The sequence below is a fragment of the Pectobacterium zantedeschiae genome (assembly GCF_004137795.1).
Lineage (GTDB): Bacteria > Pseudomonadota > Gammaproteobacteria > Enterobacterales > Enterobacteriaceae > Pectobacterium > Pectobacterium zantedeschiae.
In genome coordinates this window covers 3001378-3059048 of record NZ_NWTM01000001.1, presented here as the reverse complement: position 1 = coordinate 3059048, position 57671 = coordinate 3001378, and the positions used below count along the sequence as shown (strand labels likewise).

General features: G+C 50.8%; 44 protein-coding genes and 1 pseudogene (2 of these 45 only partly in view). 18 read left to right on the top strand and 27 right to left on the bottom strand.

The features are described 5' to 3' along the window. The 3 genes in view from CLR69_RS13710 to CLR69_RS13700 are tightly spaced (each overlapping or abutting the next) and all read right to left on the bottom strand, a layout consistent with a single transcriptional unit that may run on beyond the window. A protein-coding gene (locus CLR69_RS13710) for an ABC transporter permease (RefSeq protein ID WP_129713461.1) crosses the window boundary here: on the bottom strand, positions 1-483 show its 5' end (the start). The gene continues 636 nt to the left of window position 1, outside the view; 483 of the gene's 1119 nt are visible here — the first part of the coding sequence; its start codon is at positions 481-483; its stop codon lies beyond the left edge, outside the window. Next, on the bottom strand, positions 483-1481 hold the full coding sequence (locus tag CLR69_RS13705) for an HlyD family secretion protein (protein ID WP_129713460.1): 999 nt from the start codon (positions 1479-1481) through the stop codon (positions 483-485). The genes CLR69_RS13710 and CLR69_RS13705 overlap by 1 nt, the downstream gene beginning before the upstream one ends. Then, the gene (locus tag CLR69_RS13700) at positions 1478-2899 is read right to left on the bottom strand and encodes a TolC family protein (protein ID WP_129713459.1); all 1422 of its coding nucleotides are present in this window, start codon (positions 2897-2899) and stop codon (positions 1478-1480) included. Before CLR69_RS13700 ends, CLR69_RS13705 begins: the two co-directional genes overlap by 4 nt. Positions 2900-3357: 458 nt before the next feature. Between CLR69_RS13700 and CLR69_RS13695 the strand changes: the two genes are divergently transcribed. The 4 genes from CLR69_RS13695 to CLR69_RS13680 all read left to right on the top strand — a co-directional run bounded on the left by CLR69_RS13695 (position 3358) and on the right by CLR69_RS13680 (position 6242). Beyond that, positions 3358-3537, top strand: coding sequence for a hypothetical protein (locus CLR69_RS13695; protein WP_129702638.1), 180 nt, complete (start codon positions 3358-3360; stop codon positions 3535-3537). Positions 3538-3631: 94 nt separating this feature from the next. Continuing rightward, on the top strand, positions 3632-4594 hold the full coding sequence (locus CLR69_RS13690) for a DUF6895 family protein (protein WP_129713458.1): 963 nt from the start codon (positions 3632-3634) through the stop codon (positions 4592-4594). A gap of 10 nt (positions 4595-4604) precedes the next feature. Next, positions 4605-5507, top strand: coding sequence for a hypothetical protein (locus tag CLR69_RS13685; RefSeq protein WP_129713457.1), 903 nt, complete (start codon positions 4605-4607; stop codon positions 5505-5507). A 3-nt stretch (positions 5508-5510) separates the two neighbouring features. After that, positions 5511-6242 carry a phytanoyl-CoA dioxygenase family protein gene (locus CLR69_RS13680; RefSeq protein WP_129713456.1) on the top strand — a complete coding sequence of 244 codons (732 nt, stop codon included), beginning with the start codon at positions 5511-5513 and terminating at the stop codon, positions 6240-6242. A 161-nt stretch (positions 6243-6403) separates the two neighbouring features. Here CLR69_RS13680 and aspA read toward each other — a convergent pair whose 3' ends face one another. The 6 genes from aspA to hsdR all read right to left on the bottom strand — a co-directional run bounded on the left by aspA (position 6404) and on the right by hsdR (position 17092). Further along, the gene (gene aspA / locus CLR69_RS13675; RefSeq protein ID WP_129702642.1) at positions 6404-7843 is read right to left on the bottom strand and encodes an aspartate ammonia-lyase; all 1440 of its coding nucleotides are present in this window, start codon (positions 7841-7843) and stop codon (positions 6404-6406) included. A gap of 252 nt (positions 7844-8095) precedes the next feature. Then, complete coding sequence (locus tag CLR69_RS13670) at positions 8096-9091, bottom strand: LysR family transcriptional regulator (protein ID WP_014913980.1); 996 nt, start codon at positions 9089-9091, stop codon at positions 8096-8098. A gap of 595 nt (positions 9092-9686) precedes the next feature. Next, positions 9687-10022, bottom strand: a complete 336-nt coding sequence (locus CLR69_RS13665) for a hypothetical protein (RefSeq protein WP_129713455.1) — start codon at positions 10020-10022, stop codon at positions 9687-9689. 447 nt (positions 10023-10469) lie between these two features. Next, positions 10470-11873, bottom strand: coding sequence for a restriction endonuclease subunit S (locus CLR69_RS13660; RefSeq protein WP_129713454.1), 1404 nt, complete (start codon positions 11871-11873; stop codon positions 10470-10472). Then, positions 11873-13489, bottom strand: coding sequence for a class I SAM-dependent DNA methyltransferase (locus CLR69_RS13655; RefSeq protein ID WP_129713453.1), 1617 nt, complete (start codon positions 13487-13489; stop codon positions 11873-11875). The genes CLR69_RS13660 and CLR69_RS13655 overlap by 1 nt, the downstream gene beginning before the upstream one ends. A gap of 78 nt (positions 13490-13567) precedes the next feature. Further along, positions 13568-17092 carry a type I restriction-modification system endonuclease gene (gene hsdR / locus CLR69_RS13650; RefSeq protein WP_129713452.1) on the bottom strand — a complete coding sequence of 1175 codons (3525 nt, stop codon included), beginning with the start codon at positions 17090-17092 and terminating at the stop codon, positions 13568-13570. Between the two features lie 305 nt (positions 17093-17397). Between hsdR and CLR69_RS13645 the strand changes: the two genes are divergently transcribed. Together CLR69_RS13645 and CLR69_RS13640 are read left to right on the top strand one after the other, a co-directional pair. After that, on the top strand, positions 17398-19494 hold the full coding sequence (locus tag CLR69_RS13645; protein WP_129713451.1) for an McrB family protein: 2097 nt from the start codon (positions 17398-17400) through the stop codon (positions 19492-19494). Then, on the top strand, positions 19487-20800 hold the full coding sequence (locus CLR69_RS13640) for an McrC family protein (RefSeq protein WP_129713565.1): 1314 nt from the start codon (positions 19487-19489) through the stop codon (positions 20798-20800). Before CLR69_RS13645 ends, CLR69_RS13640 begins: the two co-directional genes overlap by 8 nt. 110 nt (positions 20801-20910) lie before the next feature. On the opposite strand, the gene rtcR is transcribed toward CLR69_RS13640, so the two are convergent. Further along, the gene (gene rtcR / locus CLR69_RS13635) at positions 20911-22503 is read right to left on the bottom strand and encodes an RNA repair transcriptional activator RtcR (protein WP_129713450.1); all 1593 of its coding nucleotides are present in this window, start codon (positions 22501-22503) and stop codon (positions 20911-20913) included. A gap of 191 nt (positions 22504-22694) precedes the next feature. Here rtcR and CLR69_RS13630 point away from each other — a divergent pair, with 191 nt between their 5' ends. Then, complete coding sequence (locus tag CLR69_RS13630; RefSeq protein WP_165346018.1) at positions 22695-23930, top strand: RtcB family protein; 1236 nt, start codon at positions 22695-22697, stop codon at positions 23928-23930. 16 nt (positions 23931-23946) lie between these two features. Further along, positions 23947-25293, top strand: coding sequence for a HEAT repeat domain-containing protein (locus CLR69_RS13625; RefSeq protein WP_129713449.1), 1347 nt, complete (start codon positions 23947-23949; stop codon positions 25291-25293). A 12-nt stretch (positions 25294-25305) separates the two neighbouring features. On the opposite strand, the gene CLR69_RS13620 is transcribed toward CLR69_RS13625, so the two are convergent. Continuing rightward, the gene (locus tag CLR69_RS13620; protein ID WP_129713448.1) at positions 25306-26097 is read right to left on the bottom strand and encodes an HNH endonuclease; all 792 of its coding nucleotides are present in this window, start codon (positions 26095-26097) and stop codon (positions 25306-25308) included. Positions 26098-26250: 153 nt separating this feature from the next. Here CLR69_RS13620 and CLR69_RS13615 point away from each other — a divergent pair, with 153 nt between their 5' ends. Continuing rightward, entirely contained in the window at positions 26251-27348 is a 1098-nt protein-coding gene (locus CLR69_RS13615; RefSeq protein WP_129702645.1) for a DUF1615 domain-containing protein, read from the top strand. Positions 27349-27446: 98 nt separating this feature from the next. On the opposite strand, the gene CLR69_RS13610 is transcribed toward CLR69_RS13615, so the two are convergent. The 8 genes from CLR69_RS13610 to rhaB form a co-directional block, all read right to left on the bottom strand. After that, a complete protein-coding gene (locus CLR69_RS13610; protein WP_129713447.1) occupies positions 27447-29396 on the bottom strand; it encodes a methyl-accepting chemotaxis protein in 1950 nt (649 codons plus the stop codon). A gap of 360 nt (positions 29397-29756) precedes the next feature. Further along, positions 29757-32411: a fibronectin type III domain-containing protein gene (locus CLR69_RS13605; protein ID WP_129713446.1), complete on the bottom strand. Its 2655-nt coding sequence runs from the start codon at positions 32409-32411 to the stop codon at positions 29757-29759. A 204-nt stretch (positions 32412-32615) separates the two neighbouring features. Next, positions 32616-35327: a magnesium-translocating P-type ATPase gene (gene mgtA, locus CLR69_RS13600; RefSeq protein ID WP_129713445.1), complete on the bottom strand. Its 2712-nt coding sequence runs from the start codon at positions 35325-35327 to the stop codon at positions 32616-32618. Between the two features lie 488 nt (positions 35328-35815). Continuing rightward, on the bottom strand, positions 35816-37393 hold the full coding sequence (locus tag CLR69_RS13595) for a methyl-accepting chemotaxis protein (RefSeq protein WP_129702649.1): 1578 nt from the start codon (positions 37391-37393) through the stop codon (positions 35816-35818). A 435-nt stretch (positions 37394-37828) separates the two neighbouring features. Next, positions 37829-38143: an L-rhamnose mutarotase gene (rhaM, locus tag CLR69_RS13590; protein WP_129713444.1), complete on the bottom strand. Its 315-nt coding sequence runs from the start codon at positions 38141-38143 to the stop codon at positions 37829-37831. Between the two features lie 124 nt (positions 38144-38267). After that, positions 38268-39092, bottom strand: a complete 825-nt coding sequence (gene rhaD, locus CLR69_RS13585; protein WP_129704794.1) for a rhamnulose-1-phosphate aldolase — start codon at positions 39090-39092, stop codon at positions 38268-38270. Between the two features lie 4 nt (positions 39093-39096). Beyond that, positions 39097-40359, bottom strand: coding sequence for an L-rhamnose isomerase (locus tag CLR69_RS13580; protein WP_129713443.1), 1263 nt, complete (start codon positions 40357-40359; stop codon positions 39097-39099). Continuing rightward, a complete protein-coding gene (rhaB, locus tag CLR69_RS13575; RefSeq protein ID WP_129713442.1) occupies positions 40356-41846 on the bottom strand; it encodes a rhamnulokinase in 1491 nt (496 codons plus the stop codon). Before rhaB ends, CLR69_RS13580 begins: the two co-directional genes overlap by 4 nt. Before the next feature lie 474 nt (positions 41847-42320). On the opposite strand from rhaB, the gene rhaS reads away from it, so the two are divergent. The 4 genes and pseudogenes from rhaS to CLR69_RS23430 form a co-directional block, all read left to right on the top strand. Then, positions 42321-43160 carry an HTH-type transcriptional activator RhaS gene (gene rhaS, locus CLR69_RS13570; protein ID WP_129702653.1) on the top strand — a complete coding sequence of 280 codons (840 nt, stop codon included), beginning with the start codon at positions 42321-42323 and terminating at the stop codon, positions 43158-43160. A gap of 24 nt (positions 43161-43184) precedes the next feature. After that, positions 43185-44039, top strand: a complete 855-nt coding sequence (locus tag CLR69_RS13565) for a helix-turn-helix domain-containing protein (RefSeq protein WP_129713441.1) — start codon at positions 43185-43187, stop codon at positions 44037-44039. Positions 44040-44087: 48 nt separating this feature from the next. Next, the gene (locus CLR69_RS13560; RefSeq protein ID WP_197730557.1) at positions 44088-44246 is read left to right on the top strand and encodes a hypothetical protein; all 159 of its coding nucleotides are present in this window, start codon (positions 44088-44090) and stop codon (positions 44244-44246) included. Continuing rightward, positions 44233-44313, top strand: a pseudogene (locus tag CLR69_RS23430) (type II toxin-antitoxin system RelE/ParE family toxin); the annotation flags it as partial. The gene CLR69_RS13560 and the pseudogene CLR69_RS23430, both read left to right, overlap by 14 nt. An 81-nt stretch (positions 44314-44394) precedes the next feature. Here CLR69_RS23430 and CLR69_RS13555 read toward each other — a convergent pair. The 4 genes from CLR69_RS13555 to CLR69_RS13540 are packed head-to-tail and all read right to left on the bottom strand — an operon-like array spanning position 44395 to position 49498. Then, positions 44395-46092, bottom strand: a complete 1698-nt coding sequence (locus tag CLR69_RS13555) for a dipeptide ABC transporter ATP-binding protein (RefSeq protein WP_129713440.1) — start codon at positions 46090-46092, stop codon at positions 44395-44397. Next, positions 46089-46955 carry an ABC transporter permease gene (locus CLR69_RS13550; RefSeq protein WP_129702656.1) on the bottom strand — a complete coding sequence of 289 codons (867 nt, stop codon included), beginning with the start codon at positions 46953-46955 and terminating at the stop codon, positions 46089-46091. Before CLR69_RS13550 ends, CLR69_RS13555 begins: the two co-directional genes overlap by 4 nt. After that, positions 46948-47907: an ABC transporter permease gene (locus tag CLR69_RS13545; protein WP_129702657.1), complete on the bottom strand. Its 960-nt coding sequence runs from the start codon at positions 47905-47907 to the stop codon at positions 46948-46950. The genes CLR69_RS13550 and CLR69_RS13545 overlap by 8 nt, the downstream gene beginning before the upstream one ends. After that, positions 47885-49498: an ABC transporter substrate-binding protein gene (locus CLR69_RS13540; RefSeq protein ID WP_129713439.1), complete on the bottom strand. Its 1614-nt coding sequence runs from the start codon at positions 49496-49498 to the stop codon at positions 47885-47887. The genes CLR69_RS13545 and CLR69_RS13540 overlap by 23 nt, the downstream gene beginning before the upstream one ends. Before the next feature lie 544 nt (positions 49499-50042). Here CLR69_RS13540 and CLR69_RS13535 point away from each other — a divergent pair. Beyond that, positions 50043-50657, top strand: a complete 615-nt coding sequence (locus CLR69_RS13535; protein ID WP_107170810.1) for a YagU family protein — start codon at positions 50043-50045, stop codon at positions 50655-50657. Between the two features lie 237 nt (positions 50658-50894). On the opposite strand, the gene CLR69_RS13530 is transcribed toward CLR69_RS13535, so the two are convergent. From CLR69_RS13530 to rhaT, 3 genes are all read right to left on the bottom strand, one after another. Beyond that, entirely contained in the window at positions 50895-51242 is a 348-nt protein-coding gene (locus CLR69_RS13530) for an immunity protein Imm33 domain-containing protein (protein ID WP_129713438.1), read from the bottom strand. A gap of 81 nt (positions 51243-51323) precedes the next feature. Next, positions 51324-51788 (bottom strand): DUF4265 domain-containing protein, encoded by a 465-nt coding sequence (locus CLR69_RS13525; protein WP_129713437.1) that lies wholly within the window; start codon positions 51786-51788, stop codon positions 51324-51326. A 316-nt stretch (positions 51789-52104) separates the two neighbouring features. Then, a complete protein-coding gene (gene rhaT / locus CLR69_RS13520; RefSeq protein WP_129713436.1) occupies positions 52105-53139 on the bottom strand; it encodes an L-rhamnose/proton symporter RhaT in 1035 nt (344 codons plus the stop codon). Between the two features lie 326 nt (positions 53140-53465). Between rhaT and CLR69_RS13515 the strand changes: the two genes are divergently transcribed. Beyond that, positions 53466-53972 (top strand): TIGR00645 family protein, encoded by a 507-nt coding sequence (locus CLR69_RS13515; protein WP_129713435.1) that lies wholly within the window; start codon positions 53466-53468, stop codon positions 53970-53972. Positions 53973-54038: 66 nt separating this feature from the next. Here the strand turns inward: CLR69_RS13515 and CLR69_RS13510 are convergent, their stop codons facing one another. Next, entirely contained in the window at positions 54039-54944 is a 906-nt protein-coding gene (locus CLR69_RS13510; RefSeq protein ID WP_129702674.1) for a LysR family transcriptional regulator, read from the bottom strand. A 264-nt stretch (positions 54945-55208) separates the two neighbouring features. On the opposite strand from CLR69_RS13510, the gene CLR69_RS13505 reads away from it, so the two are divergent. The 3 genes from CLR69_RS13505 to CLR69_RS13495 all read left to right on the top strand — a co-directional run. Beyond that, positions 55209-55715, top strand: a complete 507-nt coding sequence (locus CLR69_RS13505) for a nuclear transport factor 2 family protein (RefSeq protein ID WP_129713434.1) — start codon at positions 55209-55211, stop codon at positions 55713-55715. A gap of 56 nt (positions 55716-55771) precedes the next feature. Continuing rightward, positions 55772-56956: an aldo/keto reductase gene (locus tag CLR69_RS13500; RefSeq protein WP_129713433.1), complete on the top strand. Its 1185-nt coding sequence runs from the start codon at positions 55772-55774 to the stop codon at positions 56954-56956. A 199-nt stretch (positions 56957-57155) separates the two neighbouring features. Then, positions 57156-57671, top strand: partial view of an NADP-dependent oxidoreductase gene (locus CLR69_RS13495; RefSeq protein ID WP_129702677.1) — the 5' portion only. It continues 522 nt past the right edge of the window; only the first 516 of its 1038 coding nucleotides appear in the window; it begins with the start codon at positions 57156-57158; its stop codon lies beyond the right edge, outside the window.

Here is a 57671-nt window from a genome sequence, read left to right as displayed (position 1 = left end):
TGGCACCGCCCGCCCTTTAGCTTCGGGAACGACGGCTCCCTGAGATAACGCCTGCACGACGGCAATTTGTCCGTTAAAGGTACCTGCCACCAGTGATAACGCGCTGTTGATGACTTTGGCAATCAGTACAAACTGCCCGTTATTCCAGGCGGTAATGGTGGGTAATGTTCCCAGGCGGATATCGCGCTCAAAATGGCGTGGAATCACTACCAGCGCGTAGATCTCGCCGCCGCGTAATGACGTTGCACCTTCTGCCACCGTTGAGAACTGATGGTTCAGGTCGAAAGAGGATGAGGCATCCAATTCTCGCGCGAGCTGGCGCGACATCGTGCTGTTGTCCAAATCGATCACGCCAATGGGGAGTTCGCGGACAATGGCGCCAGATAGTGTCCACACGCTAATCAACATGGCGAAAAGGGGAAGCCAGAGCGCTAATGCCATCCCCCAGCGGTCGTGCCGCAGCGCCTTCCATTCGCGCATCATCACATCTCTACCAGTGCGCTCATGCCAACGCGCAGTCCGCTAATCGGTTGCACTGGGCGTGCTTCCACTTCGAACGTACGCATATCAAACCCTTGTCGGGTATCCGTTGCACGCCATGTCGCAAAATCTCCCATGACGGAAACGTAAGACACCTTAAACCGGAATGTCTGGTTGTTCAGCGCCGGAATGCGCGCCTCAAACTCGGTACCCATCGCAAAGCGCTCAAGGAGATCTTCTCGCACCGCCAGTTGGATCCAAATGTCGCTCATGTCCAGTAGTGTGACCACGGGAAAACCCTGTGGCGCAATTTCGCCGTTGCGTAGCAGCACATTGCTGACCTCACCCGTATGTGGGCTGACGACGCGCGCTTCTGCCAGATAAGCCTCAACTTCGGCTACGGAACCGGCGGCCATACGGGCTTTTTCCTCTGCGGCAATTTGTGTTTCTTTACGGGTGCCTTCCAGCGCCATTTGATATTCCTGCCACGCCATCCCTTCGGTGTAGCGTGCGGCATCCCATGAAGCTTTAGCCTCATCCCGTTTTTGCAGCGGCAGTACGCCTTCCTGATAGAGATTTTGCACGCGCAGATAGGTCTTATTGCTTAGCTCGGAACCGGCTTTGGCCTTTTGCCACTGATCTTTTGCCGCGGCGATCTGCTGTTCACGTGCGCCTGTTCTAGCCTCCAACGCAACCGCGCCTGCTGCGGCTTCGCCCGCTTTCGCCTGCTCCAGCTTGGCATCCAGTTCGGGTGTCAGAAGCGTGAATACGAGATCGCCAACCTCAAGCTGCTGGCCTTTTTCTACTCTCACATCAGCAATACGCCCCGGCACTTTTGAAGACACTGAATACTGCTGTGCTTCGATTTGTCCCTGTAGCCGTATAGGCTCGGGCTGGTAGGCAAGCCAAAAGCGATAGGCTATCCAGACCATCACTATTACCAGGATGGCCTGAAGGATCCATTGGCGTTTCGAACGCGAGGACGAAGGGGATTGTGTCATGGCGTCACCTGTATAGCGTACTGAGTCTGGTAGTCAGAAAAGCGGTTCAACTGGCTGGAAATGGCCATCAATCTGGCGATGGAAACTACGTAACGATAGGCTGCGGAGGCACGCTGTGTCTTGGCTCCGGCTAACTGATTCAACGCATCGACCACGTCCAGCGAGGTAGACATTCCCTGCATAAAGGCCTTGTTACGTAATTGGACGTTCTCTTCCGCTAGTTTTTGCGTGGAGGACAGCGAGTTGAATTCCTCTAGCGCCTGTCTGGCCTCTCTCCATGTGGTTTCGACCAAGACCTCGAGGTTATGCCGCATATCGGCTTCCAGATAGTTAACCTGCATTTCCGCACTTTTTGCTGCGGCAATATTGTCTGAACGGCCTTCACGGCTGATGAGCGGGACGGAAACGCCGACGCCGACCATCCAGTCTGGCGTCGTTCTGGCTGCCAGCGTGTCCTGCTCGTAAAGCTGATAGTTGCCGAACAGAAATACGTCGGGGGCATATTTGGCGCGTTCAATACGGATAAGATCTTTGGCCTGATCGCGCTTGGCGGAGAGCACCTTTAAACCGGGGTGTGTATTGAGCGTTTGTTTCACCAACGCTGGCAGTTCAGGAAGCGCTTTGTTAACGAATAGCGAAGAAGAGGGCGTTGCGCCTTCCGCCTTGATTAGCTTCGCGAAGACAATCTCGGTAGTCTCCATATTGCGACGTGCCTTTTGTGTTTCGATTCGCGCCATGTCATAAGCGGACTGTGCGGACAGTACTTCGACTCTGGCGATTTGTCCCTGAGCCTCCAGCTTGCGGGCATGGTCATAATGCTGCTCCATACCTTTTTCAATATCCTGACGTGTCTTTATCACCTGATGTGCCATCACCACGCCGTAATAAGCCTGCGCGAGCGCCTCAAACTGTGCCAGTGTGCGGATGATCAGCATTTGTTCTGCTTCATTCACCTGGGCTGCCCGAATTGACTGAGCAGCATCAATTCGACCTCCGGTGAATAGCGGCCAGACGACCTGAACGGAACTGGTTACCACGTTTTGTTCTGTAAAGCGGGTAACGAAGGGGTTGCCGCTGATGTTAACAAGCTGGTTCAGGGCGGCGAAAATGTCCCGATGATTCGCTAGCGGGTTGAGGTCACGGGCATCAAGTTCGACAGGTTTGTCGAGGCGTGTATAGCTTGCACCCACGTTGACCTGTGGCCAGTAGAGCCCCTTGGCGGATTCTCGCAGGGACTGTGCCCGATCGACCCCGGCGTGTTCAGCAGCAATGCTGTCATCACTTTGCAGCAGGCGAGCCCAGGCCTGACTAAATGTAATAGGCTGTCCAAATGCCGTGGAGGACCAGCACTGTAATAGCAACAGCGCCGCGGGGAAATAAGCCAGAAATCGTTTTTTTCCGTAGGTTAATCGAGGCATGCCAGGTGAAATCATCCTTATTCTGCCGATGGTGATTGTAGTGTGGTCTATATTAAAAATAATTCAAATAATATAGAGGGTTGGCCTGATTTTTAACGTAATAAAGGGGGGAGGGGATGATAGAGGCATTGGTAGGTGGGCACATACCATATGATTAGGCATTACCATATCTAAAAAATTAATTATGCTTTTTTATTCGAATGAGGCTATACCATTTATAGCACAGAATAAAAACTATCTTTTGGTCGTCATGTTATTGTCAAAATTTGTGATAGTGATTGATGCATATTTAATGCTCGCGATTGTTTTTTAAAGAAATTTTCAGTGTAATTGTTCTGAAGTATTTTCCGCTTGTCGGAAATCAGTGTGCAGATGAAATAATAATCATGATCAATATATTTATATAATGTTCATGCCTCATCTGTATATTTATAATCGTGTATGTGAAGGAGGTTATTATGACCCAGAAATCACCACTAACCAAAGAAGACATACTGAAACAGTTGAAAAGTGAGGGCGTCAGTAATCTGGATGAGTTCGCTGAATTCCTTGTGAAAAAATCCCATAAAGATGGCGATAAAAACGGCCCTGTCGTTAACTCTGTGATTATATACAACCATGGCTTTGTCTCGAGTTAATTGCTGAAAATGTTGTGGTACGGGTTGGCCTTCATTTTATGTATGAAGGCCAACCCGTGATTAATCATTAACATGGATGAATCATGGTATTGATATGACGTTATTATTCTCTGGAAATAAGCAGAAAGAGACATTTTTAGAGGGACTTATCTATTGGATTACCAAAAACCTGGAGTCGTTTACACCGCCGAAAGAGAATACGTTGTTGGATATCCACCCAGAATTAATTGAAAGCGGTATAAACCGAAAGGCATTTGGTGAACTGGGGCTAGCGTTACGTATTCTTGAACGAGTCCCTTCGTTATGGCAGCGGAATGAAATTAAATCTATTAGAGAAGCGTGGTTAGACATGGCGGTTGAAAATCATATTTTCTTTGATGCCACACGGCGTACCAGGCTATTTCCATTAATGGTTGTTTCACTATCAGTTATACAAGCGATTAATAGTGAAAATACATCTTACATTCAGGATGTTAAACGCACTCTCCAAATCGTCATGGATCGAGGATTTATGGATCGTATTGAAAGAAGTGCATGGCAAAAAACCGACTTAAAGTATTATATTGATTCTTTAGGATTATCTCATTCTTTTCCTAGTGATGTCGATTTATTGCGTCAAAGTAGCTTATTACTCCCACCCTCTATTTTTTATTCCACGCGAATGGATTTGTATGGCATTACACATTTAATTTTTCATTTGTCTGATTTTGGTTTGAAAAAAATATTGCCATTGACCAGCGTCGAGATGAATACGGTGAAAGAATATGTCACGTTAGCGATGCAGCTTTGCCTTTTTGAGCAAGATTATGATCTGACGGCTGAACTTATTATATCTTCATTGTATCTTCAGGAAACCAATTTAACGGAACAGCGGGCTGCGATAGGTCGGTTGGTAGCTGCTCAACACCATGATGGTTTTATGCCTGATAAAAGTTGGTTGATACAGCAAGAAACCCATAGTGATGAGGTGTTCAACGAATTCCTGGCTGTATACCACCCAACTCTGGTGTCGTTGATTCTTGTTGCCAGTGATACGCATCAACATTATTATCGATAAGAGGCTTTATATGGATAGCACCGATTCTGCATATAAGACCTATGCTATTAGCGACCTGACCCAGAATGTTGTAAGGTGGCTGTCATCATCCGTGAGTGAATCCGAACACCATAATATTAGCGATTATATATGGATTAATATTCTGGCTATTTCCCATCTTTGTGAAAATCTGAATGAAAAAAAACTCTATGGCGTAGATGCGATAATAGAGAGAATTATTGATAAAAAAATTCAGTTAAAATGGACATCAGCTGACTTATTGACATCTCTAATTGCTCTATCTTATTTAGCGGATAAAGAGTGTGCATTAATTTATAATAATGATTATATAGATATTCTCCGCAGTATTACGCCTGGAACAATAAATAGTCCCAATGATGCACTATTGTTTTTAGCCTTTCATGGCAAAGTCGCATCTCTTGATAACCAATTTCTTTTTGGAAAAAAAGAGATGGGAGATTTTTTTTCCTACAAGAGTATTGACGCTCTGGATGAAAGGCTCTCTTATCTTGAGGCATCAACATTATTTGGTACGTTAGATAGTGAAAATAGCAATCCTCAGCCACCGTGTTTGTTGAGCGGTGCAATGATCTATTCATTTAAAAATTATGATCTTCCCAGGGGATTCCGCTTGCTCAGAGCAATGAAGTATCTTGGAGAAAGGGGAGCAGGAGTGAATCAGGCACTGAATTTTATGACTAAATTGCAATGTTGTGACGGAAGTTTTGGCGAATATGATAGCGCGATTGAAAAGATGAAATTACACGCTCGCTCATACAGCGATACTATGGCTATTAAATACACGGTTACTTTACAAGCGTTGTGGACTTTCATGGAGTTTACGCACACACGACAATCGTCCTTAAGCGTGCTTTTGGAGCCGCTGAGACATTACTGTCAGGAAAGAGGATAAAATATGCTGACAGAAGCACAAATATTATCTTTTAAACGAGAAGGTGTTCTCATTCTCCATGATGTTTTTACAGTTGCTGATATAGAAGCCGCCAAGCGCAGCGTACTTAACTATTTTTGTAACCCGGGTTCGGCGAGCGAGTGGTTTCTATCGCTATCTACACATTCCATACACGGGTGTATTGCCAAACCAAGTCTATCCCCTCTTGGGCACCAAAAATTAGCGCAAATTTACCACGCATTACATCGCCAGGCTATTTGGGAGGGAGAGGACGAATTAATTATCCGCCCACATGAAGCTGGTGTGCCGTGGTGTGGCGCGCGAGCACCCCATCTTGATTTTCCCATTAATCGCCCATTAAGAACGTTGGCGAACAACGTTATTTATTTAACCGATGTTAGATCCCAAGGGGGGGCCTTTATGTATTGGCCTGGTAGTCATCGTGTCGCTTGGGATTATTTCCGAAAGTACCCTGATGATTATCTTGCACAGGGTGAAAGTAGCCAGGATCAGGTTTTTTCAAGAATTTTATCTCATATAGAAAATGAACCCGTAGAGTTTTTGGGTAAAGCGGGTGATGTGCTGATTTGGAATTCATTATTACTGCATTCTGCTTCAATCAATACGAGGGAAGAAACAAGGATCGCATCTTTTGGGCGGTGGGGGGAGGTCTATGAGGGGAAGCCTTATGATTTTTCAAGAGATATTTGGTCATACTGGGATTTCGCAGTATAAATGAGGCGTAGCTTATGAAACCAACTGATAATATGCAGTGTCTTTTTCTGATTTACCTTGGAAACCCTGTTAGCTAACCGATTAAAATAATAAAACTTGTTATCAATAAAAAGCTCAGGATGCTAAACCCTGAGCCCGATAATTCTGACAGAAAACGAAAATTAAACGGCTTCGTTTTCGTCGGTGTAGCGTTTGGCTTTGTAAGCTGGGTGCATCAGATTCTGGATAGAGAAAATGTCGTCCAGTTGTTCTTCTGTGAGTAGACCGCGTTCCAGCACCACTTCACGCACGCTCTTACCCGTTTCTGCACAGATTTTCCCAACGATATCGCCGTTATGGTGGCCGATGAACGGGTTCAGGTAGGTCACGATACCGATAGAATTGAATACGTAAGCTTCACACACATCTTTGTTGGCGGTGATGCCGTCGACGCATTTTTCCAGCAGGTTGTAGCAAGCGCTAGACAGAATCTGGATGGACTCGAACATCGCTTGTCCAATAACGGGTTCCATCACGTTCAACTGCAACTGGCCTGCTTCTGCCGCCATGGTCACGCAGGTATCGTTGCCGATGACCTTGAAGCACACCTGATTTACCACTTCCGGTACGACTGGGTTAACTTTGGCTGGCATGATGGACGAGCCCGCCTGCAATTCCGGCAGGTTGATTTCGTTCAGGCCAGTACGTGGGCCGGAAGACAGCAGGCGCAAGTCGTTACAGATCTTCGACAGCTTAACCGCCACGCGTTTCAGTGCGCTATGCATCATCACGTAAGCACCACAGTCGGAGGTCGCTTCGATCAGATCTTCAGCCGGTATGCAAGGCAGACCGCTGACTTTCGCCAGATGCTGAACGGCCAGTTTCTGATACTCATCCGGTGTGTTCAGACGTGTGCCGATGGCGGTGGCGCCAAGGTTCACTTCCAACAGCAGCTCAGCAGTGCGCAGCAGGTTGCGGTTTTCTTCTTTCAGCAGCACGTTAAATGCGTGGAATTCTTGGCCGAGGGTCATCGGCACCGCATCCTGCAACTGGGTACGACCCATTTTCAGGATGTTTTCGAACTCTTTTGCTTTGCGCTCAAAGCCATCGCTTAACTGGGTAATCGCTTCGACCAGTTTCAGGATGGAAGTGTATACCGCAAGACGGAACCCCGTTGGGTAAGCATCGTTGGTGGACTGGCATTTGTTCAGATGGTCGTTCGGGTTCAGGTATTGATATTCACCTTTCTGGTGGCCCATCAGTTCCAGACCGATATTCGCCAACACTTCGTTGGTGTTCATGTTGACTGATGTACCTGCTCCGCCTTGATAAACATCGACAGGGAACTGATCCAGACATTTTCCGTTATTCAGCACTTCATCACAGGCTTGCAGAATAGTGTCGGCAATTTTACGTGGGATGGTTTGCAGCTCTTTATTCGCCAGTGCGGCAGCTTTTTTTACCATCACCATCGCGCGGACAAATTCTGGAATATCGCTGATAGTACTATTGCTAATATAAAAGTTCTCAATCGCACGCAGCGTATGGATACCATAATACGCGTCAGCAGGGACTTCACGGGTACCTAACAGGTCTTCTTCAATACGGATATTTGTTGACATGGATCTTCTTCCTTTTTCTTGTTCGATGTACATAGCATCGTTTTAAATATTAAGACTCTGATTTTTTTGGGTTTGTCTTTCCTGTTTTGGCGTTTTCAGGTAGCAAAAACCCATCACGACTTTTATAAAATCATGACTAAAAAGCGTTCTCGGGGAGACGAACATTGAATAAGCATCGTTAAATGGCTATTGGTGGCTATATTCCCCCATTTTTGCTACGTCTCCCAATCGTTAAAAATGATACCTAATAGGTTATTCCGTATTATCCGGGTTGATCTCAACCAGCTTTTCTATTCCACGGTTCAGCGTTTTCAATTTCGGAATAAATACGGTTTTAATAATATCGTGTGTGACATCGCACGCTTCTTCAAAGAACGCGCTGTATTCATCACGGTGCCCGACAATATAAAGCGAGCGTTTGATATTCAGCTGTTCCGGCATATGCGTTAGCACCTCGCGGGAGTGTGCAACGGATTGCAGGAAACTGAGTGGTGTCGTTACTGCCCAACCGATGCCTGCTGCCACCATCGATGTTAAGGTATCCGCGTTATCAAATTCGAGCATGTTCGGTACGCGGACATCGATACGGCGCAGATAACGCTCAATCTGCATGCCAATCTGCGAGTTCCGATTAAAGCGCACCAGCGGCAGTGCGGCGGAAAGCTCACGGATGTCCTCAACCGTTTTGATGCGTTTGCGGTAATCCGGCGGCGTGATAATGAAATAGCCTTCGGAAAACAGCTGATGGCGCACCACGCTATCGCTGTCGATCAACGGGTCACTGGTGACAATCAAATCCAGCTCGCGGCGCATTAACGCTTCACCCTGCTGCGGGCTGAGCCCGGTACGAATCAGCAACTGCGATGAACTCTTCATCAAGCTCTTGGTAAACACCGAACCGCAGGTGATGGCAAACGAATCTACCAGGCCGATACGCAAGTCGGGTTTGATCCCTTTTCCCGCCTCTAGCACCTGCGCCTTGAGGTTCGCGATCTCCTCCGTCAGGATTTCTCCCCGGTTTTTCAACGCAATGCCGTAGGGCGTCAGGACAAAGGGGCGACGAGCCCGGTTAACCAATTTGACGCCGAAATCCTCTTCCAATAACCGGATCGTCTGTGAAATGGCAGAGGGCGTCAGGCCTAACCGCGTGGCGGCTGCCGTCATGCTTCCTGCTTCCGCCATCGTCACAAAAACATAGACGGCGTACATATCGATCGATTTATTGGCGGACACTGTGCGTTTAACCATGTGAGTTTGCCTACGCTGCAAGGTGAATGTCGTCGAAATATGAAGCGTTAGTCTATCTCATCTCGCTGACTACGACCTCGCTAACTGCTGTCAGAATAGTCGGCTAACTTCAGAAAAAATGCAGGTTGCATCACTGATTAATTTTTTCTTATTTCTAGCTTTAGCGGATCTGAAGATGAAGCATGAAGAGAGCCGGAGGCTGCTAGAGCACCGATTGTATTCCTCCCCTTGTTAGTGTTGTTTTTATACATAAATACAGGGGGGATTGCGGGTTTTGCTGTTATCCGGCGTAAAAAATTATGCTGAGGAGATAGCTGGCTTCGGATGAGCCGCAGGACGCGGCGAAAGCTTGCGCCACGTAGGGAACGTGTCGCAAGCGGTCCGCTAAGTCAGATACCGACGAAGGTACCGCGTCAGCGGCATAATTTCCGCCGAAAGCCTGGGGTCACGGGGCGAGCGGCGTGTGAGCCGTCCCGTGTCGGGCGCGTGCTACGAAGTCGCATGAAAATGACGTCATTATCGCGCACGAAACTACCTCAACGGCAGCATAAAAATGTGGCTAAGACTCAACCTGGTTAGTTATAACGTATTGTTTTTACTGCGTAGTGAGACGCGAATCACCCATTAGTGTTGCTGTTCGAACGTGGCGTTCCGCCTGTTCGCACATTTCCAGCAGCGCCGGAATCAGGTGTGCGGTGGCATTGAGGCACGCGCCGAGCTGGCTGAGGCTTTCTTGCGGCAGTTCAACATCATTTTGCAGCGTGTCGCCGAGGTAATGCAGGCCGTGGCATAGGCCTTCAACCGATTCGGCGGCAATCGCGCCGAGGTCGCAGAGCTGAACGTCATCTAACTGCGCGAAAGGCAAGCTGGCGATCAGATCGCGGAAAATGGTAATGGTGCTGTCATCGAGTGTGGCGTGAGTGTCCGTCATGGTCATTTTTTCCTTGAGATAATTAAGTCCGCCACCACACAAGGTTCCAAGTTTGGGTGGTGACACAGACAGGATTGGAACCCCGGCTCTCAAGAAGACCGGTCAACCTTGCGGTTGCCCTGCCTGCGTCACCGTAAAGAGTGTGCACGCAGCCCCTGAAAAAACAAAGCGTTTTTCAGTCTTGAGAGTTCGGGGTTCCAAGCCCGGCTGCGGATGTTGCCGCAGCACAGAGACTGTATTCCAACGGCGAAAAACGTGAAATAGGGTGGATGGATTTACAGTGGAATTACAGCAGATTTTGGAATGGAGTTCGCAGAAATGGGCCTGAAAGCCTCGTCGCTGGCAAACCGCGATACACGGGGCGACCACAGGGGTGAGGCGTCCCTGCGGGAACCTCCCCCTGTGTTTCCCCTAAAATAGGGAAGAGGTGTGGCGGGGGGAAAAGCGCTAGGCTTTTTTGCGCGTTTTCTTTTGTGGTTGTTGTGCGGCACGTTCGGCCTTGATGCGGACTAAAAGCGCTTCGGCACTGTTTTCGCCGCTAATCAGTTCAGGGTTTTCTTTGCGCCACTGTTCGGTTAACTCACCCCGAAACGCCTTCGCCAGTATTGATTGCGTCAGGTTGTTGACCCGTTCTAGGGCATTGTTCACCTGTTTTTCCACCCCATCAGCATAGGTAAAAAGTTGTTCGACGCGGCGAACAATTTCGGTTTGTTCTTCGAGTGGTGGACAATGAAGTGGATAGGCTGAAAGTTTTTGTGCATTAATGTTCGATTGACTCACGCCATCAGATTTAACAGAATAACAATAATCTTTTGCAAAAGGACTATTAAGATGATAGTTCAGAAAATCGGGGTTTAGTACTGGCAAGCACTTAATTCTAATTAAATACCCAGCGTAAATAGCATCTCTTTCACCTTTGAAAATGGATGTTTTACCAACTAGTTCAGGGCTGTTAGTTCGATTGAATAAAATATCATTAGGTTCAAGTTTATATTTTTCTATTTCGTCTTTTGAGGATGTAAATACTAGATCAGACCAGTCAAGTTTTCCTTCTTGTATATTTCCCATTCTTAATACAGGCACAAGTCCTTGAATTTGAGATTTTGCAGATGAACCATAAGATGGTTTTTTTATAAATTCGCCTAGAATACCCTTTTTCCAGTTTATTAGTTCTGATTTTTTCCTCCAATCCTCCGTCAATTTCCCACTCACCGCCGCAGTCAGAACGGATTGACGAAATTTTTTTAAAATCAATGGGATTTGGTCGAGGCGAGATTTGATACTGTCAACCTGTGTCAGTAAGACATCAAGTTTTTCGGCAATTTTTTTTTGCTCTTCTAGCGGTGCAATGATCACAGGAAGTGTCAAAAATCTTTCTTGTGTCATATTTAAGCCACTTTCATTTATGCCTGTTTTTCTGTCATTTAATTCTTTTTTAATGAAGGATGTTCTTAGCCAGGATTCGATGAATCTTGAGTTTATTGATGATTCAGGAAATCTTAATCTATACATCTTCCCTGAAATCATAAGTTTGTTGCGTGTGCTTTTAACTAAACATATGATTCCGCATCTGGAACGAGGCCCCGCATTTGTAACTAATAGATCGCCATCTTTTACCTCTATACGTAATTTTGGCGACTTATCAATCGGTAATCGTTTATTTTCATATGATAAAAAAAAGCCGTCTTGAATAGCGGTTGTTTTTAATACCCCCCATTCCCCAACAGCAGCAGGTTCTCTATCACATTGTGGACTCCAGCCCTGATGGATAATGTTTCCATCTTCTTGGGTCCCCAAAATATATTCCAATTGAGTATGAGCCCAACCCTCCGGCAATTTCACCTCGCTCATCACTTCACCTCACCCAGCATATCGCGCAGAAGAACCTTTTGTGCATCCGCATCATCGTTCGCACCCAGTTCGCGCAGCAGTGCATCCAGTTCGCCCAGCGCCTGCGTGAGTTCCCCCATCGCTTCGGCGGCCAGTACGCTCGGTTCCGGCAGGTTAGCGGCGTCGATGCTGTTGTTGTCTTTTAGCCAACTGATGTCCAGCGAGTCGCCTTTGGTGTCGCGGATCCAGTCGCGGCTGAATACCCGCCAGCGGCTGGTGAGCAAGCGATCGTCCACACCTTCATTTTCCGCATTGTCTGGCGTGTCGATTTTGTCAGCGCTGAAGTTCCAGTCGCCTTCGGTACGTGGGCTTTGGCCGTGGGGATCGTCGCCATAGACGGTTTCAAACGGTTTTAGGTGGGCTTCGCTAAACGGCGTACGTTTGCCGAAGCTCGGCATATTGGTGCGCAGGTCATACACCCAAACGTTTTCGGTACAGTTCTCATCCTGATAGTTGTTGGCCGGGTGCCCTTTGCTGAAGAACAGGACGTTGGTTTTCACCCCTTGGGCGTAAAAAATACCGGTCGGTAGACGCAGAATGGTGTGCAGGTTGCACTTGTCCATCAGGTCGCGGCGGATGTCGGTACCGACGCCGGATTCAAATAAGACGTTGTCCGGCAACACCACCGCTGCTCGGCCACCGGGTTTCAGGTTACGGTAGATGTGCTGTAGAAAGGCCAATTGCTTGTTGCTGGTTTTGAAGGTGAGGTCATCCCGGGTAATGCTGGCCTCGCCGCCTTTCGAGGTGCCAAACGGCGGGTTAGCCAGAATGACGTCGGCGCGATCCAATGTACTCCCTGCCATGCCGAGTGCGTTGCCCTGATGCACCACACCATCTTGATCGCCTTCCATGTTGTGCAGCAAACAGTTCATCAGCGCCAGACGGCGAGTCGATGGCACCAGCTCTATGCCGACAAATGCCTTCCTGCGCTGGAAATCCTGTTCTTTGACTGACAGTAAATACAGTTTATCCGTCAGATCTTTAATGTACTGATCGGCAGCGATCAGAAAGCCTGCCGTACCCGCTGCCGGGTCTTGTATGCGTTCGCCAGCCTGCGGCTTGACACAGCGCACGATGCTGTTGATTAAAGGGCGGGGGGTAAAATATTGGCCTGCGCCCGATTTGGTTTCGCTGGCGTTTTTCTCCAATAGCCCTTCGTACAGATCGCCCAGACCGTCGCGCTTAGCGCTGAACCAGTCGATCTGATCGAGTGTGCGGATCATCTGCTCAAGGTGGCGCGGTTCGCGCAGACGGGTTTGCGCATCGGCATAAATGGCGCTGATTAACGGATCGTCGTGTACCCGTTTGCCGTCGGCTGTTTTGCCGGTGGATAGACCAAAAAGTATTTGTTTGTAACTGTCTAATAAGCTCTGGCCAGATTTATCCGTCAGATCGACCCAGCGGCAACCTGCTGGCAGTATATGCTGATCTAACAGTTCCGCTTCGGTCGTTTCATGTACCATTTTGATAAACAGCAGCAGCACCAGTTCGGTGACGTAGTCGCTGTAGTTAATGCCATCGTCACGTAGAACATCACACAGGTTCCACAGTTTTTGTACGATATCGTTGTTGCTCATAATGATCCCTGAAGCGCCTTGCGTGTGTTCGCAAGGCGGAATGGAGTAAACAAATGCGTGGGGCGCAGTCTATCAGAATCAGGCGCTTTTGGGGGGCCAAAGCGTGTCGCTTAGGGTATTGATGATTTCTTCCAGGCGCTCGTCCAGCAGCTTGTTAAGGCCTTTGGCACCACCCGTTTCGGCAAAACTGCGGTTGACAATCTCTCTGTCGAGCACCACTTCGTGCATCAACTGTTTCCCCAGCCGTTGCAGCCAGTTGCGTTGTACCGGGCTCCAGGCCCGCAAGGCGTAAATCTGGCTCATGGCCTGATCGATTCGCTGTTCGAAAGGCAGTAAGGGTTCGCCAATGGCGGCGCGACGGATATGACCGATGATGCTGGCGGCAATGTCTTGATTGGTCTGGTTGCGAACGGCGGTTTGCAATTTGGTTTCTGAATATCCAGCGCTATCCAGCAACAGCCGAATCTCTTTTAGTTGCTCGCGTGTTAAGTCACGCGGCCTGTTCACGACCACGGCAAGCGCTGCGGATTGGTTGAGCTGGGTATGAATAAATTCACTGAAGCTGTCGAGATAGTCTTGCGGGCGGGAAAATGCACCGTAAGACTGGGTGCGTTCTTTTAATTCGTCACGGTGCTCGGAAATCACCGGTCGATACTCGCTGCCGAGCAGCGTTGTGACGTCGTTTAGCTGGTTAATTAGATTAGTATGCTGCCGCAAGAACTCCGCTGCCTGCCGTGGCCCGCTATGGTGCAAATGTTGATGCAGATTTTTGGGCGCGATGCCCCACAACTGCTCCAGCTCGTCGAGCTTCTGTCTGACGTCAGGATCGCGTTCGGCGCGGTTTTCTGCCTTACGCAGAACGCGCATCAGCTTTTGACTTAACTGGTTTAACACCACATCAGCCTGGCTTTCTCCGGGCTGTTCACCGGGGCTAAACAGCGCCGTTTCCAGTGAGTCAGGGTCAGCAAGTTCATGTACCAATTGTTCAAGCGTAATGTTGGGGTTCTTCACCAGCGGCTGCATGGTGTTCACCTCTTGCAGCGCGGCGAAGATATCGACCGGGTCATAAATACGAAATACGGTTTTGCCGATGTCATCACAGCGTCGGGTTGCACGGCCAATCATCTGCTCAAAGAGAATGCGTGAGCATATCCGACGCATGAATACCAGATTGCTGATTTTCGGTACGTCGATCCCGGTGGTAAGTAAATCGACGGTGATGGCAATGTTAGGATAGCGCTCGTTTTTATAGCGCTTGATCAGCGTGTCGACTTTATCGCTTTTCCCCGTAATTTTTTCTACTGCTGCCTGATTATAGTCTGGATACAGGTCGGAAAACGCCGCATCCAGCTGGCGTTTTACCATATCCGCATGTTTGTCGGTGGCGCAGAAGATCAGCGTTTTCCCCTCGCCAAAGGGGTCGAGTTCTTTCACCAGCTCTTCGCAGATGACTCGATTGAAATCTTCGTTGATCACGCGGCGGTTAAAGGCATCAACATCAAAATGCAGTTCATCATCAAGCTGATCGATTTCCAGTTCGCCCGTCTGAATATTCAGTGCATGAACCTGACTGCCTTTTTCAAAGTGGATGCCGTTCTCCGTCAGCAGGGTCTGGTAACGTATCGGCGGTTCATAGTCGATCAACCAGTCATCGGCAACGGCTTCACGGTAGGAATAGATAAACACCGGGCGGCCAAAAATTTCGCTCGTGTGTTTGGCGGGCGTAGCGGTTAGTGCGATTTTCACGGCATCAAAATAATCCAATACCCGACGGTAGCTGGAAAGATATTGTGTGGCGTCGCGTGTCGCCAGTTCGCCTTCAGTCATTTCCTGATCGAGCGTATAGCCCCGGTGTGCTTCGTCCACAATAATGCAATCATACTGGTCGATCGGCGGAGGAGTGTCGCTGGCAAATACCCGGCTCACCATAGCTTGTACTGTCGCCACCTGTACGCGGGTTTCCGCTTCGACAGCCATATCGCCGAGCTCGGCGATGTTATAGATTTGCGATAAGGTCTGGTTTTGTTCCAGTGGGGCTTCTTTAAAGGCATCGGTAGCTTGTTCACCGAGCGCGGTGCGATCGACCAGAAACAGGATGCGCTTGAAACGTTCAGTTTTCAGGAAACGATAGATTAAGCCAATGACGGTACGTGTTTTCCCGGTGCCCGTTGCCATCGCCAATAAAGCGGTGCGGATATTGTGCGCCAGCGTGGTTTCCACCGCCTGAATCGCACGCTCCTGATAATCCCGCAGACGCAAATAAGAGAAACCTTCCTGGCTGAGCTTTTGCTCTGCTTCTTGCTTGCTACGTTTTAATCTGTCGAGCAGCCCTTCTGGAGTATGAAATTGTGGCAGCGGACGTCGGAGGTTGCCGTGTTCGCGAACATCCCTAAACCAGGTACCAGATTGCTCCGACAGTTGGGGGATGTAAGCTCGGCCATTGCAGGAATACACAAAGGGTATCTTATAGTGCCCATCGGCTTCATCTGCCCACGCAACGGTTCTCCCTTCCAACTCCCAGGCACCGATTAACGGTGAATCTACCTGAAATCCTTTACTATAACGTTCCGCCTGCGGGATTTTCCCCGCGACATTTTCATTTTTTCGCTTGGCCTCGACTACTGCTACTGGTGTGAACCCGCAAAATAAGATGTAATCCGCACGCCCTTTTTCGCCATTGTGGCGCGTTGGCCACTCGGCGATCGCTTTATTCACGCCTTTTTCCGGGCGTGCACCTTTCGCCCAACTTAACGTCTGACTGTCCGCCAGCCAGCCCGCTTCATTTAAGGACTGATCGATAAGAATGCGTGTCAGCTCTTCGGTGAGGATAATCTTTTTGCTGGCCTGACGGGTTCGTTTGGTGGCTTGTTGCTTCTGTTTGTTGAGCTGTTGTTCGTCTTTGGCTTCTAACTGTGCTTGTAGTGTTCTGAGCGTAATATCGTAGTTCTGCTGGAGTTTTAGTAAGGCATCAGCATGGTCTTTTGCCTGTTTTTCCAGCCCGCGGGCTTCCTGATCCATCTCCAAAGCCAGCGCTTCGTATTCGGCTTTTTCCTGACTCAGTAACGCCTGTAGCTGCTGGCTTGATTCAAGCTGAATATTGGCTGAATACAGATCGTTTTTTAGTTTTTCTATTTCTGACTGTAATTGACGTAATTGAGCACTCGGATCGGCTGGCGGGATAAATGGGCCTGCCGCGAAATCAATACCTTTCCGACCAAATGATTGGTGAAACCACACTGCGAGTGAGCGGGCAACTTTGAGCCCGTCCATTGCTTCTCTATGCTGAGTGTTGAACTGATGCGTGGCTCGATTCCCTTCCGTGCGTAAGATATGAAAGAACTCTCGAACGGTGGGTTCCAACTGTAGTTCTCGGTTAAGGCGATAAAGCAACTCTACCTGTTTGGTTTGCTGATCAAAGGTGATGCCGGATAATGTGGCGATGTGTTGGGCCAGAGCTTCACCGAGTTGGCGGAGTTTTATTAGCGTGGTATTAGGGTCGCTATAGAAGGCGTGCTCTGCTGCTGAGGCAATTTGAAAAAATAGCGGATCGTGTTCGGCAAGAAAGCCAAAATTACCCGAAGGCTGTGCTGCTGTCCGTTTCAACGCTGATCTCCTCTCAAGGTGTAAGCAGATAAATGACGCTAGTCGGTTGCTGTGAAAAGAAAAGTTATCGTCATTCCCGATAAAATTAATTATTATCCAATTGATTTAAAATCATACTTTTACCTTATTTTTTTGCAATGATTTTATGAGAAGCTGTTACGGGGGTGAATTGGTTTTACATAATATTGCTCTTCTGGTTTCAGCTATTCTCTTTCAATAACACACTCAAAACTTACCCGCTTACGTCTGTTCGTCATATTGGCGTACTGAGGCTGCTGAGCAGCACAGCAAAGGAATGATTATCGATGGATATTATTGCTCAAATTGAAAAAAACGAATGGTCGTTAGGAGCGTTGATTAATCAGTTGTATCAATACAGCCAGGAAAAATATCCCAGGTGGGAAAATAACTACCATGATTTGGTCAGTGAAATACAAACGGCTTCAACCTTCGCAACGCCTGAAGCAGATGAATTGCTCAAGCGCCTTTGGTACGTACGTGATAACGGGATAGCCAATATCAGGCAGGGTGGTTTTTCGCTGGCAGAGTTCGAGCGTAATTTGCCTTTATTCCGGTCAATAACGGAGCAAATCCGCCAGCAGCCAAATGAAGACACCTATTGGAAGATCACGCAGGAGATGGAGAAAGCAAAAGAGGATGGCAGATTAACCAAGATGTATTACGCTTTGCGAAACCGTGTGTTTGCTGCCTTTATTCCCCATGTTTGTACGACCACTGTTGACTATAAAGCATTTAATGAAACCGCTGCTTTTTTGAATACCCATTTCAGATTGGGTTTACAAGCAGCGAATCGACGTAGTTGGCTGCAAGTTAACCAAGAGCTTAAACAAAAGATTAAGCAAGCATTGGGAGACAGACTCACTATAAATTATTTTCAAACCAATATGGCCGTATGGGGATTACGAGAGTTACTTAATCAGCGGAAAAAGTTACAAGATCAGCAAGAAGAGACTTTGAACACGCAGGAGGCTGGCGGTAACAAAAAAGAAAAGATCGCGAAAAGATTACCCATCAATCAAATTTTCTTCGGCCCACCGGGTACCGGTAAAACATATACCCTGCAACAAATAATGGCCGACTATTATACTACGCAGGCAACGCTGGAAGATGATGACGTTTGGTTAGATTCGCGTCTTGCGCCACTAAATTGGATGCAAGTGACAGCACTGGTATTGCTGGATTTGAACAAACAGGCGAAAGTGCGCCACTTGACCGAGCATACCTGGTTTCAGCGCAAAGCGTTATTAAATGAGCGCAGCAGTAATTTGTCACAAACCGCCTGGGCGACACTACAAGCGCATACTATAGCGGAATCAACCACGGTTGATTATAAGAGTCGTCGTGAGCCTGCCGTTTTTGATAAGACAACTGACAGCGAATGGGTTTTGGTGGACTCCCAGCTAGAGCTGATAGAAGAACTGGTTACGTTTTACGAGACATTAAAACGTGGACCAGAGCAAGGTGAGAAGATCCATCGCTATTCTACCGTCACTTTCCACCAATCCTATGGCTATGAGGAGTTTATCCAGGGTATACGCGCCCGTTCAGACGCCAATGGTAACATTTCCTACTCGACCGAAAAGGGCGTTTTTTTGCAGCTTTGTGACAGAGCAAGAACCGACCCTGAGCATCACTATGCGATATTTATTGATGAGATCAATCGCGGCAATATATCCAAAATCTTCGGTGAACTGATTACGCTTATCGAGACGGACAAGCGAGCAGGAATGAAGAATGCGCTGAGTTTGCAGCTTGCCACGAGTGAAAGTGGAGAGTTGTTCAGCGTGCCTGCTAATGTCGATATTATTGGCGCGATGAATACCGCCGATCGTTCTCTGGCGCTCATGGATACCGCGTTGCGGCGGCGTTTCGAATTTGTTGAGGTGATGCCGGACTTGTCGTCGCTTAGTGACGCCAAGATTAAAGGGATAGATCTTGAGCCACTCTTAGAAAAGCTCAATAGCCGTATTGAAGCCCTTTACGACCGAGAGCATACGCTAGGTCATGCGTTTTTTATGCCGGTGAAAACAGCACTAGAAGAGAAGGGGGAAGACGATGCCTTCAAGGTGCTTCAGGCGGTGTTTCAGAAGAAAATTATCCCGCTGTTGCAGGAATACTTTTTCGATGACTGGAACAAGATTCGGCTGGTGTTGGCAGACAACCAGAAAAAAAACGATGGCTTGCAGTTTATTAGCGAAAAAGTTGACGCGCTGGATGAGCTGTTTGGCGACGACCATGGTTTACGTCGGCACAATCAGAAATCGACCGCGTATGAATTGAAAGATTTGGACACGCGGGTTTGGGGCGAACCGCTGGCTTATCGTGCGATTTACGAGCCCAAAATCGCAGAAGTTTCCGATTCGGATGAGCGCAATGGGTGAGGTGGTTTCCGTTTTTGAATATGGCTTGCTGGGGGCGGGTAAATCGCTCCCACCAGCGATAACCGCCATTCAGCCTGAAGTGTTCGGTTATTTGGAATCCTTGGCGTTGGATGAACAGGGGTGCGCATTCCTCCGTCTGACGTCGCGTTCCGGCCATCGAGTGTTGCAAGTGCAGAACTATGCGGGCGTGTTGTATACGCCTTATGGCGTGCAGTTGGAAATTCTTCCCAAGGTGGGGAGATGTTTAACGCCGGAACGTGCGCGCGAAACCTTGCTGGTGATGCTGAGCTATTTATCGGGTTTCCGCCATATTGAAACTCAGCAGGCCTCCGTGCAGGCGAAGAATATGTCGCTGCTGGAAATCTTTGTCTCTCAGTTTCTCGATAGCGTCAGCCGGTTATTGAAACAGGGCCTGCGGTCGGAATATGTGCGTGAGCAAAGTAATCTCGCCTTTATGAAGGGCAAACTGATGTTTTCCCAACAGTTGCGCCATAATCTGGTCCATCGTCACAAGTTCTGGGTGGATTACGAAGAGTATTTACCGGATTGTCCGGCTAATCGCTTGTTACATGCGGCGTTAGTGCGGCTCAGCGGTGTGCGTTTATCTTCAGAGAATCAACGCTGGTGCCACGAGTTGCGCTTTGCATTTGAAGGCATAACACCGAGCCAGGATATAGAGGGCGATATAGCCAGTTTACGGCCTGAACGCGGATTGCCCCATTACGATGAGCCGCTAGCCTGGGCGCAATTGATTCTGCAAGGCATGAGTCCGCTTGCGTTGCAAGGTGATACCAAGGCGCTGTCTCTCCTATTCCCGATGGAGGCTGTGTTTGAGTCCTTTGTGGCACAGACGATTTCTGAAGAGTTACCCCAGCATTTGCAGGCCAAAATACAGTTCTCAGGGCTGACATTGGTTCACCATGCGGGTAAAGACTGTTTTAAACTTCGTCCTGATCTTCTGATTCAATCCCTACACCCCGCAAAAAACCAAATGGTATTGGATACTAAATGGAAGTTAGTGAGCAATGTCACCAAAAATCAGTCGTTGTATGGCCTGTCCCAAGACGATTTTTATCAAATGTCTGCCTACGGTCAGAAGTATTTGGAAGGTAAAGGGGATTTGTACCTGATCTACCCGGAACACGATGGCTTCACTGACCCTATTGCACAACATTTTGAATTTTCTGAGGTGTTGCGATTATGGGTTGTGCCTTATCGTGTTATGGCGTCTCCGGGGGAAAGAATGGTGTGGTGTAAGTCAGCCTGCTTAGAGCAAGCTGTGATGGTGGAGGGACTTTCGGAGTGATAAAAGGAAAACCTGCCTCTAATACTCTGGGGCCATGCTGTGGTTCTGATTAGGTATAAGGTGTGGGGGGAGTATGGGATGTGTTCCCGTTACCGGTGGGAGGACGATCCTTATCCCTCCTGTTTCAATCCCTCCCAGCTCAGCCCAAAACGTGTCAGATACTTACGCAGTCGGTCAGCGTCGTTGGGCTTCTGTTTTTGCTGGCGTGAAACGGCGAATAACTGGCGACCGGCTTCGGAGAGCGAATTGGAGGTACGACAGACGTCGAGCACGGTTTCAAGCTGACGCTGTTCAAACAGGTCGATGTTGGCGAATTCAGGCGGTAATTCGGGTGAAAATGCAGTTTTCGAGGCATCGCTGTGCCAACTTGCTTGCAGGCGAACCATTTCTTCCGCGACCAGTGCAACGGTGATGCGGCCTTGTTCCGCCAGCGTCGCCATGCGGGCGATGGAGGAGCCGAGTTCACGGAAGTTGCCACGCCACGCGGCCTGCGGTGAGCAGGCAAAGGCGAGGTAGCGTTGTCGTGCATCTTTATCGAAGCGAATCTGCGTTTGGTGATCGCGTGTGAAGCGCTGGAGTTCGTAGTCAATATTCGGTTCGATATCTTCCCGTCGTTCCGCCAAGCCCGGCAGGGGAAAGGTCCACATATTGATACGGGCGTAGAGATCTTCACGAAATTTACCCTGTGCAATCCACTCGTGCAGGTTGCGGTGCGTACCGGCAATCAGTTGGAAATCGCTGCTGACTTCTTTATCCGAACCAAACGGTAAAAAGCGTTTTTCTTCAATGGCTTTGAGTAGCATGGCTTGCTCATCCAGCCCCAGTTCGGCGATTTCATCCAGAAACAGCATGCCGCCGTCCGCTTCACGTAAGAGCCCCGTTCTTGCTTGTAACGCACCGGTAAACGCGCCTTTCACATGACCGAATAATGTCGACATCGCATTGTCGCCGCGCAACGTGGCACAGTTAACCGCAACAAACCGACCGCTGACCAGATGGCGAGATTGACGTAACTGATAGATGCGCTGAGCCAGAAAGGATTTCCCCGCACCGGTCGGGCCGGTCAGGAGCATCGGCGCGGTAGAACGCAACGCGACACGTTCAATCTGGTCGATCAGCGCGTTGAACGTGCTGTTGCGCGTCTCTATACCCGATTTCAGGAACGAAACTGAGCGCTCTTGCTCGTGCTGGAAGCGGCTGGTGAGTGTTGCGTAGCGGCTAAGATCCAGATCGATAACGGCATAGATGCCCTGCGGTGCGGGGCGATCCGCTTTCTCCCCTGGGGCGGTTTGCAGCAGCTTGGCGGGTAGGTAGCGGGCTTCGGTCAGAAGGAACCAGCAAATCTGCACGACGTGGGTGCCGGTGGTGATATGAACGAAATACTCTTCGTTCTCGGTATCGAACGGGTAGCTGCTCGCGAAGTCCAGAAAGGCGCTGTAAACCTCTTCGAGGTTCCACGGATCGCGCAGCTCAACAGCCTGAAGCGTGACCTGTGTGGCCGGTGACACCACGGCGATATCCTCCACCACCTGCTGTGCCATTCCCTCGTTGCGTGACTGGTGCAGCAGTTCCAGGCGATCGACCGGAAAATCGGGCTGTTGGCACAGGCCGACGGTAGGACGCCATTTCGTCCAGCGGTTCTCCCGTTTACCTCGTTTATCCAGCGTGGTGCCCAGCACACCAATAACGACGCGACGTTTCATTTTATTCCTTTATATAAATTATTATCCTATAGGATAAATTTACCTGTTCTTTTACTTTGTTGCCAGTTCGTGTGGTGAGTTTTTTATTTATTAATTATCAAATGATTACGTTTTTATTGTGTCTATTTCAAAAATCTGGCACGTCTTTCGCTATATCTCAGGTGAACAATGACAAACAAAGAGAATAAAAAATGGAAGAGATGAAAAAGCAGGATTACGACATGATGTCTCCAGTGAATAGTGCACCGGTAAAAATGTGGACACAGGGCGTACCTGTGGAACCGGAAGCTCGCGACCAACTGCTGAACACGGCCAAAATGCCGTTCATTTTTAAACATCTGGCGGTAATGCCGGATGTGCATCTGGGAAAAGGGTCGACAATTGGTAGCGTGATCCCGACGCGTGGCGCGATTATCCCGGCGGCGGTCGGTGTGGATATCGGCTGCGGGATGATTGCGGTGCGTACGTCGCTGGTTGCCAGCGACCTGCCGGATAACCTGATGGGGCTGCGTAGCGCGATTGAACAGGCGGTGCCGCACGGACGTAGCGTCACGCGTTCTAAACGCGATGTTGGTTCCTGGCAGAACCCGCCACAAACGGTGGACGCTCACTGGTCACTGCTGGAGCCGCGTTTTAAGCGTTTGACGGATAAATACCCGCAGTTGCTGAAAACTAATAACTATCAGCATCTGGGGACGTTAGGGACGGGTAACCACTTTATCGAAATCTGTCTGGATGAAGTGGATCGCGTGTGGGTGATGTTACATAGCGGGTCACGTGGTGTGGGGAACGCGATTGGATCTCTGTTCATCAAGCTGGCGCAGGAAGATATGCAGCAGCACATCGCGAATCTGCCGGACCGTAATCTGGCGTATTTCGAGGAAGGTAGCCTGCACTTTGACGATTACATGGAAGCCGTCGAGTGGGCGCAGGATTTTGCCCGCCATAACCGTGAAGTGATGATGTCGCATACGCTGGCGGCGCTGTCCCGTATTGTGACGAAGCCGTTTACCACTCAGCAGGAAGGCGTGAACTGCCACCATAACTACGTGCAGCGCGAAACGCACTTCGGTGAGTCGGTGCTAATCACCCGTAAAGGGGCGGTGTCGGCGCAGAAAGGTCAGATGGGGATCATTCCAGGATCGATGGGGGCGAAGAGCTTCATCGTGCGCGGATTGGGGAACGAAGACAGTTTTTGTTCCTGTAGCCACGGCGCGGGAAGAACCATGAGCCGTACTGCGGCGAAAAAACGCTTTACCGTGGAAGACCAGATCCGTGCAACCGCGCACGTCGAGTGCAGAAAAGACAGCGACGTTATCGACGAAATTCCGATGGCGTACAAAGATATCGATAAGGTGATGGCGGCACAGTCATCGCTGGTGGAAATCGTGCATACGCTGCGTCAGGTGGTGTGTGTAAAAGAATAAGAAGAGGGCAGGGAATATGGCATCGTACGACTTACTGCTGCAACAGTTGGAAAAGCTAGTGGCTTTGCCAGACAACTATTATCAGCCCACTCAGGCTGGCTTGATAGATTCGGCGCCACGCCTGATAGCGCTTACGCACCACTATAACGGGCATATTCGGCAGCGTGCGGTGCTGTGTCTGGGCTTCATGGATGAGGTTTCTGCATTACCAGCACTGATTGAACGGGTGAACGATTGGGCTGAGCCGGTACGCCGTGCGGCCAAACAGAGCGTGCGGCTGCTATTAACGCCAGATAATACAGCGCATTTTGTCGCTAATTTGCCTGGGATTTTCTGGCTGCTGCAATGTCAGAGGGAAAATCACCAGCCGCTGGTGGATGAGATTGTCAGCTTTCTGACCGAGGAGGCGCACGTGCCGTTGCTACTGGCGGGGCTGTCGTCTGATGATAAAACCGTCGCTCGATTATCTCTGGATATACTCGCTGAGCGTGAGCTGTTTCCGCTGAAGCAGGTTTTTGGTCAGGCGATGTTGCATCGCGATCCGTTAGTGAGGGCTAACGCGGCGCGGTATCTGCTAAGCGCGGATCGGGATGTCGATCATGAGGTGATGGCGATTCTGTTGAAAGATACTTTTGCCCCCATCAAGCAGGCGGCGTTGCAGTATGTGATGGACAACGCGTTCCCTGTTCTTGAGTCCCTGTTGATAGCGCTACTGTTGGATAAGAATGCATTGGTGCGCCAGCGTGCCTCAACACTGCTGCGTGAAAAAGACGACGATCCGGTTGTACATTATCTTGCAACGCTGGATCGGGAGGTGACGGTCACAGTGCGCAAAATCACGCTCTGGGGGCTGGATGAGCAGCGCTACGACGGCATTGTGGCGCTGGCAGAACGCAATCTGGACGAGCGCTATCCCAGCCTTTATCACAGCGCTTTGCGCATTCTCATTCTGCATACGGGTGACGATGCTCGCGAACGACTGCTGGTTTCTCTGCGCCATCCTTCAATTGCTATTGCGAAGGTTGCGCGGAAACTGTTTTACCAACAGAAAATCTATTTGTCGCTGCCTGAACTTCAGCGCTGTCTGGAAGGCGCGTCTTCCAGAGAACACGTTGAGGTGTACTACTTTTTAGCGCACAAGTTGAATAAATGGGACTGGCTGATTTTCCTGTTGGATAACGCGCAAGCAGAAAATGCTGCGCTAACGCAGGCGGGTGTGGCGTACTGGATACAGCGGTTCAACCGTTCCGGCATCCTGCCGAATACACGACAGCAGATGCGTTTGCGGGAATTGTTAGATAAAAAACCGCACGTTATCTCGCGCAAAAGTCCGTACATCGCCCTGTTTTTGTTTGGTAGCTGATTCGTTGCCTTCTTACCCCCGCCCCAAAAAAATATGTTCACGATGGTACGCCATCTGTGACAGATCGGGCGGGTAGGCGTCTGGCAGGTGGATTTGCTTACCTTCGTACTGGGCGAAGTTGACGTCGCTGATGGCGCTTTTCAGCTTTTTGATGCGCGGAGAGAGTAGCATTTCCAGCGAATCGTTGAAGCTGATCAGCCCCATATCGAAAGCTTTGTCATGCAGGTTGGACAGGCAGAGGCCGTTGCTGGGATTGAGTCGGTGTTCCGCGGCCATTTTCCACGGGCGAATATGGCTGGCGACCAGTAGAGCGGGCTCTTCCAACCCGGTCACGCAGCAGCGTTCGCCATAGTTACTGAGCACGCGTTTGCGAAAGAGCTGCTGACCAATGCGTGTTTTCACCTGTGCGAGGCGCTCGCCACCGTGATAATTACGGGTGTCGCTCTCGTTGGCCTGGAACGGTGATGGTGCAACTGTCGTTTCCATTGCTCCGGCTTCAAGCGATACCATTGCCTGCTGACACTGCTGTTCAAATAACTCAGGATTGTTGTCCATCTCCTGCCACAGCGCCCGGTCGGCGTTGGACGCGCCGCGCAAGCCAGTGCGACCGGAATCGATAATGAACGGGTCGAGGCTGGCGAGATTAACCAGCTTCATCGCCAATGCAGAAGGTGTACGGTTAATCAATGCAGCATAGCGAATGATATCGGGGTTACGCGAATGCAGCCTGCCAAACGGCAACTGACTGTACAATGTGAAGGCGATCAGCAGCTGATCCCGTGTCCAATGATTGGTTGCCGCCATACGTGTTTCGTCCGTTCGTTAGCGCATTCGGTTAGTGATAGCGCTAACTATGCCAGGCCAATTCGTAAAATGCATCCGTTTGCCTCCGGCTGGATAATTGGTGCTGGCTGCGCTAACGTTCTGACAGCTTTTCAATCATGGTACCGAGAGACTATGCCTCATTCTTATGCTCCCTTGTTCCGTCCCTTGTGTGCACTGGCTCTGCTGGTGTTGGCGGGTTGCGCCAGCAAAACGGCTACGACGCCGGAATCACGACCTGCGGATGTTCGCGCGCAGTTGCTCAAACTGTTGCCTGACAACGTGAAAGATCGTCAGGGTTGGGCAACCGATATCGCGACGGCATTTACTGCGCAGGGGCTCGATCCCAGTAATGAAAATTTGTGTTCGGTACTCGCGGTAACTGAGCAGGAATCGACGTTTAGCGCCGATCCACAGGTGCCGAATTTGTCGAAAATCGCCTGGCAGGAGATTGACCGCCGCGCGGAGAAAGTTCATGTCCCCGCATTTCTGGTGCGTACCGCGCTACTCATCAAATCCCCTAACGGAAAGAGCTACAGCGAGCGGCTTGATAAGGTGCGCACAGAAAAAGAGCTCAGCGCGATCTTTGATGATTTCATCGACATGGTGCCGATGGGCCAGCGACTATTTGGACGTTTGAACCCGGTACATACCGGCGGGCCAATGCAGGTGAGCATCTCCTTCGCCGAAGCTAACGCAAAGGGTTATCCGTATACCGTGGATGGATCGCTTCGCCGCGAAGTATTTAGCCGCCGTGGCGGGATGTATTTTGGCATCAAGCACCTGCTGGACTATCCGGCAAATTACCCGCAGTCCATTTATCGGTTCGCAGATTTCAACGCAGGACGGTATGCCAGCCGAAATGCGGCGTTCCAGCGTGCCGTCAGCCGTCTGACGGGAGTTAAGCTGGCGCTGGACGGTGATTTAATCAACTACAGTTCGGATAAAGCCAGTGCCACGGAACTGGCGGTGCGTGCGTTGGGGAAACGGTTGGATATGAGCGACAGCGCCATTCGTCGTGCACTGGAGAAGGGTAATAGCCTCGATTTTGAAGACAGCAGCCTGTATGAGCGCGTCTTTACATTGGCGGATAAGTCGGGCGGCAAGGCTCCGCGCGCTATCCTGCCGGGGATCACGCTGGAAAGCCCGAAAATCACCCGTAAGCTAACCACGGCGTGGTTTGCCCAACGTGTCGATGAGCGTCGGCAGCGGTGTTTAGCGAGAGCCAAATAGGTAACGCCCTCAATGAGGGCGTTAGTATCACAATGCTGAAAGAGCAGACCGACCATTGGGGCGATGTCGTCCACACTTCTCGAACGGCATCGTCTCCCTTACCTTGATAACAGCGCGTGCTGTAAAGGCTGCGGTGGTGCGCCATCGTCAACCTTGAAGCGGCTAACCAGAGATTCCATTTCAATCGCCTGTTCATCCAGTAATTGGCTGGCGACAGAAGCCTGCGAAACCAGCGTCGCATTCTGCTGTGTGACCATTTCCAACTGGCTGAGTGCTTCGTTAATTTGTGCGATGCCCAGCGACTGCTCATCGGCGGCGACTGCAATTTCATTCACCAGATCGCGCACTTTACGCGTGCCAGTGACGATGTCGTTAATCCCTCGGTTCGATTGGTTCACCAGCTTCGTACCTTCACTGACGCTGGCAATGCTGTCTGCGATAAGCGCACGGATTTTACCCGCTTCGTCTGCGCTACGCTGTGATAACTGACGAACTTCCGCTGCGACGACAGAGAACCCGCGGCCATGCTGCCCCGCTCGTGCAGCCTCAACCGCGGCGTTCAGCGCCAGCAGGTTGGTCTGAAAGGCAATGGCATCAATAGCGGCAACCACCGCATTCACACGCTGACTGGCATCCTGAATTTTCCCCATCGCGTCGCTAGCCGATTCGGTAATGGTTCCGACGCGATGAGCCTGATCGTCTACCTCTGTTGTTAACTGTCGTGCTTGTCCGGCAAAGTCTGCGGTTTGTTTTACCGTGACGGTAATCTCTTCCATGCTGCTGGCGGTTTGCACCAGAGAAGCGGATTGTTCTTCGGTACGCTGCGCCAGATCCTGATTGCCGTTAGCGATCTCGCTGCTGGCGCGTCCGATAGTTTGTGAACTGCGCTTAATATTCACCACCATGTCGGCGATGTTTTCCAGTGACGCGTTATAGGCCTGATTCAACTGTGAAAGTTCGTCAGTTCCCGGCACGCGCAGGCGACGTGTAAGATCGCCGCCCATCTCGCGAATGGTCGTCAGCGTTTGCTGAAGCTGCTCGTTGATACTGCGCATAATCATCGAAGCCAAACCAAGTGCCATCAGGAGAGAAATTAAGGCACCAGCCAAATAGCTAATCCAGGATTGGCGCGCATCGGCGGCTAAGGCGTTAACCTGTGTCGTCAAATCGTTGGTGGCGAGCTGCTCAACGTTCTTCAGTTCATCGATTTTTACCGTTTGCTGGTTAAACCACTGGCTGGCGTCAATGTCAAAATTGCCGCCGGGAGAGGCAATGGCTTTATTGCGCATCTGGAGTGCGCTCTGGGCAGAAGGGTTGTTAAGCGCCTGTTCAAAAGCCTTGCGCAGTTCGGCATTGGCGAACATGTTATAGGCGGTGATATACGCGTCTCCCTTACCAACCATCTGGTTTAGACGCTCGAACATCCCAGCAGCAAAGCTATTGGCAGAGAAGGTGTTAGAAAGCACGGCACGTTCAAGCCCTGCCTGTTCTTTGACGTTCAGCAGGTTGTAATAGGCCGCCAGACGCTGGGCAATACCGCCGTCGCTGACCAGGTGGGTCATATCTCCGACAATATTCAGCAGATAGCTGACGGAATCGGAATAGTAGCCGAGAGCCTGCGTAACAGAGATCGACATGCTGTCGATATTGCGACGATACTCGCCAATCTGTTGCATTTTCTGTGCAATTTTACCGATCTCGCCACTCACATCGTTACCGAGCTCACTCTCACTGAGATTCGCAGCCGTTTGTTGAAACTGTTGCTGTGCCCGATCGCTGGCTTGCCGCTGCGTAGTGAGTTCGGCGCCAAACTTTTTCCCCTGACTGCCAAAATAACCCGCGCTCATTCCTCGTTCACGCTGGAGCTGATGGGCCAGTTCGCCCGCATCGCGTGCCAGCGTAATCAGTTTCTCCATGCGGATCATTTCACTTTCTGTACTGCGTCGCTCCATCACGCCGGAAATACTGAACCACAGCAGGGCGAGGATCGGTGGGAGGAGGGCCAGAATGAACTTACTACGGATCGATATGTGATGAAGGGATTTCATAGATGTGCTCCATAGCCTGCAATCCGTCCTTTTCTGACATGTGCAGTTTGCAAAAGTAGACAGGGTTTATTTTAGTTTCGGCACATGGAGGCAATGATTTAGCGTTGATGATGCAACATCCATAAAAACAGTGCGTCTACTCTGGTTGGACTTCTTTCACAAGAAGATTTCACTATTGCGGTATGGTACTACCTCGTTATCTTTCTTTTTAATAACCAAATGTAGGTATTTGAATAAAGAGCATTCATGCGCTGCAAAATAATAGAAGAGATACATAAGGAAAATAGATGAGCAGATGGTGGATGTTAATGCAGTGTGGCCCCAGAACATCAGGGCCACGTGAATGTTGAAGAGAGTCTATTAGGGCTGACTTGCCATGGAAGGGTAGCTTTCTCCATTACCGTTAGTGGCAACGATCCGGTAGTAGTAACGACCAGATGCCGTGCCAGTACGATCGCTATAGCTATTTTCCGTTACCGTCGCTATAGCCTGATAAGTACCGTTTTCACTGGTAGAGCGCATGACTTTATAGTGCTCGCTACCGGATGACTGTGTCCAGAATAGCGTGTTTATACCATTGCTATTTTGCGATCCCAGATGCAATGGCGCGTTGGGCACGGGTTTGGCGTCACGGGTGTCATTCAGGTAGAGCACGGCGGTAGAACGTGGATCGACGGTGATGTTACCTGAGAGTGTGCGCTGTGATACCAGATCTTCCGCGTTCTTAAAGCCTACCGGCGTTTTCAACACGTAGCGATTGCTGGCGTTGGCGTTGATACCGATCAGATAGTGGCCGAACCGCGTGGCATAGAAATCGGCCTTACCCCGGAAAGGTTCATCGTTGGATGCATCCTCCGGTTTAATACCCAGTGGCAGCAGTTCCCCCGCATAGGCATTAGTCGGTGGGTTCGGTGGCGTATACGGTGTTTTCTCCGGCATGTCGATGCGGTTAGGCCGTGTATAGCTCGTCGTTGAACGGAAAATTGGGGTCGTTTCCAGTACACCGTACTGATCATAGCTCGGCGTGCTGAAATGGAAACGCGCCAGACCGTTGATACCCGTTCCCGCTTTGGCCTGCCAATAAGTGCTCAGCCACAGACGCTCATTGCCCTTTTTGACCGCCACGATAGCGTTTTCTTCATCCGCCCAGGCAGAATCCGGCTGGCCTGCGCTCATCGGCAGTCGTGCGCCGCTGTCGCTTGCGGTTTTGATCGTCTGGTAATCGGCAAAAACATCCAGCGCTTCAAATGCAGACTCTGCGCCGTTGAGGTTGTTAAAGAACTGATTGTCCTCCAGCATTTGTTTAGCATAGCCAATCAGTGTGGCATCCTTACTGGCCGCGGCGACGCGAAGTCCTTTGGCGCGTTCATTGGTATTTACCGCATCGACGTAAGCAAGGAAACCCGCGAAATTACCGTCGCTTTCGTGCGCACCACGCCAGGCTAACAGGCCAATCGCTTCCATTGCACGGTAGTTGGCACCATTACTGATTTCGATCGCGGGACGACGGAATGGCGCACGCGCTTTGGCCATTTTTATCATCTGCTTGCGAAAATCCTCATTGCCCGTCACGCGATAATATTCGGCGAGGTAGGACTGTACTTCACCGTAGCCTGCCCCGAGATATCCCCACTCGCGAGTCTGACCTTTGTCGGTAACCTGATAATAACGATCGCCGAACGGCGCCCAGCCACCGTCTCCCGGTCCGTTACGATCATCCCCCGTCCAGGGCAACAGGCCGACGGCTTCTTTGATATAACGCTGAGCCGTGGTTTCAGGGAAGGCGCGTGAATCGCTCAGCACCAGCAACCCTTTGTTGGTGAAATAAATATTGGTATTAGCGATGAGTGATTGGTTACTCAAGACCAGACGATTTTTCTGACGGCCAAACTCGCGGCTGGCGAACAGCATATCAGCCCAGGCCACACGGCGCTTTTTAACACCCGCGTTGCCATAGTTTACTGACTCATCAAGTCGTGAGGCTGTCAACGCATTCTGAAGGTAATAGATAGCCTGGCCTTGAGAGCCAAAATTGCCACCCCAGTTCTTTGTCGCAATGTTGGTGTCGGCGTAGTACTGCGCGGCGTAAGCATCGAGCGTTGCAACGACCTTATCCACCAAACTTGAGTTTTGATAGCTGACTAATTCGGGAACGGACCAGGCGCGTGCCAGATAGCGTAAATCTCCGCCAGACAGCGCATCGGTTGTTGAGGGCTTGTTGATAAGCGTTTGGATTCGATTATTCACTGCAGTGCGAAACTGACCGTTTGTGCCGAGGATTTCGTCACCCGGTGAAGGGCGCGTAGTAACGGCTGGCTCACTGCCCTGTTTTTCTCCCGCAACGTTGAGGAAGGGATCGACATGCGTGTAGGCACGATAAATGCCCCGGCTTGGCACATTCATTGCGTACTGATAAGGGTTGGCAGACTCTGGGCCTCCTGAGCCAAACGGATAGAGCCGTCCCGTTGAGACAATTTTCAATGTGACCGACGTACTGCCTTTGGTCATGGAATAGGGTAGCAGCGTGGTTGAGTAGAAAAAGCGCCCTGGCAGCGGCTTGTGCCAGTGGGCGACGCTGAGCGGCGAATAGTCGCCTTCGTGACGGTAACCGATCTGGTACTCGACGCCGTCTTTGATCATATAAAGGTAGAGGCGACCAGTATTAATGTTACCGTCGTCTTCCCCCCACAGTTTGACAGAGACGTAATTACGGCGCAGTGGATCAACCTGCATGGTAAATGTCAGGCTACCGCCATCGACACCGGGTTGCTGAAGCGGCAGTAATTTACGTGACGATTCGCCCAGAGCTCCCGCAATAGTCTGGCTGTTGTTTGCATCAAGGCTGTGGCCGCTTTCAGATGTGTTATCACCAAATGTGATGCTATCGACGAGGCCCGTTGCATCGGCAGTTGCGGCTAACGCTGGGTGTACTGTAGTGCTTATTGCATTGAAGGTTATTGCTGAGGCTAATGTCAGCGTCATGAACAAGGCTTTCCTGAGTCGTACAGGTATCATCGTGTAACTCCTTTTTCCGATTTTCATCGTCCATACTGTGAAGTATCACATTCTCGTGACAGGTTAAATTATCACCTATTCTGCTGTTGTTGTTTGCCGAATTAAACGATGACTTTTGTATGTAATTCGCGCTTTCTCATCGGCATTTTTGTGATTCTATTAGGCGGGTGACCGAGCACCCGCCGTGAAGAAGTAAAGAAGGGATCAGAACCATTGGCCGAAGCGGCGGATATAGGCGCGTTTGACCAGTTGCGCGACGGTGCAGTAGCCAATCAGCGTGGCGGCCAGCCAGGGGAAATATTCCCACGGCAGCGGCTGCAATCCGACCAGTGGCCCCAGTGGAGAGAACGGCAGATAGATGCCCATCGCCATCACCAGCCCGGTCATCAACATCACCGGCAGCGCCGCAGTGCTCTGAATGAACGGGATCTTCTGGGTTCGCAACATGTGTACGACCAGCGTTTGTGACAGCAATCCCTCAACGAACCAGCCTGACTGGAATAACGCCTGATGCTCCACGCTGTTAGCGGCAAACACGAACCACATCAGCGCGTAGGTGGTGATGTCAAAAATCGAAGATGTCGGCCCGATACACAGCATGAAGCGGCCAATATTCTTAGCATCCCATTTGCGCGGTTTGCGCAGGAACTCCTTATCCATTTTGTCCCACGGCAGCGACAGTTGGGAAATGTCATACATCAGGTTCTGAATCAGCAGATGGATCGCCAGCATCGGTAAGAACGGAATAAAGGCGCTGGCGACCAGCACTGAAAACACGTTACCGAAGTTGGAACTGGCGGTCATGTTCAGGTATTTGATGATATTACCGAACGTTTCACGACCTTTGATAACACCTTCTTCCAGCACCATCAGGTTCTTTTCCAGCAAGATGATATCGGCTGATTCTTTGGCGATATCCGTTCCGGTATCGACAGAAATTCCGATATCAGCATCGCGCAGAGCAGGGGCATCGTTGATGCCGTCGCCCAGAAAGCCGACCGTATGGTCATTACCTTGCAATGCTTTCAGTACGCGGGATTTTTGTAGCGGCGTCAGCCGGGCAAAAATGGTGCGCTGTTCTACCAGCACACCGAGCTGTTCATCGCTGAGTGCGTCGATCTCGTTCCCCTCCAGCACCACGCCTGGCTCCAATCCGACATCGCGACAGATCTTGCTGGTAATCGTCGCGTTGTCGCCGGTCAGGACTTTCACCGTCACACCGTTTTCATGCAGGGCGCGAATGGCAGCAGAGGCGCTCTCTTTTGGTGGATCGAGGAACGTTAGCAGGCCGCAGAGAGTCAGGTCGCGTTCATCCTCGGCGCTGAGTGGCATTGTGCTGCCCACTGGGCTCAGTTCACGGGTGCCAATCATCAACACGCGGAACCCTTGCTGATTGTAGCTTTCTGCCAATTTTTTCAGCGTGTTACGGCGCTCGTCGTCCAGTTCATGCCGCAACCCGTTCTCACTGACATGGGTAGCGACGGCCAACATCTCTTCTACCGCGCCTTTGCAAATCAGGCGTTGCTGGTTGTGTTCATCGGCAACGATGATGGACAGGCGGCGGCGAATAAAATCAAACGGCAATTCATCGATTTTGCGATAGCGACCCAGCGCGGCGATGGTGGGGTTATGGCGACCAAACTGCATGATGGCTTGATCCATCAGGTTTTTCATGCCGCTTTGGTGCGCACTGTTAAGCCAGGCGAGTTGCAGCACATTTTCATCTACCTGACCCTGCGTATTCAGGTGATGCTCAAGGATGATGCGATCCTGCGTTAATGTGCCGGTTTTGTCGGTGCACAGGACGTCCATCGCGCCAAAGTTCTGAATGGCGTTCAGCCGTTTGACCACCACTTTACGCCGAGCCATGGCAATCGCACCCTTTGCCAGATTGGAAGAGACAATCATCGGCAGCATTTCCGGCGTCAGGCCGACCGCGACCGCCAGCGCAAACAGGCTGGCTTCCATCCAGTCACCTTTGGTGAAGCCGTTAATCAGCAGCACGATAGGCACCATCACGATCATAAAGCGGATCAGCAACCAACTTACGCTGTTGACGCCGCGATCGAAGGCGGTTTGGGAACGCGTGCCGACGATGGATTTTGCCAGTGAACCGAAATAGGTGTGACTACCGGTTGCCACGACGATTGCCGTTGCCGTGCCGCTGGAAATATTGGTACCCATCAGGCAGATGTTGGATAGCGCCAGCAGATCGCTCTCGCCGCCACAGTCAGAGGGCTGGCAGCCTTTGGCACTGATATCGCTGAATACATCGTATTTTTCGATCGGCAGCGATTCACCAGTCAGTACCGCCTGACTGACGAACAGGTCGCGAGATTCCACTAGCCGGACATCGGCAGGTACCATATCGCCCGCGGAGAGCGTCAGGATATCGCCGGGCACCAGTTGCTGAAGCGGAATTTCCTGCATGACGGCAGTGGCACTAGCATGAGGGCGGCGCAGTACGGTGGCCGTTGTCCGCACCATAGACTTCAGCGCTTCAGCGGCTTTATTGGTGCGAAACTCCTGCCAGAAGCGCAGCAGGCCGCTCAGGCTAACCATCACCAGAATGATGATAACGCCAGTGAGCGATGTCTCTTCGTTATTGCGCTGCGGTAGCCAGTAATCGGTGAAAAAGCTGATAGCGGCCAGCGCTATCAGCACGTAAATAAACGGATTATTAAACGCGGCGGCTAACTGCACCAGCGCGTGCGGCGCTTTTTCATGGGCGACACGGTTTTCGCCATAGGTTTGTTGGCGTTCAATGACATCATCATGGCTTAAGCCGTGCAGATGTGTATTCAGGTTAGCCAGTGTTTGATCGAGGCTGTTTTGTGCCTCGCGGGCAATCGCAAAGGTGGCCGTGGGGGTCTTACGGGCGCGGCGATACCCCGTTTGCGTGATCATATCGGTCATGATGCTGCTCTCTTAATGTTGCCTGTCCGCCACGCACGGGCGCGCATCCCGGATAAAGGGACGTAAAGCGGAAAAAGATGAAGGTATTAAGGGAGGTAAACGGCGCAGACGGAGAGAACAGAGAAGTCGAGGAAGAAGACGGTCCTTATTCTAACGGATGCGGTTTACCGGGCCATCTAGGGTGCTCTTCCATGTTGTCTCCTTATCGCCGCATGGCGAGATGTAAAATAAAAATAGTCATCGGCTGACGAAGAAAGGTGTATGTAGAAATAAAGCACGTAAAAACAGAGTACGTAGTTTAGTGGTGCAACCATAACCCTGCTTGCTTAAACCGGACGTCAACGTTTGTTCATGAATCAAACTGGGTGTGGCTGTTATCTGTGAGTCGATGTTGCGGCGGTGTATTGCTCTGCGGGGAAGAAGGTCGGGAAAGCATGAATGAGAAAGAAGCGGTCGCCCCGCCGGATAGCCAGCGGGGCAGATGAGAATTAATGAATTCTCAGTAAGTGGTCTTGATTTACTTTGAAGAAACGAACGGCATCACGTAGCTGTTCACCTTGTTCTGTCATCGCGTGTGCTGCCGTGGCGGACTCTTCAACCAGCGCGGCGTTCTGCTGGGTGACCCGATCCATTTGTTCTACCGCTACGCTGATCTCTTTGATACCGATATGCTGCTCGTTGGATGCCTGAGAAATTTCCGCAACGATATCCGTCACTTTTTTCACCGACTGCACAATTTCCGACATCGCCTGACTGGCTTTGTCTGCCCGTGCTGAGCCGTCAGTAATCTTCTCGACGGTGCCTTCGATCAGCGTTTTGATCTCTTTGGCGGCGTTGGCGCTCTTCTGTGCCAGCGTCCGTACTTCGCCCGCGACGACAGCAAAGCCTTTCCCTTCGCTACCCGCTCTGGCCGCTTCTACCGCCGCGTTCAGTGCCAGGATATTGGTCTGGAAGGCAATCCCTTCGATCACAGCGATAATATCGACGATCTTCTGTGAGCTGTCGGAAATCTCATGCATGCGCTTGAGCATGTCGTCCACGATAAGGCCGCCCTGAGACGCCGTTTCCGAGGTTTGCTGGGCTAACTGACTCGCTTCTTTGGCGTTGTCCGCATTCTGTCGTACGGTGTGCGTCAACTGCTGCATATTGGCCGATGCCTGAATCAGCGATGCCGCTTGCTCTTCGGTACGCTGCGACAGGTCGCTGTTGCCCTGAGCAATTTCGCTGGATGCCAGCGTGATGGATTCGCTGCCATTCATGATGGTGTGTACGGTATTCACCAACTGGAGATTCATGTGGCTGATGGACGCCAGCAGGCTGCTGTTATCCCCCTGACGCAGCTTGATTTCTGTTGTCAGGTTGCCGGACGCAATTTCGGACATAATTTCTTGTGCGTAGTGCGGATCGCCACCAAGCTGACGTGAAATATTACGTGAAATAATCGTAGCGATAATGGCAGTCGTCAGCAGGGCGAGTAACAGCAATCCCCAAACATAGTACTGTGAAGTCCGGTAAGTTGAATTAGCACTGACGACGATATCTTTTGCCGTCGCGACTTCCATTTCGACCAGCTTCGCCAGATCTTTCATCAATTGACTACGGTATTTTGCAGAGCTTGCCCCGCTGATTTTACTGGCTTCTGCCAGCTCGCCGCGATTCACGGTGTCAATCAATGTGGCATTCACCGAGTTAAAGCCGGAGAAATTTTCGCCAATCACTTTAATCAGCGCTTTTTTATCTTCGCTATTAGCAACGGTTTGATAGTTTTTAAACGCGGCAAGGAAAGTGTCGGCATTTTGCAGTAATTCTTTGCGATGGCCCTCGCGCTCCTCTGGGGTTTTGGAATCAATATACTGTATTTGCTGTAAGCGAGTTTCAGACAGCGAACCGCGCATTTCCAGGCTATATCGTACACCTGGCAGGCTGCTGCTGCTTAATTCATCAATCCGACTATTATTAACGCTAAGCTGGAGTAGTGAAACGACACCCAATAGCAACATCATCGCTATCAGGACGGAAAAACCGAGTAACAGCTTGGAAAGCACTGTGAGTTTGGAAAATTTCATCGCTATTCTTATTGATTATAGAGAGAAGGTAGTAGTGATAACGGCAAATAAAATAAGATCTTTATAATGTGGAATTCGATAAGCTGGCTTTAAAGAATAAACGGAGTTTAATAGCAACGCCATTCTCTACGGCAAGACTAAATGCTGATTAATCATTAAGTGGTAATGCTTTATTTTTAACAAAAGAAAACTGATTAAATATTATCTTAATAAATGTTTTTATTTTTAATGTGAAAAATTGACCATTCACAATTAGAGAAAATAAAATGTGATTGCCATCAATAATCAATAAATAGGTGTTTAATAAAAATAATGATTATATGTAACGGGAATCATTAATTAAATGACAAATTATTTCTTTTTATGTCTTCAACAATAATCGTACAGCGGCAATGTTACTACCGCTGTACGATTATTTGTAGTTCAAAGAATTTCTCAGTCCAGATAGAACACGGGATCGAGTGCATCGCTGATCGGGCTGTTATCGGGATTAGAGGGCATTACATCACCCATCTGTTTCCACCAGCGCTGGCAGACATCCGTTTGCGCAATCGCTTCCCAGCGTGCTTCTGATTCGACTTCCACATAGCCGAACAGCAAATTGCGTTGTCTATCCAGAAAAATACTGTAGTGGTGCGCGCCGTGGTTTTTCAGCACCTCCGCCAGTTCTGGCCAGATAGGATTGTGACGGCGCTGATATTCGTCGTGACAGTCAGGAAAGACTGACATCACAAAAGCCTTACGCAACATGGACGAGTCTCCGTAGTCGTTGGCAGGACGCCACGGCGGTGATGCCGTGGCGGTGTGAGACTGAAAACAATTTTAGGCAGAAATGAGTGCTATGCATGAAAGCCATATTGGTATGACAACCATGCTACACGCGCAGTGCAGCTTCCAGTGGAGTGACGCCGAAACGTTGACCCAGAGCGATCAGTTCTTCGGTCGAGATCGTCTGTTTTTTACCCCCCATCGATCTGACTTTCACCATGACTTCGGCGGATTTTTCTGCGGTATCGATCAGGCCAAAGGCTTCATCTAGCGTCGGGCCAGTGCCGAAGATGCCGTGGAAGGGCCACAATACCAGCGAATGACGCTTCATTTGTTCGGAGGTGGCATCGCCAATGGTATCGGTGCCTGGCACCATCCACGGCACAATCCCCACGCCGTCTGGGAAGACGACCAGACACTCCGTGCTGCCTTCCCACAGTTCACGGGTGAACGTCGCGGTATTCAGTTCCAGCACGTAACTCAGGGCAATCAGATTGGTCGCGTGGCAGTGCATGATGACGCGGTCGCGCCCGTGGGTTACACCCATGCGCACAATGTGCGACTGAAAATGCGAGGCCAGCTCAGACGTTGGCAGGCCGCCATTGGTGAGCCCCCAGAAAATACGATAGCCTTTACCATCACTATCGACCTGCAACACCACCAGTGAATCAGCTGGATCCAGTTGAACGTTGCGGAAGAATTTGCCGGAGCCGGTGACGATAAACCAGCAATCTGCCAGTTCTGGCATCGGCTGTGATAGTGCTTCATGACGCGGCTGCGGAGAGAAATCGCTTTCATAAGGCGTGACATCCTCAGCCGTCAGGCGCAGGCTGACGTTACCGCCGTTACGTTCGTCCCAGCCTTTGAGCCACATGTCGCTGGTGGCTTTAATCATTCCCTGTACAAACCAGGAAGAGAGAATTGCTTGCATAGTCTTACCCTTGACGTTGAGTGAGGATGGTTTCTTCATACTGACGCACCTGTTGCAGCCAGTCGCTGCCCGGGATCACGTCATGACGCTGGCAGTAGTGTTCCCACACCGCCTGCCACGGCAGCGATTTTTGCTCTTCCAGCAGGGCCAGACGCGCGGTGTAATCGCCGTTTTGTTCCAGTTTGCGCAGCGTCTCTGTAGGTTCCAGCAGTGCGCGCAGTAGGGCTTTCTTCATATTGCGCGTGCCGATGACCCAGGCGGCGATGCGGTTGATTGAGGCGTCGAAGAAATCGAGCCCGATGTGCACGCGGTTAAGCAATTGATGGCGCACGATTTCATGAGCGATAGCCTGCGTTTCGTCATCCAGCAGTACCACATGGTCGCTGTCCCAACGTACCGGACGGCTGACGTGCAACAGCAGGCGCGGGACGTACAGAATCGCGCTGGAGATCTTGTCGGAAATGACTTCGGTTGGATGGAAGTGTCCGGCGTCCAGACAGAGCGCGGTGCCGCGGCTGGCTGCATAGCCAAGATAAAATTCGTTTGAGCCGACGGTAAAGCTTTCAGCGCCTATCCCGAATAGCTTACTTTCCACTGCATCGATATGGTGTGCCTGATCGAGCGGTTCGGAAATGATCTCATCCAACGCGCTGAGCAGCCGCTGGCGGAACGCCAGACGATCGATGGTCAAATCTTTCATACCGTCCGGCACCCAAATGTTCATCACTGACGGCGTACCGAGTTCGCGGCCAAAGTAGGCTGAAATCCGGCGGCTGGCCTGACAGTGTTCAATCCAGAAACGGCGTACTTTTTCGTCCGGGTGGGATAGCGTAAAACCGTCCGCGCTCAGCGGATGAGAAAAGCAGGTCGGGTTAAAATCCAGCCCAAGCTGGTGGCGCTTGGCCCACGCAACCCAGTTGCTGAAATGCTCGGGGGCAATCTCGTTGCGGGCGACAGGCTGTGCGGATTCCAGATAGATGGCATGCAGGTTCAGCCGTTTGGGGCCGGGGATCAGCGCGAATGCCTGTTCCAGATCGGCACGCAGTTCGTCTGGTGTACTCGCTTTGCCTGGATAGTTGCCCGTGGCCTGAATGCCGCCGGTCAGTGGCCCGCCGGTATTCTCGAATCCTGCCACATCGTCACCCTGCCAGCAGTGCATTGACACCGGAATCTGATCGAGCTGTTCCAGCGCTGCCTCTACATCAATATTCAGGCTGGCATAACGCGTTTTTGCCAACTGCCAGGCAGCTTCAATAGGTGTGCTCATTGCGTGGTCTCCTTTTTGCCCTGTGGGGCGGTTTCTGGCTGGCTGAGCGCCTGAAAACGACGCCAGTGCCCGGCAAAATCACTCTCCGCACGCGGGATATAACGATGCAGAGGGAAGTTATGAGTCAGCATGTGCCGGAATGCGGCAAGGTCTGTAACGGCGCCTAGCGCCATCAGTTGGCATCCGATATTGCCGAGCGTCGAGGCTTCGACTGGCCCGGCAAGAACCGGAATCTGGCACACATCGGCGCACAGCTGGTTGAGAAAAGCGTTCTGACTGCCGCCGCCGACAATATGCAATTGGCGAATCGGCGCATGGCGCAGCTCTCCCAATTCCAGCACCACCTGACGGTAGAGCAACGCGAGGCTGTCGAAGATGCAGCGTGCTAGTTCGGCATCACTTTGGGGGACGGGCTGGCTGTGCTCACGACAATAGTCGCGGATAGCCTGATGCATGGACGGCGGATTGATAAAACGATCGTCATTAGGGTTAATCAGGCTGACGAAGGCGGGCTGCGTGGTGGCGGACTGAATCAGCGCGCCTAAATCTTTGATGTCACGCTCCTGACAAACCCGCTGTAGCAGCCACAGCCCCATGATGTTTTTCAGCACCCGATAGGTGCCATCTACGCCACCTTCGTTGGTGATATTGGCAGCCAGCGCCTGCGGGCTGTTAAACGGCGTATCGCTCTCGATGCCCATCAGCGACCAGGTGCCGGAACTGAGATAGGCACTGTCGCGGTTCTGCAACGGTGCACCGACCACCGCGCTGGCGGTATCGTGCGTAGCGACGGTGGTAACGGGAATCTGACGCCCACTCGGTGCTGTCCAGTTTCCGACAGCGTGCCCCGGCTGCACGGGATCGCTCAACCAGCGGCGCGGTACGCCCAGATAGTCCAGCAGTTCGCCATCCCAGGTTTGCTGTTCCAGATTAAGCAGTTGGGTCGTACTGGCGTTGGTATATTCGCAGACCAAATTCCCCGTGAGGCGGTAGTGAAAATAGTCGGGCACCATTAGCAAATGTTCCACCTGAGCCAAATCGTCAGGAGATGCATCGCACAGCGCTTTGAGCTGATACAGCGTATTAAACGGCAGGAACTGAATGCCAGTACGCTGATAGATAGCCTCACGACCTAGTTCGGCGGTAACGGCAGCCATTACGCCGTCTGTACGGTGATCGCGGTAGGAATACGGCAGGCCGACGCGCTGCCCGTTTTTATCGAGTAACACATAGTCCACGCCCCAACTGTCGACCCCAATGCTATCGGGGGCGATACCCATGGCGTCGATTTGATGTAATCCGGTGAGAATGTCGCGTTCCAGCGCGGCCAGATCCCACTGGTGATGGTTGTCCTGAAACACCAGCGTATTGCTGAAACGGTGAATTTCTTTCAGCGTCAGATGCTGCGTTGCGGTGTGCAAGGTTGCCAGCATCACTCGACCGCTGGATGCCCCTAAATCCACCGCCACGATATTCTTCACCGCCATAGCCGCACTCCTTTTGTTGGATGTGTTGCAGTGTAAAGAGCGGTAACAGAAGTCACCTTCCGATGAGTGCCACCTAAAACAGGTGGTTGGCAAAATGACAAAGCTGACCGTGAAAGGGCTCACAATCTGGGAAATCATTCAGAAAATAACCATGTAAAAATCAGGGGAAAGGCGGTGTGATCCTTGCCACACTTCAATCAATTGAGGGAGGAGATCTTAAAAAAAGAGCAGTCAGACGGTGTGCGGGTGACGGTATTTTAAGGTCGGTTTTGTCGCTTCTGACTACTCTTTTTCAAAGGCTAATACCGTTCGTTTAAGAACCGAGATACACGGAGCGACCACGCGGTAAGGTATCCCTGCGGGAACCTCATCCCCGTGTTTCTCCTAAAATGGGGCTTAAGTGACCAGCATTACTCTTTCAACGGTTGCGTTTTCAAAGACCGCGTTTTACCAAAGGCTGAATGGAGAACTGAAATGACGTTACTTCGTGGTGATGATTTTTTTATTTCGCGTGCCGTGACGGTCGCAGTAGAGCCGCGTACCCCACAGACAGCCTTTCCAGAGCACTATCATGATTTCTGGGAAATTGTGCTAGTGGAGCAGGGCGCGGGCGTTCATGTGTTTAACGATCAACCCTATGCGCTGTGCAGCGGCTCGGTGTTCTTTGTTCGCGATAACGATCGGCATCTGTTTGAAGATGTAGAAGGGCTGTGTCTGACCAACATGCTGTATCGCTCACCGCACGGATTTCGCTTCCTTTCCGATATCGCCGCGTTTTTGCCGTATGGCCCGAACGGCGAGTGGCAGGGACAGTGGCAGGTGAATGCCGCGGGGATGCAGCAACTGAAACAGTCGCTGAATAGTCTGGCAGAGCTGGCGCAGAGCGATGCGCCTGAAGCGATTGCCGCCAGCGAAAGCCTGTTTCTGCAAATCCTGGTGCAACTGCGTCAACACTGCTTCCAGACGCAGGGAAACGGCTCTGAACGCCAAGGGGTACAGGCGTTGCTGGGGTGGCTGCAAAATAACTACAGCGAAGACGTTAACTGGGGCGGCTTGGCTGACCAGTTCTCGCTGCCGTTGCGTACACTGCACCGTCAGCTAAAACAACATACGGGTATGACGCCACAACGGTATCTGAATCGGTTAAGATTACTGGAGGCTCGTCGGCGGTTGCAGCAGAGTGATGACTCCATCACCACTATTGCGCACGCCTGTGGATTTAGCGACAGCAATCACTTCTCGACGCAATTCCGCAAGGCATTCTCGCAGGCACCTAAGTCACTACGCCATCAGGCGTTTTCTCGTGAAGAGTAGGTAACAGCATCTGCGGGTGAGGGAATGGCGACAGCAATTCGGGGTTTGAAATTACAGACTGAAGACTATTTCCTGACTGACAAGAATGCCGTGATGGTCGCCGAACGTCATCCGCAGCCGGTATTTCCGCTGCATCATCATGACTTCGACGAATTGGTGATCGTCTGGCGAGGCAATGGCCTGCACCTCTGGAACGACGTGCCTTACCGTATTACCCGCGGCGATATGTTTTATGTCTCCGCGCACGATCGCCACAGCTATGAATCCGTCCATGAGCTTGAGCTGGACAACATTCTGTATATTCGTAACCGCCTGACGTTATCCGCCGACTGGCAAATGTTACTGCCGGGCGGAGAGCTTCCCCAAAGCCAGCGGCACTGGTGTTTAGGTTCGGAAGGCATGGATACCATCCGCGAGAAGGTAGATGCGCTAACGCAGGAGTGTATGAAATCGGATGCACTGTCGCTGCAATTGAGTGAAGCGCTGCTGTTGCAAATTGCGCTGCTGGCGGCACGCTATCGTCATTCACCAGATAGTCCGCAATTGGCGGATGCGCACCAGTTGGATATGTTGATGAATGCGCTACGAGCCAGCATTGCAGCACCGTTTCGTTTTGAAGCCTTTTGCGAACAGCACCATTTCAGCGCCCGCAGTTTACGCTCGCGTTTTAAAGAACAAACCGGAATGAGCGTGCCGCATTACCTGCGCCAACTGCGGCTGTGCAAAGCGATGGAGCTGTTGCGCTACGATATGCAAACCATCGGTGACGTTGCTGCGTTGTGTGGCTTTGAAGACAGTAACTACTTTTCTGTCGTGTTCCATCAGGCGTTCGGCGTCTCGCCCAGCACCTACCGCCAACGCTTCTTGAATGTGGAGTGATTGTGCTTTTTGTCCTGTTTTAACGCGGTTAGCCTTAGTGACATCTGCATGCCACAAGTGATTGTTTCAGGGCATGCGCGGCGTGATTTGCAACGCTTGAAGGATTTTCTAAAAAATAAAAATGCACTGGCTACTAAAAAGGCCGCTGAAGTTTTGATCCGTGGTATTCGGCAGCAGCGGATACGTGATGCTTTACCGTCACGATGAGCTAACTGACAGAGTGGTGATACTGTCAGTTAAGCGCCAAAAAGAAGCCGGTTATCAAAGCCTTTAAGCCACCCTCTGAGATTTATCGGTGAGGGGAGCCATCATATTTGGGTAGCCAAAATTAGTGTATCGCTACACAGCAAAATGGCTACTCCGCCACCGTTGAAAGCAGCAGCCGCGTGTAAGGGTGCTGCGGTTGGTTGAAGATCTGTTCGACGGGTCCGGTTTCCACAATATCCCCGTCTTTCATCACCGCAATACGGTGGCTCATATGCTGCACGACGCCTAAATCGTGAGAAATGAACAGCATCGTCAGCCCCAGTTGGCGCTGCAACGCAACCAGTAAATCCAGCACTTGCGCCTGTGTAGTGACATCCAGTGCTGATACCGGTTCGTCACAGATCAGGATATCAGGATCTGAAGCCAGCGCCTGTGCGATAGAGACGCGCTGACGTTGCCCGCCAGATAAGGCGGTTGGACGTCGGGTCAGCAGATCCGGCGTCAAGCCGACATACTCCAGCAACGTCAGAATACGCCGCTGTTTTTCAGCGTCGCTCAGATCGCGACGCAAGCGTAGCGGCTGGCGCAGAATCTGGGCAATGGTAAATTGTGGATCGAACGAACTGAGTGGATCCTGTGTGATCGTCTGAATGCGTGCGCGTAACGGTCTGCGTTCGCGTTCCGTCAGCGCACTCCAGTCATTGCCCGCGAGTCGGACTTCACCGCTGTCCGGCTTTTGTAGCGCCAGAATGACTTTACCCAGCGTGGTTTTGCCTGAACCGGATTCCCCGACGATACCCAGCGTTTCACCCCGTTTGATCTGGAGAGAAACCTGGTTGACCGCCTGCATCCGGCTGCCGTCCGGTCGCTTGAACGACACGGCAATCTGATCCACCGTCAGGGCTATCGCGTCGGTGCTGGCATGATTCGCTGCCAGAGACGCGGCTGATGGCGCAATGCCGTTCTGTAACGGATCGACACCTGCCAGCCATTTGCCACGCGTAGAAGCGGTTGGGATCGCCGCCAGTAGCTTGCGGGTGTAGGGATGTGTCGGCGCTGACAGGAGCTGTCGTGCCTCGCCACCTTCTACCAACGAACCCTGTTGCATGACGATAACGCGATCCGCGACGTCTGCGACAACGGCAAGATCGTGAGTGATCAGCAGAACGCCATGCCCCGCCTTCGCCAATGCGGTGAAGACTTTTAGCACTTGTTTCTGCACCGTGGCATCCAGCGCCGTCGTGGGTTCATCGGCAATCAACAACTGTGGGCCTGCCGCTAATGCAGAAGCGATAAGCGCACGTTGACGCAGGCCGCCAGATAGCTCGTGTGGATACTGGGCTGCCCGATTCTCAGGATCGGGAATGCCTGCTTTTGTCAGGAGTTCGGCGACGCGAGCGGGAATTTGCTCGCGGGGTAACAGGCGGTGAGTCAGAATCGGTTCGGCGACCTCCTGCCCAATCTTGCGCAGCGGGTCGAGAGATACCAGTGCATCCTGTAAAACAAAGCCGATTTCACGACCGCGAATCGCTCGCCAGTCGCGATCGGTCAGATAGCGTAAATCACACAGGCTACCGTCATGGCGCGTAAGCTCAATCGCGTTTGCCTGCACATCGACGCCTTCGCCGGATAACCCCACCAGCGTGCGTGCGGTGACGGATTTTCCTGAGCCAGACTCACCGACCAGCGCCAGAATTTCTCCAGCATTCACCTGAAAAGAGAGGTTTTTAACCGAACGAATGGGGCCGAAAGGGCTAGGGAACGTGACGCTCAGGCCATCTACGCGCAGCAGCGGTGTCTTCGCCGGTGTATCTGAAGAGGAATGAGGAAGTGTATTCAGGCTCATCGTGCCTCTCCTTTGGCCAAAATAGCCTGTAAACGACGCCCCAGCAGTGTAATGGAAATCACCGACAGCGCCACAACGCTGGCAGGCAGCAGGCTGACCCACGGTGCGATATCAAGAAAGTTACGACCGTCGGCCAGTAGCGCGCCCCATTCGGCGGTCGGAGGAACGACGCCCAGCCCCAGAAAGCTCAGCGCAGAGGCGGATAGTACCGCGTGACCGACGCCAATGGTGGCGACAATCAGCAGTGGGCGCAGCGTATTGGGGATGATATGGCGAAAAACGATATATAGCGGGTGTTCGCCCAGCGCAATCGCATGTTCAACATAGCCAGATAGTCTGACTTGCAGCACCTGGGAGCGGATCAAACGCGCATAGCCAGCAATCCCCGCCAGACCGACAGCCAACATGGTGTTTTCCGGGCCACGTCCCAGCACGGCGATCACCAGCAGCGCCAACAGCAGATCGGGAAACGCCAGCATGATGTCCAGCAGACGAACCAGAAGCTGACGAATGCGCAGCGGTGCAAGCACTGACAGCGTACCAAACAACACACCGCCGAAGCAGGCGATTAGCATTGCACCGACGCCAATGCCCAGCGACAGCGAGGTGCCGTGAACGATGCGGGCAAAAATGTCGCGCCCGAGTTGATCGGTGCCGAACCAGTACGTGGAGTTTGGCGACTGGAATACTGCCCCCATATCCATTTCATCTGCGGTGCGGCTGGTAAACAGCGACGGAAAAAAGACCGCCAGCGCCAGCAGGAAAACAAGTGCGGCAGGCAATAGCGTTGCTGTACTCAGCCACGGGCTGCGATAGGTTTTTCGTGATGGTATTTGCGTGAAGGGCATCGGTTCACTACTCATGGGCGCTCGCCTTCTTGCGTAAGCGGGGATCGATGAGGAGGTACAGCGCATCCACCAGCAGATTGATGACGACGAACAGGAAGGCAGACAGCATCACGACGCCCAGCACCAGCGGCATGTCGCGGTTTTCAATTGCGCTTAGCGTGACCTGTCCAATACCTGCGCGACCAAACACGGTTTCGGTGAGCACGGAGCCACCGAGTACGCTTGCCAGCAACGTACCCGTCAGCGTTGAGGCTGCCAGCGCCGCGTGGCGTAAACCGTGTCGGAAACGTAGTCGGATTTCGCTGACGCCGCGTGTGCGCACGGTTAACGAGAACGGCTGGGATAGCGCATCTTCCAAACCGTCGCGCAGTACCTGGCTCAGAATGGCGGCAATCGGCAAACCGAGGGTGATAACGGGTAGCACCAGCGACATAAAACCGTCGTTGCCAGTAACTGGAAACCATTGCAGGCGAAAGCTGAACAAGCTTAATAGCACGATACCAATCCAGTAGACCGGGGTGCTAAGCAGCGTCAACTCTAGCCACGATACAGCGGTACGCAGTGCACCATAGCGGCCTGCGGTAAGCAGCGCGCTAGTAATGGCGAGAAACAAAGCGAGTATCAGGCCACCAATCGCCAGCGGCAGGGTTTCATGCATAGCATCGCTAATGACGCTGCCGACCGGCAGACGATAGAGATAGCTGACGCCAAAATCGCCCTGTAGCGCTTGCCCACAGTAGCGCAGATATTGCACCCACAGCGGCTGATCGAGCCCAAATTGCTTGATGAGTACCGCGCGATAGGCTTCATCCACCACATTATCGCCGCCGCTGAGAATAGCGACCGGATCGCCGGGGATCAGTTTGACGGCAATAAACGTCAATGTGGCTGCGCCCCAGAGCACAGCCAGAATGGTGAGTAGACGTTTGCCTAGCGCGTACAGGTTAACGTTTAATCCAGACATCATAGAAGTTCGGTTTTGCGTTGGTAGCCCAGCTTATGCCCTGTACCTGTTTGGACAGGCCGAGTTGATAGGCTGGAACGTACAGAGGAACCACATATGCCTGATCGATAACCTCGTTTTGTATCTCGGTGTAGAGCTGTTTACGTTCTGCTTCACCCGCGCCGATGGCTTTTCTCAGTTTGTCATTCAACACGCTGATACGGGTAAAGTTGTTGCCGTTCGGTGGAGCATAGGCCGAATCGAACACAGTACGTAGAATGTCCGGCTCCGCACGCACGAAGAAGTTAGACGCAATGTCGTATTCGTTAGCGTTGGTACGCGTGGTGAATTCACCTGCATCGACCGGTGTTAACTGGACGTCAAAGCCTGCCTGTTTCACCTGGAATTGCACGGCCTGGAACAATGCTACGTCTGCTGCTTCCACATTGGTGGAGGCATAGACGAAGCTGACGCTCAGACGTTTGCCATCTTTGGTGCGGTAGCCAGCGCTGTCTTTCTGTTTCCAGCCTGCGTTATCCAGCAGTTCATTAGCCTTTTTCACATCGAAGCCCCAGCGTGACGCGACGCTCGGATCGTAGTACAGCGTGGCTGGGCCGAGAACGTTATCGGCGGCTTTCAGCGTACCGAAGAAGGCGACTTTTACCGCTGCGTTGGTATCCACGGCGCTCTGGAATGCCTTACGCACCGCGACATCCTGGAACGGGCCTTTGGTGGTGTTGAGATAAAGTACCCGGTTAACGCCAGGGTTCTCATAGGTAATGACTTCCAGTTTCGGATTGCGTTTCACCGTCGGGAAATTGGCGGGTGGCACGGCGTCAATCGCCTGGATTTGGCCGCTGCTCAGTGCGCCAAGACGAACGGAGGCTTCCGGCAGATATTTGAACACCAAACCATCGAGATAGGCTGGACCAGTATGTTTGGCATAGCCCGGACCCCAGTTGTAATCAGGGCGTTTCGTCAGTTTGCTGCCGCTGCCTTTCACAAAGGAATCAAGAATAAACGGCCCAGAACCCACCACGGTATTGCTGGTGTTTGGCGTGTTCTTTAGATAAGTCGGCGACTGAATGCCCAGATACGGCAGGCTCAGCCCCTGTAACAGTGGCGCAAACGCCGAGCTGTAGTGGATAACCACCGTATAGGCATCCGGCGTTGAAATCTTGTCGATAGGGCCTAACAGTGATTTAGCGTAGCTGGAGGTGGTTTTCGGATCGAGAATACGCTCGAGATTGTATTTCACCGCTTCTGCATCGAGTTTGGTGCCGTCGCTAAACGTGACATCTTTACGCAAGTGGAAGGTGTATTCGGTGTTGTCTTCGTTAATTTTCCAGCTTTCAGCCAGCCAAGGCGTAAAACGGTTATCTTCAGCCTGTCCTACCAGTGAATCCACCACGTTGCGGGAGATCAGCGCCGTTACACCATAAGCCGTAATGTGTGGGTCGATAATCGGCGTATCGCTACCCAGACCTACATTCAGAATACCGCCAGACACTGGTTTTTCACTGCTTTGTGCTGCGTAAGCACCGGGATTGAGTGCGAAAAGCAGCGAGAGGATGCCTGCTGCGAGGGTCGTAACTTGCTGGTGATTTTTTTCCATTCCCTGTGTCCTTTACGATGACATGAGGCCATACACGGCGGTCTTTTCGCTACTCTAGAGGGGGGGCTTATGCATGTAAAAGAATAAAAATTGATTTTCAATTCCATAAAAATATATATGCAGAAGGCGCTTGGCAGAAACGCTTTACTTCATTGATGTGATTTTACTGGCTACGCGGTGGGGCATTCTTTGTCACTGGGGCGTGAGTGATGCAAGGCGAGAGTATGAGTTACTGAACTGTTATTATTTCACAAATAAATAACCAGGCTATTTATTATCGACCCTTTATTGATGCGTTATTATTCGTTTGTCTCTCGAGAAATATACATTTCGTATACGTTATAGAATCTGGTTTTTCAATTATTGAATAAAAGTTTCACAAAAAAGCAACTCATAATTTCTTATTGTCATTTTATAAAATTTAAAACTGCATTCCTAATAACAAAATATACTAGAGAAATTATCCGATATACCAATTAACATCTTTATAAGTACATAATACCTATGTAAGAATATAATCTTTAATGGTTAGATTGGTAAAAAAATGAACTTTTTTGAACAAACATCTCCATCTCGGAGACGCTATGGATTAGCTGCTTTTATTGGTTTGATTGCAGGTATTGTTTCATCTTTCGTCAAGTGGGGCGCAGAAAATCCGCTTCCTCCACGTAGCCCTACTGATATGTTTAGCGGTGCTTGTGCACCTGAATCACTGATTAGAGCTGCCGAACAAATTGATTGTTCTCGTAATTTCCTTAATCCTCCTTACATCTTCTTACGCGATTGGCTTGGTGTCGTTGACCCTAATGCGGCTGTTTATACCTTTGCTGGCCATGTATTCAATTGGGTCGGTGTGACGCATATTATTTTCTCTATTGTTTTTGCTGTAGGTTACTGCGTTGTTGCAGAAGTATTTCCTAAAATAAAATTATGGCAAGGTCTGTTGGCTGGTGCGCTGGCTCAATTATTTGTCCATATGATTTCATTCCCATTGATGGGCCTGACTCCCTCTCTGTTTGTTCTTCCTTGGTACGAACATGTATCAGAAATCGTGGGTCATCTAATTTGGTTCTGGTCTATTGAGATTATTCGTCGTGATTTGCGTAATCGTATGACTCACGAACCTGATCCTGAAATTCCTTTGGGTGCTTCACGATAACGCGTGATTTTATTTTAGAGATATAACATATTTCGATGCTTATTCTTTTCTAAGAATAAGTTCGTAGTAAAAGTCGAAGTTTATTCCAGAACGCCTTGAGAATTCCTCAGGGCGTTTTGACTTTATAGCCATAATATACTGATTTTACTCACGAAAAATAACTACTTGCACCATGCAGCTTGCATGGCGAGAAGGGTGCCCGACGGGGAAATGATGGATTCAGATAGCAAATGTCATCTATTCAGCCTCTTCTTGCCAAACATCCTCATATCCAGCCCGATCGATGATGAATTTTGTCCCTTCGGGTAAAAATAGATACCGTACGACTTCAGGTAATGTTTCTTCCAAGTGGCTCGTGTGAAGGGCCTGGTAAAAGTTGCTCTCGGCTGAATACTCGCCACAATGTATAAACCAGCTTATCGTGCCATTTTCCGGTAATGAGATCCGGGTTCCGTAAATAGGCGAGCGCTGTAAGGTATCTAGAGCAATCGCGACCATTTCCTCTGGGGGATGTAGCGGCAATTGGTACTTATCGCAGGTCTGTTTTTGTCGTGCGCTGGGTAGAGTTTGAACCGCTTTTGGCATGGTTTAATCCACTGTGGTTTTTGATGCATTCCGAGATTCCCGCAATGCGTGATTTCACTTGAGGGGCTGGCTGAATAGCATTTAGCTATCTAGCCACCAATTTAAAAGCGTTTCATCTTCATCGTCGTCAATGTTCTTATAAATATTGGAAAAGTACCATTCGATGCCTGTTTTTTCGCGAAAGGCGTCGAAAACATCGGCAATCTTATCCATCCCATTCCTTGCCGGAACGGCCAATGTCAAATTTCCCTCAAATCTGCCGTCTAATGTTCCGTTCAGTTGGCTAACTACATCATTCTCTAAACAGGTGATATTTTCAGGTGAGAGCTCATCGGCATAAATATGAATGCAAAAATTACCGCCTCTTTTCAGTACTTCCGGGTGCGCATGCTTGTCTTTAATTCGGAAGACATCCCCGCGCGCTAAATTTAGTGTCAGACCGGGAGATGACAATAATTCGTAAGTATCTTTCTCGATTTCTCGGACAGGGAGTTGTTCAAAAACAGGTCCATCATCGTTATTCGCTACATATACATGAACTAACATAGGTGGGTATTACCAATATTTGAGTCAGTGACTAAAATGATATCCCGATGTTAGCCCAAAAACACGGATTCGTATCTCAGAACCCTGCCTCAATATTCTTGCCATACTGGATACGACATTTTTTACTTAAATAGGCCTGTAAACAGGCAGAGGCATAGCATTGCAAATCCCTTGGGGAAAGCCCGTGTAGTGCGGTAGAAACGTCTGACATCCTCATGTTCCTCAATGTGTTAACGTATTTTTTCGTCCGTACTTTGATGTTATTGCCATCGCGTTCGATAATTGTCTGATGGCATCGAACGCGATGATGCAATGCTTAAGTGGCCATTCCCAAGCCGACAATATTCGCCGCCAGAATAATCACCAGGCAGCCCAGAACCAGCATGCGCACGGGCTTTTGTCCCACGGCCTTCCATTCTTTAAATAGCAAACCGACGATGCCACCGCACAGCACGTAGAAGCTCATATGCAGCATCCAACTGATATAGGTGTAATCTGCCGGAATGTTGGCGTGCCCCCAAGCATAGAAGAAGAACTGCAAATACCACATGACGCCGCCCAGAATGGCGAAGAGCGCATTGGCAATCAGTAACGGCTTAGCCTGCGACAGGTCGGCTTTCAACGAGATCTCCTTGCAGGTTGCCAAACGGATGAAGCAGAAGCCCAGATTGACGATGGCGCCACCGCCCATGATCACCACGTAGCCGGGGAGGGCAACATATAGCGAGTTAATCCCCAGCGCCTGTGCGGCGGAGTGCATCGGTTTGGCTGCGTCCATCGCAAAGGACATACCCGCGGAGAAGATCCCGCACATCACAGCCAGAATCAGCCCTTTTTTCAGGTTGAACTCCTCGGCGCGAATACCGAGTGCGCGCTCTTTCAGTATGCCGGCGTAGCTGACAATCGCGACGCCGATGACTGCGACTAGTACGCCGAGTAGCGTCATTTGGCCACCTGCCGAGCCAAACAGAACCGAGAATTTGCCTTGCAGGACGGGCGTCATCAACGTACCGATAATCAGCGTCACGCCGATAGCGATACCGATGCCCATCGACATGCCGAGGTAGCGCATCGTCAGGCCGTAGTTGATATTGCCGATGCCCCACATGGCACCGAAGAGAAAGACAGGGAGTAGGGTTGCTATATCGAATGCACCGTAATAGCGCCAAAAATCAGGAAGTATCCACCAACTGATGCTCCAGGGCAGGATAATCCACGAGAAAAACCCGCCGAGTGACCACATGGTTTCCCACGACCAGTTCTTGACCTGCTTAAATGGTGCATAGAAGCAGGCTGCGCTAGCCGCGCCGATGAAATGCCAGAAAATACCAAGAAGAATAGGATTGCTCATGCGTAACCCCTTGTTTTTACTTTGTAGTAAGCCTGTATTCGGCTCTGAATGTAGAGTGCAGTGTATGAGTGTTGCCAGACTTGCTGGCGCTAGACAGTGTAGGGAGGTGAAAAAATGCGCACCTTCAGCTGCATGCCACGAGGGAGAGAGGAACGGCATCGGGTTGAAGATGAGAGCTGGCAGGATCACAAAACGTGGAATTCATCTCTGTGGAGGCGATAGGGTATAACATTCCGCAAATGGTGCATTCTGTTCAAGAATTGATTAACACCACCGCAGGGCTTTTCGCTATTATTTCCCTCTTTTCCTTCTGCATATAGTGAGTTATGGAACGTTTTATTGAGAATCTGATGTATTCATCGCGCTGGCTGCTTGCCCCTGTTTATCTCGGGTTGTCACTGGGGTTGCTGGCACTGGCGATCAAGTTTTTCCAGGAGGTGTTCCACGTCCTGCCCAACATTCTGGATATCGCTGAAGCAGATTTGGTGCTGGTACTGCTGTCGCTGATCGATATGACGCTGGTCGGCGGATTGCTGGTGATGGTGATGCTGTCCGGTTACGAGAATTTTGTGTCTGCATTAGATATCACTGATGGCAGAGAAAAATTGAATTGGCTCGGTAAGATGGACTCCGGTTCGCTGAAAAACAAAGTCGCCGCTTCGATTGTCGCGATCTCGTCGATCCATCTGCTGCGTGTGTTCATGGATGCTCGTAATATCCCGGATAACAAGCTGATGTGGTATGTGATTATCCATTTGACGTTTGTGCTGTCTGCGCTCGTCATGGGCTATCTGGATCGCATGTCGCGTTACGAAAAAAGTAAAGCGGCATAATTTACTTTAAAAACGTCGTCGGAAAACGTGATCCGTGTTTGCTCGAGTACGTAGCGGCAAGCATTTTTAGGGAAGAGTCAGGTCTATGTTGCCCAATATATCTACCAAAGTATCAAACACTAGACGAACTCGTGCTGGCACTGGGCCTGCCTGTGGTCGATAGACATGAAGAGGCCAGGGATCCGGCATATCATCATTAAGCAAGGCAACAAGATGCCCCGTACGCAAATACGGGGCTGCGATTATCCCTGACAATTGTCCTATCCCAATGCCTGACAAAACGGCCGCACACTCCGCCTCAAGATCGTCGACGACAACCACGGGCCTTGATAGTGACAGAAGACGTCCATCGCTGAATAACCAAGGCCACGGTCGTCCGGTACGACGATCGAGTAACGCGGTAGTCGGTAGTTTTTCAAGCTCATCAATATGCTTCGGTGTACCAATGCGGGCAAGTAATGCTGGTGTGGCTACCACATAAAAAGGCACTTTTTTTACCGCTTTGGCGACCCAGCGATTATCACGCGTCGGGCCCATCCGTATGCCGATGTCAATTTGTTGATTGACGGTATCTGCCCATTCCTCCGATAGCCGTAAATCAAGGAGTAAGCCTGGGAAATCCGCTAAGCGTTGACTCAGCATTGGCATTACCACATCACGTATAATAAAAGGCGGTGCAGTGATTCGTACTACGCCTGCATATTCAGACAGCTGTCTGCGATTGGTGCGTTGAAATAGACCATCGACGCCTGATACCGCCTGCTGAGCATTGTTGACAAACCTTTCACCGAAATTTGTCAATTGCACCCCTCTGGTATTGCGGTGAAATAGCACTTCTCCAAGTTCGTCTTCCAGGCATTGGATACCCCGCGTGATCGCTTGTGCGGATACCCCTAGTTTTTTTGCCGCATCACGAAAATTGTGGCTCGAGGCTGCTGTAGTAAAGATGCGCAGTATTTCCAGGCGGTTCATATTTCCTCCTCTTCATACCCACACTATTCCTTGATTTGGAATAATGAAATCCAGAAATATCAATTTACGGAATGCTAACGAGAACTCCACAATTTATTTTACAGAAACGAGCCGATTTACTCTTTCAAGTAAGCCCGTTCGTGAGCTACCAGCCCAAAGTTTGCAAGGTGTTGAGCTCGATACACCGGATACCTCGACCTCACGGTGGGGATGCCCGAAATTCTAACGATTACCCATTAATCTTGAGATGAACCAATGATAAGAATGGCGTTATTAACAGCGGTGTTGGCTACTAGCCTGATTTCTGTTTGTGCACAGGCACAGACCCCTGCGCCGCAAGTTGCTGGTAACCCTGATGCGTTATTCACCAGTCCAGACCCGGTATTGAATGCGAATAAGCAAGTCGTTTATCGGATTCTGCGGGATTTGCTTGATGCTGGGCAGTGGGACAAAGCTGATGAACTCCTCTCGGAGGAGTATCTACAGCACAACCCGAATGCGCAGAGTGGTCGTGCTGCTGTCGTTGATTATTTTACCAAAGTCCTCAAGGTCAAACCTCGCCCGACCCCTGAGCGGCTTAACATGAAAGTCATTGCAGTACTTGCCGAAGGGGATTTAGTGACGGTGCTTTATCCTCGGACGGTTAGCGATCCTAACGCGCCTGGCGGCACTTATATGACAACGTGGTACGACACCTGGCGGATTAAGGGCGGCAAGGCTGTAGAACACTGGGATCCTGCATTACTCGGTGAGGCACCCGATTTACGTTAAGAAAGGCTAAATGATGGGAATATTTCGCGGCTAACACAACATGAGAGGTATCGGAGATGGAACGCAGAGAGTTTCTGAGATTAGCGGCTGGTGGGGCAGCCCTTGTTGCCACGGGTTCAGTATTATCACAATCGGGTCAAGCACTAGGCGACGTAGCGAGCTTTAAGCCTGAAACCGTACAAGGAAGCGTACTCCCTACTCGGGGTAAAATCACCAAAACATCGTTACCCCTCAATGCTGCTGACCAGGGTGTTCGTTACCGAACGCCAGTTCGTTTTGGCATGGGGGGGACACAGATTGGTAATATTTTTGCGCCGATCAGCGATGCACAAGCTCAGGCAACGTTGCAGGCTGCCTGGGATGGCGGGGTTCGTTACTACGATACGTCGCCTTTCTATGGACATGGCCTTTCAGAACATAGACTCGGTGCATTTCTGCGCGATAAACCGCGCGATCAGTACCTTATCTCGACTAAAGTCGGGCGGGTATTCCATCCCAGTCGAGAAGCATTGCCAGCATCGTTGTGGGCGGACAAACTCAACTTTTCCTATGAGTATGATTACACCGCGGCAGGAACAAGACGCTCTATTGAAGATAGTCTCCAACGTTTGGGGCTCTCCAGTATTGATATCGTCTACATTCACGATCTCGGTCCAGAGAACACAGAACTCTCCCAGCCCTGGACAACCGCCTTCGACACCGCTCGCCTCGGTGCAATGGCCGAATTGGAGAAACTTCGTAAGGAAGGGGTGATAAAGGCCTGGGGGTTTGGCATTAATCATCCCGATGCCGCTACGATGGCGGCGGCTTTAGAGGGGCCGACACCCGATATTGTACTGTTAGCCTGTCAGTACAGTATCATTGACCATGAAGATACCCTGATGAAAACGTTCCCGATTTTGGCTAAAAAAGGGATTACCGTTACGGTTGGCACACCACTCAATGATGGATTCCTGGGCGGACGGAATCGTTATCATTTCAGTACGCAATTGCCGCCAGGTGTCGTTGAGAAGCGCGCGCATTTGGCAAAAATTGCTGACCGGCATGGTGTGGATATCAGAACCGCTGCACTTCAGTTTGCCGCCGCGCCTTCTATTGTTTCTGCCATTATTCCTGGTGCCCGTGCTCCCGCACAGGTGAAAGCGAATATTCAATCAATGAAAGTGGGTATCCCGCAGGCATTCTGGGATGAGTTACGTGAGCAGAAGTTGATTTCTAGGGACGCCCCGATTCCCACATAAGGTATTCATTTTTAACCCGCTCGAAAGTCGTTATCGTTGCCAATCCTTTTGAGCTGGTTTTTTACCGATCAGATACAGGATGTTTTTATCGAACTGTATCAACACGATGTGCCGCACGGTTTGCATAGCCAGAAGAAAGAACAGATCCTATTGTTAACGAAGTGATTTCATCAACGCGCTTTGTCTAATGGAGGATATTATGCCGCAAACCGATCGTATTAACCGTCGTGTGGTTTTGGCTCAACGCCCGCACGGCGCGCCGACCCAAGATAATTTTCGTCTGGAACAGCAGGCTGTCCCATCAATCAATACGGGGCAAGTGCTGTTGCGTACCGTGTTTCTTTCCCTCGATCCCTACATGCGTGGCCGCATGAGCGATGCCCCTTCTTATGCCAAACCGGTCGAACTGAATGACGTGATGGTCGGTGGAACCATCAGCCGGGTGGTTGAGTCAAAACACTCGGATTATCAGGTGGGCGATTGGGTGCTGTCCTACAGCGGCTGGCAGGATTACGCACTTTCTGACGGTAAAGGATTAACCAATCTGGGGCAGTCGCCTACCAATCCTTCCTATGCGCTGGGTATTCTGGGTATGCCGGGCTTCACTGCCTATATGGGGCTGACGGATATCGGCCAGCCGAAAGCCGGTGAAACGCTGGTGGTGGCTGCTGCGACGGGGCCAGTCGGCGCGACGGTCGGCCAGGTCGGGAAACTG

Coding starts and splice junctions, on each gene's coding strand:
- CLR69_RS13705 (WP_129713460.1), bottom strand. CDS start 1,481: ATGACACAATCCCCTTCGTCCTCGCGTTCGAAACGCCAATGGATCCTT.
- CLR69_RS13700 (WP_129713459.1), bottom strand. CDS start 2,899: ATGCCTCGATTAACCTACGGAAAAAAACGATTTCTGGCTTATTTCCCC.
- CLR69_RS13695 (WP_129702638.1), top strand. CDS start 3,358: ATGACCCAGAAATCACCACTAACCAAAGAAGACATACTGAAACAGTTG.
- CLR69_RS13690 (WP_129713458.1), top strand. CDS start 3,632: ATGACGTTATTATTCTCTGGAAATAAGCAGAAAGAGACATTTTTAGAG.
- CLR69_RS13685 (WP_129713457.1), top strand. CDS start 4,605: ATGGATAGCACCGATTCTGCATATAAGACCTATGCTATTAGCGACCTG.
- CLR69_RS13680 (WP_129713456.1), top strand. CDS start 5,511: ATGCTGACAGAAGCACAAATATTATCTTTTAAACGAGAAGGTGTTCTC.
- aspA (WP_129702642.1), bottom strand. CDS start 7,843: ATGTCAACAAATATCCGTATTGAAGAAGACCTGTTAGGTACCCGTGAA.
- CLR69_RS13670 (WP_014913980.1), bottom strand. CDS start 9,091: ATGGTTAAACGCACAGTGTCCGCCAATAAATCGATCGATATGTACGCC.
- CLR69_RS13665 (WP_129713455.1), bottom strand. CDS start 10,022: ATGACGGACACTCACGCCACACTCGATGACAGCACCATTACCATTTTC.
- CLR69_RS13660 (WP_129713454.1), bottom strand. CDS start 11,873: ATGAGCGAGGTGAAATTGCCGGAGGGTTGGGCTCATACTCAATTGGAA.
- CLR69_RS13655 (WP_129713453.1), bottom strand. CDS start 13,489: ATGAGCAACAACGATATCGTACAAAAACTGTGGAACCTGTGTGATGTT.
- CLR69_RS13645 (WP_129713451.1), top strand. CDS start 17,398: ATGGATATTATTGCTCAAATTGAAAAAAACGAATGGTCGTTAGGAGCG.
- CLR69_RS13640 (WP_129713565.1), top strand. CDS start 19,487: ATGGGTGAGGTGGTTTCCGTTTTTGAATATGGCTTGCTGGGGGCGGGT.
- rtcR (WP_129713450.1), bottom strand. CDS start 22,503: ATGAAACGTCGCGTCGTTATTGGTGTGCTGGGCACCACGCTGGATAAA.
- CLR69_RS13630 (WP_165346018.1), top strand. CDS start 22,695: ATGGAAGAGATGAAAAAGCAGGATTACGACATGATGTCTCCAGTGAAT.
- CLR69_RS13625 (WP_129713449.1), top strand. CDS start 23,947: ATGGCATCGTACGACTTACTGCTGCAACAGTTGGAAAAGCTAGTGGCT.
- CLR69_RS13620 (WP_129713448.1), bottom strand. CDS start 26,097: ATGGCGGCAACCAATCATTGGACACGGGATCAGCTGCTGATCGCCTTC.
- CLR69_RS13615 (WP_129702645.1), top strand. CDS start 26,251: ATGCCTCATTCTTATGCTCCCTTGTTCCGTCCCTTGTGTGCACTGGCT.
- CLR69_RS13610 (WP_129713447.1), bottom strand. CDS start 29,396: ATGAAATCCCTTCATCACATATCGATCCGTAGTAAGTTCATTCTGGCC.
- CLR69_RS13605 (WP_129713446.1), bottom strand. CDS start 32,411: ATGATACCTGTACGACTCAGGAAAGCCTTGTTCATGACGCTGACATTA.
- mgtA (WP_129713445.1), bottom strand. CDS start 35,327: ATGACCGATATGATCACGCAAACGGGGTATCGCCGCGCCCGTAAGACC.
- CLR69_RS13595 (WP_129702649.1), bottom strand. CDS start 37,393: ATGAAATTTTCCAAACTCACAGTGCTTTCCAAGCTGTTACTCGGTTTT.
- rhaM (WP_129713444.1), bottom strand. CDS start 38,143: ATGTTGCGTAAGGCTTTTGTGATGTCAGTCTTTCCTGACTGTCACGAC.
- rhaD (WP_129704794.1), bottom strand. CDS start 39,092: ATGCAAGCAATTCTCTCTTCCTGGTTTGTACAGGGAATGATTAAAGCC.
- CLR69_RS13580 (WP_129713443.1), bottom strand. CDS start 40,359: ATGAGCACACCTATTGAAGCTGCCTGGCAGTTGGCAAAAACGCGTTAT.
- rhaB (WP_129713442.1), bottom strand. CDS start 41,846: ATGGCGGTGAAGAATATCGTGGCGGTGGATTTAGGGGCATCCAGCGGT.
- rhaS (WP_129702653.1), top strand. CDS start 42,321: ATGACGTTACTTCGTGGTGATGATTTTTTTATTTCGCGTGCCGTGACG.
- CLR69_RS13565 (WP_129713441.1), top strand. CDS start 43,185: ATGGCGACAGCAATTCGGGGTTTGAAATTACAGACTGAAGACTATTTC.
- CLR69_RS13560 (WP_197730557.1), top strand. CDS start 44,088: ATGCCACAAGTGATTGTTTCAGGGCATGCGCGGCGTGATTTGCAACGC.
- CLR69_RS13555 (WP_129713440.1), bottom strand. CDS start 46,092: ATGAGCCTGAATACACTTCCTCATTCCTCTTCAGATACACCGGCGAAG.
- CLR69_RS13550 (WP_129702656.1), bottom strand. CDS start 46,955: ATGAGTAGTGAACCGATGCCCTTCACGCAAATACCATCACGAAAAACC.
- CLR69_RS13545 (WP_129702657.1), bottom strand. CDS start 47,907: ATGATGTCTGGATTAAACGTTAACCTGTACGCGCTAGGCAAACGTCTA.
- CLR69_RS13540 (WP_129713439.1), bottom strand. CDS start 49,498: ATGGAAAAAAATCACCAGCAAGTTACGACCCTCGCAGCAGGCATCCTC.
- CLR69_RS13535 (WP_107170810.1), top strand. CDS start 50,043: ATGAACTTTTTTGAACAAACATCTCCATCTCGGAGACGCTATGGATTA.
- CLR69_RS13530 (WP_129713438.1), bottom strand. CDS start 51,242: ATGCCAAAAGCGGTTCAAACTCTACCCAGCGCACGACAAAAACAGACC.
- CLR69_RS13525 (WP_129713437.1), bottom strand. CDS start 51,788: ATGTTAGTTCATGTATATGTAGCGAATAACGATGATGGACCTGTTTTT.
- rhaT (WP_129713436.1), bottom strand. CDS start 53,139: ATGAGCAATCCTATTCTTCTTGGTATTTTCTGGCATTTCATCGGCGCG.
- CLR69_RS13515 (WP_129713435.1), top strand. CDS start 53,466: ATGGAACGTTTTATTGAGAATCTGATGTATTCATCGCGCTGGCTGCTT.
- CLR69_RS13510 (WP_129702674.1), bottom strand. CDS start 54,944: ATGAACCGCCTGGAAATACTGCGCATCTTTACTACAGCAGCCTCGAGC.
- CLR69_RS13505 (WP_129713434.1), top strand. CDS start 55,209: ATGGCGTTATTAACAGCGGTGTTGGCTACTAGCCTGATTTCTGTTTGT.
- CLR69_RS13500 (WP_129713433.1), top strand. CDS start 55,772: ATGGAACGCAGAGAGTTTCTGAGATTAGCGGCTGGTGGGGCAGCCCTT.